The organism is Dactylosporangium vinaceum, assembly GCF_019904175.1.
Classification (GTDB): Bacteria; Actinomycetota; Actinomycetes; order Mycobacteriales; family Micromonosporaceae; genus Dactylosporangium; species Dactylosporangium vinaceum.
Genome location: NZ_CP061913.1, coordinates 10,667,246 through 10,723,619 on the forward strand (window position 1 = coordinate 10,667,246; position 56,374 = coordinate 10,723,619).

A 56,374-nucleotide genomic window follows, 5' to 3' on the forward strand; every position below is an offset into this window, starting at 1 on the left:
CGCTGAAGTCCCTGCCGATCTGCGGCTCTCCGGCCGACTTCGCGGACGCGGTCCTGAAGCTCGTCGCCTCCGAGGAGCGCCCGGTCCGCCAGCCGATCGGCGACGATGCCTGGCGGATGGTCCTGGACGCCGCGCAGCGCGACTACACCGCGCTGCTGAACGCCCGGCCGCTGCCGGTCAAGGCCCACGCCGACGCGATGTCCGTGTAGCCGGCCCCGCACTCAGGCCGGCACGACGAGGTTCTTGCGCAGCGCGGTCAGGTCGTCGCAGGTCAGGCCGTATGACTTGGCCCAGCCCGCCATGTCGCCCCAGCGCTCCCGCACCACGTCGAGCATCCGGGTCATCAGCGCCGCGTCCGGCTCCCAGGCCGGCAGCGTCACCGGGCGTGGTGGTAGGCCCAGCCGGTCCACCACCACCGCCACCCGCTCGTGGATCGTGGGCATCGCCGCGGCCGTCGCGGCGTAGTCGGCGGCGATCGTGTCGTCGGGGACGCCCAGCAGGCCCAGGACCACGGCGGCCAGCACGCCCGTGCGGTCGCAGCCGGCCTCGCAGTGGAAGACGGCGGGGAGGGTGCCGGCGCAGGACAGGTGGCGGACCGTCGCCGCGAGCACCGGGCCCTTCTCGGTAAGCATTGCCACGTAGTGCCCGACCAGGTCCTCGGCGCCGCTGACGTCGGCGATCGGGGCCGGGTAGTAGTCGACCGGGGCGTCGGCCAGCAGGCCGCGGCCCAGCTGGGAGACCTCGTACTCGCCACGCAGGTCGATCACGGTGGACAGGCCCAGGTCGCGGACCAGGCGGTCGGCGTCGCCGGGGGTGGCGTAGGCCAGCGAGTCGCTGCGGAACAGGACGCCGGAGCGCACGGTGCCGCCGTCGGCCGGCTTGCCTCCGAGGTCCCGGAAGTTCACCAGGCCCGTGAACGCAAGCGGCCGGCGGCGGCGCCAGAATCTCACTAGAACAGCCCCGTCACCCAGTGGTAGACCTCGACCGCCCAGCTGACCTCGCGCAGGTAGGCAAAGCCGGCCGCGGCCAGGAACAGGCCGGTCAGCGCGTGCGCGCCCTTGGCCGAGCGGCGCGGGCGCCCCAGCCGCTGCTCCAGGACCAGGCGGCCGATCAGCCGGGCCAGCGCGAAGACGCCGACGGCGACGCCGAGCACGACCAGGAACGCGATGAACGGGCCGCTCAGGTTGCCCTCGCTGTCCAGGGCCCAGAGGCCCCAGCAGATGAACGCGATGATCGCGCCGGTGCCGGTGAACTCCCAGCCGATCTTGAGTTGGCGGGAGCGCTCGCCGCGGGGCGGGGTGTAGCGGGGCTGGAGGTCTTCCTCGTGGCCGATGTCCATCATGCCTGTCGGCTCCGGGGCGGCGCGCGGGATGACCTTGGCCCGGCCGCGCATCTGGGGCACACCTTCAGCGTTCACAGCCACTCCTCCAGCGGAAACGGGCGCGACGGAGACCGGCGCGGCGGAGACCGGCGGCGCGGAGACAGGAGGAGCGGAGACCGGGGGCGCGGCCTGGTACATGGCCGTCGGGGGCAGGCCGCCCGAGCGCAGCGACACCAGCTCCCGCTCCAGGCGCTCGATGCGCTGGTAGGCGTCGGTCTCCGTGCCGCTGACAGAGGGCCGCGCGCGGCCGACCACCCGGCCCGTCTCTCCCGCATCGACCTCGTGCCAGTCGCAGCCGACGTCCGGCAGCCCCGAACGGCGGACCAGCTCGGCCAGGTGCAGCGACCAGGACTGCAGGTCGCGGGTCTGCGGCCGGTCGGACGGGCGGTCGGCCAGCGGCAGGTGGAGGTGGTCGCGCAGCGCCGGCATGCGCTCCAGCAGCGGGTGGCGGCGCAGCACGCTCCAGGGCGGCGGCGACGCGTCGGGCCGGCCGCCCACGTCGCTGCGGCCGTCCACGCGCGGGTAGGCGCCGGTGACCATGAAGTACGCCACAGCGCCGAAGCCGTGCACGTCGTACGCCGGTCCGACGTGCTTGACCCCGCCGAACGCCTCCGGGCCGCCCGACTCGGGGGTGTAGGCGATCTGGGTGATCTCCTCTTCCCGGAAGTAGCGCGCGCCGGTGAAGTCGATGAGCCGCACCTCGCCGGTCGCGAGGACCATCACGTTCGACGGCTTCACGTCCATGTGCAGGACGGGTGTCGCCCCGCTTTCCTGGGGGTCGTGGAGCTGCTGCAGTACCACCGCCAGGGTTTTCAATGCCGAGACGGCGTTCAACCGGCGCGCGTTCGGTGCCGCCGCACTGCGGTTCACGACGTACTCGCGCAGGTTCACCCCGTGCAGATAGTCGTAGACCTGGTAGGGCACCGCGTCCCCGGGCGCCGGGCGCTCGGTCGGGCGGTGCGGCGGCGGGCCGTAGAAACCGTCGGCGCGGCGGCAGATGCCCGGCACGCCCCGGTTGTTGAGATCCATGAGCGCCGCGTCACCCTTGTCCCACGAGCGCAGCTCGTCGGCGATCGGGCGCTGCGGGTCGACCCGGAAGACCTTCACCGTCATCGGCGCCGAGGTCACGCCGCCCGAGACGCGCACGGCGCGGTACACGTCGGCCTGACCGCCGGAGCCCAGATGGGCCACCAGGCGGTAACGCTGGAACGTCTCCGGCAAAGGGCTCGCCGGACCGCAGACAAGGTCCAGCAGCGCACCCTGCGTCATCGTCTCGCTCCCCCCAGCAGTGTGTTGCCGCCCCCATACGCTTCCGAGAGTAACGAGCGCGCAAATCGGTCGCGCCGAGCCCAGGTCACGAGGTAGACACAACCGATGAGCGACTATGTCCTCCGCACCGCCACGGAGACCGACCTCGACGCCCTGGTCCGCCTGCGGCGGGAGGCATTCGCCAACACCGGCGACCCCGACCCCGACTCGACCCGGCGCCTGGTCTTCGAGGCGGAGCGCAACCACCTCTTCGAACATGACGGACAGGTCGTCGCGGCCGCGGCGATCTTCACCCGCGACCTGGCGATCCCGGGCGCGGTCATCCCGGCCGCCCACGTGACGGGGGTCGCCGTCTCCGCCGTGCACACCCGCCGCGGACTGCTGCGCCGGCTGATGACCGAGCAGCTGCGGACCGCGCCGGAGGCCGTGGCGGTGCTGTGGGCCTCCGAGGGCCGCCTCTACGGCCGATACGGCTACGGCATGGCCGCGCAGAACGTCGCCGTGCGGGCCGACCGCCGCGAACTCGAGATCACCGCCACACCCGCCGGCGGCCGGCTGCGCGACGGCGTGCCGTCAGAACTGCTCAAAGAGCTTTCCGAGGTGTACTCGTCAGTGCTCCCGACCAAGCCCGGCTGGTCGAGCCGCAACGAGACATGGTGGCGGCACCTGACGAGCGACCCGGAGCACGACCGCGGCGGCGGCACCAAAGCCCGGGCGGTCCTCTACGAGAACCCGGACGGCGCCGTCGAGGGCTACGCGCGCTACCGCATCCACCCGCGCTGGGACGACACCGGCCCGAAGATGGAGGTGGGCGTCATCGAGGTGGTGGCGGGCACCCCCGCGGCCTACGCCGAGCTGTACCGCTTCCTGCTGCGCATCGACCTGGCCCGCACTCTGTCCCAGGGCCTGACAAGCGCCGACGATCCGCTGTTCCACCTGGTCAACGAGCCCGCCGCACTCGGCGGCCACACGCAGGACGGCCTGTGGGTGCGCATCCGCGACCTGCCCCGGGCGCTGACGGCGCGCACGTTCGCCGCCCCGGTCGACGTCGTCTTCGAGGTCACCGACGAGCTGCTCCCCGACAACGCGGGCCGCTGGCGGCTCCAGGCCCGCGCCGGCGGCTCCCTCGTCAACTGCACCCGATCCGACGGCGAGCCCGACTTCACGCTGGGGATCGCCGAGCTGGGCGCGGCGTACCTGGGCGGCACCCGCCTGGGCGCCCTCCATCTGGCCGGCCGCGTCCACGAGCACCGCCCCGGCGCCGTGGCCGCCGCGAGCACCGCGTTCGGCTGGCCGATCGCGCCGTACGGTATCGAAATCTTCTGATCTCTCGGATGGACGGGCGGCAGGCGGTAGATTCGGTGCATGGGTGGGATACAGCGGCGGCGGCGCCGGATGCGGCAACATCAGCCGGTGACCCCCACCCTGGAAGAGCCGCCGGCGGAGTCGCCTGCCGCCCCGGAGCCAGAACCGGAGCCGGCCCCGGCGCCCGTCGCCGTGCAGCCGCCCGCGGCGCCCCCCAAGCCGGCACCGGTTCCCCGCCCGCCGTCCCCCCACCACCTGGCCGAGCTCTCGGAAACGTTCGCGATGACCGCAAGCGTCCATGACCCCGAGCCGGCCGAGGCCACCCAGCCCGCCGTACCGTCCGCCCCCGAGGACGACCACCCGGCGCCCCATCACCACCACCACGACGATCACCACCACCCCCACCACCACGACGAGGTGGTCTCGGAGCGCGGCCTGCGCGGCCTGGTCGGCGGCGGCGCGTCCCAGGTGAGCGTCTCCGCGGCCCTCCGCGCCCGCGACGCGGCCCGCCCGACGGACGCGGACCTGGCGGCGGCCGAGCGGGACCTGCAGATCATCCGCCGCGGCTGGGTCCCCCGCGAGGAGCTGACCCGGCCGGGCCGGCGCTCTCCTACCGGCTGACCTTTCGCACCTGCGCCCCGTCGGCTGACGGGCCGCGGCAACGCCTGACCCGAACGGCCCCGACGCGGTCATCTTCGGTATCGCAGCCCGGAAGCGATCGCGGAAAACAGCAACCCCAGGCCGTTGACCTGGAGTTGAGTAGAAGAACGGGCGAGGAGAATCGAACTCTCACCGTCAGTTTGGAAGTCGCAAGGACGGAGCGCAAATCCCGCGATAAATCCTGTCCGTGCCGCAAATGGCTGTGATCAATGCATGCCGCTAGCGTCGAAACGTGCTATTCGTACGCTTAGGCGCTAGCGGGTAAGCGACACGCCAGTGAGACGCGCGGGTGCCGCACTATCGATGAGTGGAGCACTCACGTGACGTCGGCGACCCCGACGAGCCAGGCGACGAGCAGCTACCGAAACCGCCTCCTTTCAGGCCAGCGTCGAGATTCTTCGCGCCGCCTCTGAGCATTTCGAAGCAACCGCCGGACCTGCCGCCTCCCTCATTCGGAAACCAGCCCCCGAAGTTGCCCCAGCCGGAGCCCCGGCCCTTGCCGCTCAAGTTCAGGCCGCCGCCCGCTCCACCCCCGAAGTGGTATGAGCGGCCGATACCGTCCGACCAGGAGGAGGCCAAAGACGGACCGCCTGGACATGCGCCCCAGTATCCGCCGATCAGGGAAAAGAGGAACTGACCCAACTCGCGAACAGCGGTTCTAGCTCGCCCTCGGCGACATAAGGGACAACGAGATGGACGTCGATCACACTGCTTATTCGCCCGCGACGATCCGCCGGGCGTGTTGGTCGACTTCGAGCGGGATGCGGATCGCCCGGATCATGTAGTGGGGTGCGTTCGACGGCGGCAAGTTCTCCGCAGCCCGCGCGTGCGCCTCCGGGTGTCGGCATAGTCGAGCGACGCGCCGGGCGCGAGCGCACGGGCGGCCTCTTCCGCACAGGTCTCCCGTGCGGCGAGATCCCGGAACGTGTACGCGGTCATGCAGGCACCGAACCGCCGCCACGGCCGGGCAGATCCTTGTCCCGCTCCCGCGGCAGGGCCTCGTCGAGCGCGGCCGGAATACGTCCAAACCCTCGGCCGGCACGTGCCTTTCCGCCAGGCTGCATCGCGGGCGGCCCAGACACCCGGCCGCCGCCACAGCAGCGACGGTTCCTCCGCCGCGCGGCGAGCGTCGACCCGGGCCTGCAAGTCGGCGATGAGCGGGCGGCGCGAAGCGGCCTGGCTTGGCGCGCGGCGCCGGGCTGCCAGGCCACGTCCCGGACGCCGGTGCGGCACCGAGGCGACTTCCCGGGGCCCCGTCGGGACCCGCCGGAGGCTGACCGCAACCTCTCTCGGGCGGCACAGCCTGGCGGTTCGCGGGCGGTCACCACCGTGGGTGTCGGCTCGATGCCTGGCCCGACTGCGCGGTGGCTCTCAGGTGTTCACCGGCCGGCAGCGGGCCGGGTCGGGCCGCTGCCGGTTCACCAGGGACACCGAGTGAGGCCCTACGGCGCCGCTACTGAGACCCACTTGGCCTCGGAGGGGACGCCGTCCTTGTTGATGAAGAAGAGCATGTACGGGCCCGGGGGCATCAGGCTGGGCGACGTCGGCAGGGTGACGGTGATCGAGCCCTGGGCCTGGGTGATGTCCAGGGCCAGTGAGCGCTGCTCCGTGTTCAGCATGTGCGTGGCGGCGCTCGGGCGGATCAGGCGGGCCGTGGCGATGTCGCGGGAGGCGGTTGTGTAGGTCGCCTGCTGGCCCGGCTTCAGGTCGGTCGGGCCGTTGCCGACCGAGGGGCGGCCGCCGTCGCGGTAGAGGTACGCGGGGGTGTAGATCTCCATGCGCTGCTCGAACTGGCCGGTGATGGAGTTCTTCTTGTCGCGGTACAGCGGGTCCGAGCCCACGGTCAGCACGCGGCCGTCGGGCAGGAGGATGGCGGCGCTGTGGTAGTTGCGGCCCACGTGGGGGTCGGCGGCGTACGTCAGCGTGTTCGTGTCGGGGTGGTAGATGCGGGCCGTGTGGTTGTCGGAGGCGAAGCGGCCGCGGTAGTCGGCGGCGCCGTTGGTGATCAGGACGGTGTCGTCGGGGAGCTGGACCAGGCTCGGGTAGCGAGTCTTGTCCGGCAGGCTCGGCCCCGGCTCGAAGTGCGGGTTGTCGCCGTTGAGCTTGATGATGTCGATGCGGCTCGTCGCCTTTGTCGACTCGCCGACCCCGCCGCCGCCGACGACCATGACCGTCTGGTTCTGGACCGGGCCGACCCAGGCGGACATGCTCGTCTCCAGCATGTCGGGGTCGCGCAGGCCGGGGACGGTCGTGAAGTTGTTGTTCGACAGGTCCCAGAAGCCGGGGGCGCGGCCCTTCTCGGCCGGGCCGTAGCCGGAGTTGGAGCCGGAGAAGAACAGGACGTTGTCGCGGGCCGTCTGGAACAGGGCCGGGTACGTCGGGAAGTAGTGATTGAGGTCACTGCGGACCGTCCACTGCTTCGTCTTCGGATCGAAGATCTCGTTCTTGGAGCCGTCGACGACGAGGCCGCTGCCGTCCAGGCCCGAGACCGCGAGCACCTGGCCGTCGGCGAGGCCGGTAAGCGTCGGGTACCAGCGCTTCTCGTGCATGTCGGCGACGCGCTCGTACTGCTCGGTCTGCGGGTTGAACTCGTACGTCTCCTTGCGACCCTGGTAGTCCTGCTTCTCCATCGTGATCTTGTCGGCCAGTGCGTAGAAGTTGTGGTGGTCCTCGCCGGTCAGGCCCTCGAACTCGTACTGCGCCTTGTGGTCGACCACGTAGTCGACACCCTCCGCGGCGGCGTCGACCCAGACCCTGGCCTCGCCCGCGGTGATCACGGTCTTGCCCTGCTCACCGGCCTTGTGCGGCGGGTACGTGACCTTCGTCGCGGCCGGGACCGTGACGTCGTCGCCGAGGGTGTACTTGCGCCCGTCCGCGGCGACGAGCACGGCCCCCTTGGGGAAGGTCCGGGACTCGGCCGGGGACTCGTTCTTGATCGTCATCGTGCCGCCGGCCCGCTTGACGTCCTGCTCGAGCACCTCGTATCGCAGGGTGCCGCCCGCCACCAGCAGCTTCCCGTCCGGCAGGAACGCATGGCCGGCGCAGAACAGGTCGGTCGGCGTCGGCACGAGCGTCGTGTGCCCGCTGGCCGGGTCGAACACCAGCGTCTTGAACGTGCCGGCGGTGAACTGCTCCCGGTCGTTGCCCGAGCCCGCGATGAGCAGGATGCGCCCGGACGGCAGCAGGGCCGCGTGGATCGCGTTCACCCGCTGGCCCTTCGGCAGCTCAACGACCTGCCAGAAGCCATTCGCGGCCTTGTACTCCGGGCTGTTGATCTTCCGATCGTGGAGCCAGTCGACTGTCGCGCTGTACAGCGGCGGGATGTTGGCCACGCCGAGCACTCCGGCGGCCACGAGGGGGAGGACGATCTTGCGGCGGATCCAGGACGGCACGAACAACGGGGTTGCCTCTTCCGGTGTTGCGTTTGTCAGGCGCTGCCCACCGTAGGCCGCCGCTCCACCCGCATCAACCCGGCCGTTCTACTCCTTCTCGCAACGCCACCCAGCAACTACCGAACGTGCATGCGATGCGGTGACCGAGCGGTGTCTCCGGCGAGCTCAGGTCGAGCGCTTCGCGAGGTCCAGGGCGTACTCGGGCCACCACTGCCCCGCGGCCGGTTCGCCCGGGCGGCAGGCTCCATCCGACTCGCCGGGGCGCTTGATCCAGAGCAGGGCGTCCGCGCGGGGGTCGCCGGTGTTCGTCGTGGTCGGCGGGGCGCCCAGGAGCCGGCCCGGGGGATTGCACCAGCGGGGGCCGCCGTCGACGTCGCCGGGGCCGTCCAGGGGGCCGGCGCCGTTGCGGCTGGTGTCGATGACGAAGTGGGGCTTCGAGGGCATGGCGTCGGAGATCTGGCGGCCGTACGCGATGTTGTCCGCCGTCGTCACGAAGTTGGCGACGTTCAGGGAGAAGCCGTCGGCCTTCGCGATGCCGGAGCGTTGCAGCGCGTCGGCCAGTTTGCGCACGTCGGTGATCCAGCGGGGGTTGCCCGCGTCCACGTAGACCTTGGCCGCCGCGGACTTCAGCACCGTCACGGCGTCGGCCAGCAGGGCGTAGCGCTCCTCGCTCTCGCAGCCCTCCACGGCGTGCGCCACGGCGTCCGGCTCCAGGATCACTGTCACCTGGCGCTTGCGGATGCCCGCGGCGAAGTTGCGGATCCACGTTTTGTACTCGTCCGGTGACCCTGCGCCGCCCGAGGAGAAGTTGCCGCAGTCGCGGTGCGGGATGTTGTACGCCACGAGGACGGGGACCTGGTGCTGGGTCGCGGCGCAGCTGAGGATCGCGTCGACGTATGCACCCACCGTTGTCACGCCGTCGCTGGTCCAGGTGGCCACCGGGCGGTCGGCGATCTTGCGTAGGGCGGCGGCGTCGTCCGCGCGCTGCTGGCCCTCCCAGCGCTGGACCTGCAGTACCGCCGCGCTGTTCGGGTCGACGAAGAAGCCCGCGGCCGCGGCCGGTCGGCAGTTCTGGTACGCCGCGGCCGCCGAGGTCTGGGTGGCCGGGCCGGAAGGGTCGGACGAGCAGCTGGCGAGCAAGGTCAGGGCCAGGGCCAGTGTCACCGCGCGAGCCGCCACCACGGGAGGGTAACGCAGTGCATCACCCGGCACGGGTTACCGACATCACGGCGGATGTCGGCAACCGGCAGGTGACCTATGCTCTGGGGCGGTCGGGAGCCCGGCAGGAGCAAGCCCGAGACACAGCGAGAGGGTCCAGTGGCGGACGAGTTCGAGATTCCGGTCTTCGGACGATCCTGGGCGCGGCTGGAGACCTTCAGCCGGCTCGCCGGGCCGCTGACGCCTCCGCCGACCGGTGAGCCGTACCGGGTCAAGTACCGGCCGCAGCAGCGCACGATCAGCCGCTCGGTGCTCATCGCGCTGCTCAACATCTGCTTCGAGGTGATCTTCTGCGTCTGGCTGCTGCAGCCGGACCATTTCGCGCAGACGAACCCCGGCCCCACGGCGCAGGCGGCGGGGATCGCGAACATCTTCGTCATCGTGACGATCGCGGTGGTCGAGCTGCTGCGGCTGATCAACGTGCTGTCGCTGTCGCTGGCCTCGATCATCGCGCGGGACCCGATTCCGGTGACGCCCGATCCGCGCCTGCGGCTGGCGTTCCTGACGACGATCGTGCCGAGCAAGGAGCCGATCGCGGTCGTGCGGGAGACGCTGCGGGCGGCCAAGCGCATCAGGCATCGGGGCGTGTTCGACATCTGGCTGCTCGACGAGGGCGACGACGACGCCGTGAAGGCGGTGTGCGACGAGCTCGGCATCCGGCACTTCACCCGGAAGCACAGCCGGCGGTACAACCGGCCCAAAGGCCCTTTCAAGGCCAGGACCAAGCACGGCAACTACAACGCCTGGGTGGACTCGCACGGCGACGACTACGACATCCTGCTCGCCGTCGACCCCGACCACGTGCCGCTGGCCAACTTCGCCGAGCGGATCGTGGGGTACTTCCGCGACCCCGACGTCGCGTACGCCATCGGGCCGCAGTGCTACAAGAACGGCGAGGCGTTCGTCACCCGGGCCGCGGAGTCGCAGCAGTTCCCGTTCCACAGCGTGATCCAGCGGGCGGCCAACCGCTACGGCACGTCGATGCTTGTCGGCACCAACAACGCGATCCGGATCTCGGCCCTGCGCAGCATCGGCGGGCTGGCCGACTCGATCACCGAGGACATGGCGACCGGGCTGATGATGCACACCACCCGCAATCCGGAGACGGGGAAGCGGTGGAAGTCGGTGTACACCCCCGACGTGCTCTCGGCCGGCGAGGGGCCGTCGAGCTGGAACGACTACTTCAGCCAGCAGCGCCGGTGGTCGCGGGGAACGTTCGAGATCCTGCTCAAGACCTACTGGCGGCGGTTCTGGCGGCTCTCCCCCGGCGGGATGCTGCACTACACGCTCATCACGACGTTCTACCCGTCGATGGCGCTGGGCTGGCTGCTCGGCATCCTCAACGCGATCCTGTTCCTGGGGCTCGGCGTGAGCGGCATGACCATTTCGCCCCAGCTGTGGTTCGCGCTGTACGTCGACGCGACGGCGTTCTCCTTCTGGCTCTACATCAACAACCGGCAGTACAACGTCAGCCCTTATGAGCCGCCCGACTCCCGCGGGATCAAGGGAATGCTGATGTCCATCATCGCGGCGCCGATCTATGCCGTGCAGCTGCTGAGCACCGCGTTCCGGCGGCCGGCCCGGTTCGTCGTGACGCCGAAGGGCGAGAGCAGCTCCCGCGACGGGCTGCGCACGTTCCGCAACCATCTCGGCTGGCTGGTGCTGATCATCGGGCTGGTCGCGGTGTCGTTCGTGCGGGACTACGCGGCGCCGGCGTCACTGCTGTGGCCCGTCGTGGCGCTGCTGGTCTGCCTGCTGCCGCTGGTGCTGTGGCGGCTGGACGCCCGGCTGGTGCGCAGCCAGGCCAAGGCGGTGAGCCTCGACCAATCGGCGGCGGCCAAGCGCCAGCAGCCGCTGCCCCAGGCGAGCACGCCGCACTACTCCGGTGACATCACGATGGAGATCCCGCGGGCACTGCTGCAGGAGCGGCTCGCGGCCCGCGGCTCCGGCCAGCACGAGGACGTCGGCGCCACGATCATCATGCCGAAGATCCCGAACGAGCCGCAGCCGAAGGGGGACGCCGGCTCCACCGCGATCATTCCGCGATACACCGACATCCCCAAACAGCGCCGAAAAACCGACTGAGCCCGGCTCAGGGCAGCTGCGGCAGGACGCGCGTGTTGTCGTAGTCGAGGACCTGCGCGATGCGCCGGGCGTGGCGCGGGTTCTGCGAGAACTTCGTCGACAGGAACGTCGTCACGAGCGTTGTCGCCTCGTCAAGGGTGTGCTGGCGCGCCCCGATCGCCACGATGTTGGCGTCGTTGTGCTCGCGGGCGAGCTGGGCGGTCTCGACGTTCCAGGCCAGCGCGGCCCGTACGCCGGGGACCTTGTTGGCGGCGATCTGCTCGCCGTTGCCGGAGCCGCCGATCACCACGCCGAGGGTGCCGGGGTCGGCGACCACCCGGGCTCCCGTGTGGAAGCAGAAGACCGGGTAGTCGTCGTCGGGGTCGTACTTCGCCGGTCCGACGTCCACGACCTCGTAGCCCTGCAGCCCCAGAGCGCTGACCAGGTGCACTTTCAGCTCATAGCCGGCGTGGTCCGAACCAAGGTAGACGCGCATACCCGGCAGTCTGTCAGAGCCGGATCAGTCCCAGGCACGAACCCGCCAGCAACCCACCGCCCAGCAGGACGAGGCCGAACACCCAGCCGGCCGTCACGCCCGTCTTGAGCCGCAGGATTCTCCGGCGGTCCCAGACGAGCGCGGCGGCGGCGAAGGCGCCTATGCCGAACGCAGCGATCATTGCCGCGATAAATATCTGCATCTGCATGTACACACCCCAGGCCCGAAGTACAGCGGCCTAGTGTGTATCACGATCGGGTGACGAGAACGAATCCAGCTGCGTGATGCCCGTGCTACACCGAGTCGAGCTGCGCCACGTCTGCGCTACACCGAGTCGAGCTGCGCCACGACAAGTCCGGCGCGTGCCTTCGGCGTGAACCAGGTGCTCTTGCGCGGCATCTTCTGCCGGGCCAGGTTGACCGCCACGAAGTCGTCGACAGTCACCGGGGCGATCAGCACGGCCAGCTCGGCCCGGCCCGCGTCGACCTCGCCGCGCAGCCACTCGGCCGGGTAGTCCCCGCCGACGTAGGTGATCCGCTTGTCGCCCGGCTCCAGGCCCAGCGCCTCCGCGAACAGCCGGCGCTCGACGAGAGCGTGGTCGAGGTTGTCGACCACCCCGGCGCCGTCGACCTTCGGCAGCGTCGCCGCCCAGGAGCCCTCGCGGGTGTAGAGGTGCACGCGGCCGCCGACGGCCGGCACGTCGGCCGGGCCCGGGAGCGGCTCGATGGTGAGCCCCTCGAAGAACGGAAGTTCCGAGACGAGCCGGTTGTACGGCTGGATCGCCACCGACTCCGGCGTGGTGACGACGGCCAGGAATCGCTCGTACCCGGCGGTCTGGGCGGCGAGGCTGCGGTGGTTGCCGTCGGCGACGACGAGCTCACCGCCGCCCGCGAGGGCCAGGAGGCGGTCGCGGGTGGTGCCGGCGCCGACGGCCCAGATCTCGTGGGCCCGCCCGGCCGGGTCGGTGTCGGTGACGGCGGGCCGGCCGGCGTCGGCAACGGCCTGGGCGAGCGCGGCGTGCAGCGCCTCACCGTGGGCCGTCTGCAGCAGCAGGACCGGCGAGAGCAGGTGGCGGGTGGCCTCGGCCAGCGCGACCCGCTCGCGGACCTTCTCGATGAAGACGTCCTCGTTGCGGATCACGGCGCCGGGCTCGTCGGCGCTCGTCGAGATCTGGTCGGTGGCGACCATGCACCACAGGCCGTAGGCGCGGGCGCCGTCCGGGGCGGTGATCCGGTAAAGCACCACGACGTCGGAAGCGGGTGCGTAGTGGCCGTCGTCCTTCGCCGCGCGCAGCCGGTCCACGGCGTCGGGCAGGCAGTCGAGGAACGGGCGGCCGACGCTTTCGGGCGCCCGGTGCGGCATCTCCACCGCGAGGGCGCTGGCGGGGTTGGCGGCGATGATCGCGGTGATCTCCGCGTCGTCGGCGAACTCGTCGTAGTTCTGCGCGCCGGTCCCTCCGGTGGAGAGCCAGGCGTGGGCGATCGGGTACGCAACCGTCATGCGCAAGACGCTATAGGTCAGGACATACGGGCCACGGCACGGGGGTTTGCTCGTCCCGGGCCCCGAGACGATTCGGTCTGCACAGCGTCACCGGATCGACCTTGGTGGATCGCAGCGCGGCGGCGGCCGCCACGGACGATCGCGCCGGCGCACACGACGACCGGCGGCGCCAGGAGCGCGCTCACGTCCTCGGGAAGCTCGGGCAGCTCGTCCTTCCAGGTCGAGTCCTGGACGGTCCAGCGGGTGTCAGACATGGTCTCGGCTTTCTCCAGAATGTGTCGTCACGGGGTGCAACGGCACTCATTCCTGCGGGTGACGCACCAGGGGTGCGATTCCAGAGAACAACACGGATATGCGTGACGGAGAGTTCGGTCGCCGGCCCGGCACGAATTCAGGACCATCTCACGAGAAGGCGGGAGTCGTCCGGGTGAGGAGCTTGACGATTCGCAGGGCCATGCCCCGCGGCTGGCGCCGGCGCAGCTCCACCATGTCGGCGAGGGCGTGGATGATCTTCAGGCCCCGCCCGCTCTCCGCGTCGGGGTCGACATCCTGCGGTACCACCGAAGCATCGACACCGACCCCGTCGTCGACCACGTCGATGATGCAGCGGTCCTCGTGGATGGTGACTGTCACCTCGTAGTCGGCGCCGCTGTCGGCGTGCTGGACCGCGTTGGCGCACGCCTCACCGACGGCCAGCCCGATGTCGTCGCGGCAGTCCTTGGTGACCGAGAAGACCGCGAGGGCGGCGTCCAGAACCCTGCGGGTCAGCGGCACCGTCGTGGTATCGCGCGGCAGGGATAGCGAAAGCCGGACTTCCATCCCCACGGTGGGCTCCCTTCGCGCGAATCGCTTGCACCGTAAGGGTGCCCCGTGCGCGTAAGGGGGAAACTTACAGTCTGTGCGCAGGAAGGCTCAGGCGGCGGTGCCGACCGGCTGGGGCTCGGCGGCGCGGACGCGGCGGGTGACCACCCGTTCGGCCACGAAAGACAGGAACGGGACGGTTCCCGCCAGCAGCACCAGGACCGTGAAGCCGAGCTTCCAGCGGGCCCGGCGGGCCAGGTCGGCCGCGAGCACCAGATACACCATGTACAGGAAGCCGTGCGCGGGCCCGACGAGCGCCACGATCGTCTCGTTGTCGGTCGTGTACTTCAGCACGGTGCCGACGGTGAGGACGATCAGCAGCACGCCGACGATCCAGGCCACGACCCGGTAGCGGGTGAGAGCGGGCTTGAGGTTCATCCGGGGAAGTCCTTCGGGCGACGGTCGGGATTGGCGGCGAGCCAGGCCAGCATCCGGTTGTACTGCTCCAGCTCCGGATCATCGCCCGGCGGCGCAGCCGGTACCGCGGCCGGGCGTTGGATCCTCAACGGCGCGGGCCCGGGCTTCTGCGGCCGCGTCCCGCGCGCGTCTCGGACGGCCCGCACCCAGAGGAAGACCACGAAGACCGCGAACAGCGGCCACTGGACCGTATAGGCCCAGCTGAGCATGTTCCCGGCGGTCGCGCGCCGGTACTGCCACGCCATGGCGACCAGGCAGACGGCCACCCCGGCGAGCGTCAGGACATGCCCGAGCACCCACCGGGGGGTAAGAAACTGCCGCACAGGTAGGCAGGCTACTCCTGCCGCCGTCAGTCGAAGACCGGGCCCACGGTCCGGGTGCGCTTGATCTCGTAGAAGCCGGGGGTGCCGGCGACCAGGAGCGTGCCGTCCCAGAGGCGACCGGCGGCCTCGCCGCGCGGGCGCGGGGTGACGACCGGGCCGAAGAAGGCGACGGTCGCGCCGTCGGGCCCGGGCACGTGGATCACCGGGGTGCCGACGTCCATGCCTACCGGGTTCATGCCGGCGAAGTGACTCTCCCGCAGCTGCTCGTCGAACTCCGTCGACTCCCCGTACTGCGCCAGGTCGACCGGCAGCCCCGCCTCCACGAGCGCGGCCCGGTAGAGCTCGTCGCCGAGCTCCTGCTTCTCGTGGTGAATCCGGTTCCCCAGAGCGGTATAAAGGGGGCGAAGTACATCATTGCCGAACTTCTGCTCGGCGGCGATGGCGATGCGGACCGGCGCCCAACCCTTTGCCAGACCCTCCTTGTATTGCTCAGGAACGTCGTCGCGACCCTCGTTGAGGATCGAGAGGCTCATCACGTGGAAACGGATGTCCACCGGACGGACCTGCTCGACCTCCAGCAGCCAGCGGGAGGTGATCCAGGCCCACGGGCAGCGCGGGTCGAACCACATGTCGGCGGTGACGCGGTCTTCGGCCATGCCGGTGACCACCTCTCTAGTGAAAGAGTCGGGAACCCGGTTCGATCCTTACGCAACGGCACCGGCCGGTACCACTTGCGACATTGGTGACCTGAGCCACTCCCCCAGTGTCCTCCCTGAGCATGGAACACTCGGGTTGACGCCGTCGACGGGGACGGCCACAGCGAACGACAGGAGACGACACGTGGCCGGTGTACGCAACCTACGCCAGGTTGAAGCGGTCGAGCGGGCCCGCCTGCTCGGCGTCACGGCGTATGACATCAGCCTCGACCTCACCGACGGCGCCGGAAACCCCGGGGAAGGCACGTTCCGGTCGACGAGCGAGGTGCGCTTCTCCTGCCGGGAGCCGGGCGCCACGACGTTCATCGAGGTCGCCGCGGCGGCCGTGCACAGCGCCACGCTCAACGGCGCGCCGGTGGACGTCAGCGACTGGGCCACCGACAAGGGGCTGGCGCTGCCCGGGCTGCAGGCCGACAACGTCCTGGTCGTGGACGCGGAGTTCCCCTACTCGACGACCGGTCAGGGCCTGCACCGCAGCGTCGACCCCGTGGACAAGGAGGTGTACCTCTACAGCCAGTTCGAGACGGCCGACGCCCAGCGCGCCTTCGCCTGCTTCGACCAGCCCGACCTCAAGGCGGAGTTCACCTTCCGGGTGACGGCGCCGAAGCACTGGAAGGTCATCTCCAACATGCCGCTGGAGCGGCAGGAGGGCCTGGTCCGGCACTTCCAGCGCACGCCGCGGATGAGCACCTACATCACCGCCGTGTGCGCGGGGCCCTACCACGAGGTCCGGGACACCCACGACGGCATCGACCTGGGCGTGTTCTGCCGGCAGTCGATGAAGCAGTACCTCGACGCGGACGACATCAACCTCGTCACGAAGCAGGGGTTCGACTTCTTCCACGAGGAGTTCGGCATCCGCTACCCGCTGCCGAAGTACGACCAGGTGTACTCCCCGGAGTTCAACGCCGGCGCGATGGAGAACTTCGGCTGCGTGGTCCACGCCGAGCAGCACTACATCTTCCGCTCGCCGGTCACGGACTTCGAGTACGAGCAGCGGGCCAACACGATCCTGCACGAGCTCGCCCACATGTGGTTCGGCGACCTGGTGACCATGCGCTGGTGGGACGACCTGTGGCTGAACGAGTCGTTCGCCGAGTGGGCCAGCCACTGGTGCAACACCAACGCGACCCGGTTCACCGACGCCTGGACGACATTCCTGTCCGTGCGCAAGAACTGGGGATACCGCCAGGACCAGCTCTCCTCGACGCACCCGGTCTACACCGAGATGCCCGACGTCGAGGCGGTCGAGGTCAACTTCGACGGCATCACCTACGCCAAGGGCGCCAGCGTCATCAAGCAGCTCGTCGCGTACGTGGGCATCGACCCGTTCCGCCGCGGCCTGCGCACCTACTTCCAGCAGCACCAGTGGGGCAACGCCACCTTCGACGACCTGCTCACGGCGCTCGAGTCGGCAAGCGGCAAGGAGCTGCGCAAGTTCGCCGCCCAGTGGCTGGAGACGGCCCAGGTCAACACCCTGCGACCGGAGATCACGACGGCCGCCGACGGCACCTACGAGCGCGTCGTGGTGCGCCAGGAGGCCCCGGCCGCCTATGCGACGCTGCGCACCCACCGCATCGGCGTCGGCCTGTACGACCTGGTCGACAACGCCCTGGTGCGCCGGGACCTGGTGGAGGCCGACGTCGACGGCGAGCAGACCGAGATCGCCGCGCTCGCCGGGGTCCGGGCGGCCGACGTGCTGCTGCTCAACGACGACGACCTCACGTACGCCAAGCTGCGCCTCGACCCGGCCTCGATGGCCGTCGTCGTCGACCACATCGACGGGCTGGACAACTCGCTGGCCCGGGCGCTCGTCTGGTCGGCCTCGTGGGACATGGTCCGCGACGCCGAGCTGGCCGCCCGCGACTACGTCCGGCTCGTCGCGACCGGGCTGCCGCGCGAGCGGGACATCAACCTGGTGACCGCGACCATCCGCCAGGCCCAGTCGGCGCTGGTGTTCTACGCCGACCCGGCGTGGGCACCGCAGGGCTGGACCCAGCTGGCCGAGACCGCCCGCTCGGCGCTGCGCACGGCCGAGGCCGGCAGCGGCTTCCAGCTGGCCTGGGCCCGCTCGTTCGCGGCCGCGGCGCGCAGCGAGGCCGACCTGGCGGTGCTGGCCGGCTGGCTGCGCGGCGAGGACGTCCCGGACGGTCTGAGCATCCAGGCCGACCTGCGCTGGGGCATCCTGCACGCGCTCATCGCCAACGGCGCCGCCGACCCGGCCGAGATCGAGGCCGAGCTCGACCGGGACCGCACGGCCTCCGGCGAGCGCCAGGCCGCGCTGGCCCGGGCCCTGGTCCCGACGGCGGAGTCGAAGGCCGAGACCTGGCGCCGGCTCACCGAGGACCACTCGCTGCCCAACTGGCTGCAGCGCTCGCTGCTGCAGGGCTTCCAGCACTCGGCCCAGACGAAGCTGACCGCGCCGTTCGTGCCGTCCTACTTCGACGCCCTGCTGCCGGTGTGGGAGTCGCGCGACAGCGAGCCGGCGGCCGAGTTCGTCGAGATGGCCTACCCGGCCTACCAGGTGAGCGAGGAGACGGTGGCCCGCACGGAGGCGTGGCTGGCCACGCCGGACACGCCGGCTCCGCTGCGCCGCCTGGTGGGCGAGGGCCGCGACGGCATCGTCCGCGCGCTGAAGGCCCGGGCGAAGGACGCGCAGGCGTCGTAGCCGGTCATGCAGAAGCGCCGCACCCCGTGATCCAGGGGTGCGGCGCTTTGCTGTGCAGCGCTTGCGTGCCTCAGTGCTTGCCGGCGTGGTCGGCCAGCTGGGCCAGGCCGGAGACCAGGCCGCCCGCCAGGTCGCCGCCGCCGAACGCCGCGGCCATCGACAGGGCCGCCAGCTTCGCCGCGCGGTCCGGCAGACGGCGGCGGGCGTCGCCGCCGGTCACGATCTCCAGGACGCGCTGGTTGGGCGAGAGCGCGATGAGCACCGACTCGGCCGGCACGGCGAGCTGGCCGTGCAGCTTCTCCGCGTAGGTGCGGGCCGGCTCTTCGAGGTCGCCGACGTAGATGCTGAACGTCAGCCCGGTCGATGAGTCGGCCAGGCGCAGCGCCTCGTCCAGGCGGAGCAGCTGGCGCGTGGTGAACGGGCCGTTGAGGACCTCGGGCCGGCCCGACAGTCCGCCCGGGCTACCACCTGTCACTTGCGCCTCCGATGACTTGCGGCTGGGACTTCTCGCCCGACCACTCGGTCGCGGTGGTGGCGTCGTCGCCGCCCGCGGTCAGTTCGGCCCGCCGGACCCCGGTCAGCTCACGGGCGCGCGCCAACGCGGCCTGCTGCTCGGGCGCGGCCAGGAACCAGACGGGCGTGAACTCGAACGGCCGCCCGGGCCGGTAGCGCCGGCTACGGCGGGCACCCCCCGCGTAGACGGCGCCCGATATGAGCAGGATGATCGCGACCGGAATTCCGGCGAAGATCAGCGTCGTCTCGATGATGGACAAGCTCAACGCCCCCAGGCGTCGAAGGGACTAAAAGACCGGCTTCACGTTAGCGGGCGGCAATGACCAGCCGGTTGCCGGGGGCCTACCGTCGCAGACATGGACCACACGCGTCAGTATGCCGAATCGCTCGACACCCAGGACCCGATCGGACATTTCCGGTCGAGATTCCACATTCCGGACAGCGATCTGGTGTACTTCGACGGCAACTCCCTGGGCCGCCTGCCCCTCGCCACCCGGGAACGGCTGCGCGACGCCGTCGACCGTGAATGGGGCCACGACCTGATCCGCGGCTGGGACACGTGGATCGATCTCGCCCGGTCCGTCGGCGATCTGCTGGCATCGGGGGTGCTGCACGTTGGCCCCGGCGAGGTGGTGCTCTCGGACTCGACGAGCGTCAACGTCTACAAGCTGGCCGCCGCCGCCCTCGACGCCCGGCCCGGCCGCCACGTGATCGTGACCGACGACGACAACTTCCCCACCGACCGATACCTGCTGGAGGGCCTGGCCGCGGCCCGCGGTCTGGAGCTGCGCCTGGTCGCGACCGATATCGACGCGGGCCTCGATCCGGCGCGGGTGGCGGCGGCCCTGGACGACGACGTCGCCCTGGTCTGCCTGTCGCACGTCGCCTACCGGTCGGGCGCGATCGCGGACATGGTGGCGATCACCACGGCCGCGCACCGGGTGGGCGCCCTCACACTGTGGGATCTCTGCCACTCGGCGGGGGCGGTGCGGGTGCCGCTGCGCGAGTCCGGGGCGGATCTGGCGGTGGGGTGCACGTACAAGTACCTCAACGCCGGCCCGGGCGCTCCCGCGTTCCTGTACGTGCGCGAGGACCTCCAGGCCGGGCTGCGCCAGCCGATCTGGGGCTGGTTCGGCCGCCGGGACCAGTTCGCGATGGCGCCCGGTTACGACCCGGCCCCGTCCATCGACCGGTTCCTGGTGGGTACTCCCCCGGTGCTCGGCGGCTACGCGGCGCAGGAGGGCGCCCGGCTCGTCGCCGAGGCGGGGATCGACGCGCTGGCCGAGAAGGGGGCGCGGCTCACCGACTACGCGATCGCGCTGGCCTCGGAGTGGCTCGGCGACCGGCTGGCGCTGGCCAGCCCCCGGGACTCGGCGGTGCGCGGCAGCCATGTGACGTTCCACTCGCCCGAGGCGTGGCAGCTGTGCCAGGCACTCAAGGCCGCGAACGTGATCCCGGACTTCCGCACCCCCGACCGGCTCCGGATCGGCCTGGCCCCCCTGTACACCCGGTTCGTCGACGTCCACGAGGGCATGAGCCGGCTCCGGTCCATCGTGGAGTCGGGCTCACACCTGTCGTTCGCGGCCACGCTCGGGCGCGTGACGTGATCGCCTATGCGGCCTGGGCCACGCCGTCGATCGGGAGGTCGAGCCAGTCGGCCCAGCGCGGGTCCGGGGTGCGGTGGCCGAGGACGCGCCACGCGACGCCCTTGGGCGCAATGGGGCTGGCATGCAAACGCCAGCCGAGTTCGGCTGGCGTTTTGTCACCTTTGGTGTGGTTGCAGCGGGCGCAGGCGGCTACGACGTTCTCCCAGGCGTGCCGCCCGCCCCGGCTACGTGGCATCACGTGGTCGATGGTCTCGGCCGGCCCGCGACAGTAGGCGCAGCGCCATCCGTCGCGGGCGAATATTCCGCGGCGGGAGAGTCCTATGTGCGTGCGGTACGGCACCCGGACGTAGCGGGTGAGCCGGACCACTGACGGCACCGGCAACTCGTTCATCGCACTGTGCAGGATCCCGTCACCGTCGGCGACGCACACGGCCTTCGACGTCAGGACCAAGATGGTGGCACGTCTGACAGACACGACACACAGCGGCTCGTAGGTGGCATTCAGCACCAGCGCACCCGATACTCGTGCGGGTCGTATGTCAGGCATCGCGCCGTCCCCCTAGTACGTGAAGGAAGTCTCCCTGGAAATGGCCATGTGAGGTCTGCTTGCGAGCCCACCGGCGGTGGTCCGTGGGCTAATCGTCCCTGATAGATCCTCGGATTGCACGTACTATTTGCGGCCGGTGCGTGAACCTTCACCCGCAACCCCGACTTATTTGCGCGGACTTACCCCGGTTCGCCCTGTTTCCCTGCGAGGAGTCAAGTGATCAGCCCCATCGCGATGCCGTTCGAGGAGACGCCCGGCACCCGGCCGAGCTGCGCCGCCGAGTCGGGCCTCTGCGACTTCGTCTACGACCAGACCAAGAACAAATGGCTGGCCGAGAGCAGTTACTGGGTGCTGGTCAAGCCGCTGACGATCATCACGATCATCATCGTGGCCCTGATCATCCGGGCGCTCATCCACCGGGCGATCGACCGCCTGATCAAGCACACGGTGGCCGACAGCGAGAACGGCGGCTCGATCCTGCGCCCCCTGCGCCGGCGGCTGCCCACCCTCGCCGCCCCCTCCGAGCGGCGCAACCAGCGCGCCCGGGCCCTGGGCTCGGTGCTGCGCAGCATCGCCTCGGCCGTCGTGTTCTCGATCGCCACGATGCTGGTGCTGGGCGAGATCGGGATCAACCTCGGCCCGCTGCTGGCCAGCGCCGGCATCGCGGGCCTGGCCATCGGCTTCGGTGCGCAGAACCTGGTGAAGGACTTCATCGCCGGGCTGTTCATGCTGCTGGAGGATCAGTACGGCGTCGGCGACGTGGTGGACGTCGGCGAGGTCACCGGCACCGTGGAGGCCGTCGGCCTGCGCATCACCACCGTCCGCGACGGCACGGGCGTCGTCTGGTACGTCCGCAACGGCGAAATCGTCCGGGTCGGCAACAAGAGCCAGGGCTGGGCCGTCGTGAACATCGACGTCCCGGTGGGCTTCGTCTCCGTCGACCAGGCCACCGCGGTCCTGCAGGAGACGGTCGAGCAGTTCGCCGCCGACGCCGACTTCGCCGACGACTTCATGGACCCGCCGAAGGTCCTGGGCGTCGAGCAGCTGACCGCCGAGGGCGCGGTGCTGCGCGTCACGGTGAAGACGTCGAACGAGGCCCAGTGGCGGATCGGCCGCGAACTGCGCCGCCGCACGACCGACGCTCTGGAGCGGGCCGGCATCACCGCCCAGCTGACCGCCGCCCGCATGTACATCCGCCCGGCCAACGGCGACGAGACGGGCCCGGCCGGCCCGACGTAGGCCGCTTCCCGACGCGGGCCGCCGCTCGAGCGCAGTCGGCTCCGCTGCGGGCCGAAGTGACCGCCCGCAACCAGCGCGTAGGTGCCGAAAAGGTCCGACACTCCGTGATCGGACTTTTCGGACTTATACCCCGGTGCAGTATAAATCTGATAAGTCGAGCGCAGCGCGGCGCGGAGCGCCCGACTTATCGGATCACCTCGATGAACACCACATCGGCGCACTCGAATTTGCCGTACCGCAAACGTTTTCCGGTGTGGCCATACCGCCAGTCCTGTACCGAACGGTGGTATTTGCCCAATCTCGCGGGCATTCGTGATCAACCCGGAGGGTAGGGTCGCGCGTCGGGTGGTCAGTCGGTTATCGTCCGTTCGTTCAGGTGCATCGCTGCACAGTGTCCCGGTCCGCCGCCGTTGACCCCTCTCGGGCGGCAATGTCCGGTTCGGCCGCGCCCACGAACATTTGGCCGTCGCGACCGAGGGAAGGGGGCTCTGCCGGTGTCGAATCCCGCCGAGTCCGCCAAACGCCCCGCGACTATCCGCGAGACGCTCGGCAATCGGGAGTACGCCGCACTGTTCACGGCGCAGGCGCAGTCCAGCCTGGGTGACAACGTGGCCCGGGCGGCGGTGATCGCGCTTGTCTATCGGCAGACGAACTCGCCGATCTGGTCGGCGGCGGCGTTCGCGGTGAGCTACCTGCCGTGGCTGGGCATCGGGGCGGTGCTGTCGGCGTGGGCCGAGCGCCATGCGTATCGGCGGACCATGATCGGCTGTGACCTGATCCGGGCCGCGCTGATGGTGGTGCTGGCCGCGTTCCCCGGGCTGCACATCGGTCTGATCATCGCGCTGCTGTTCGCCAACGCGCTGCTGAGCCCGCCGTTCGACGCTTCCCGCTCGGCGCTGATGCCGCAGCTGCTGCAGGGCGAGCAGTACGTCACCGCGGTCACCCTGACCCGGACCACGGGCCAGGTCGCGCTCATCGCCGGCTACGCGCTCGGCGCCACCCTGGCCGCCTACAACGGCTCCCTCGCGCTGCTGCTCAACGGCGTGACCTTCGCCGTCTCGGCCGGGCTGCTCGCCGTGGCCGTCAAGGAGCGCGAGCCCTCGCTGAAGGTCCACGAGCGCACGCATCTGCTGCGGGAGGCGGTGGACGGATACCGCGTCGTCTTCCGGTCCCCGATCATGCGCTCCATCGCGCTGGTGGTGTTCACCGGCGTCTGCTTCGGGGTGGTGCCCGAAGGGCTGGCCGCGGCGTGGGCCGCCCGCCTGGGCGAGCAGTCCGACTCCTTCGCCTTCGGCGCCATCATGACCGCCGCCGCCGCCGGGTTCGTGATCGGCAGCGCGCTCGTCACCTGGTTCCTGCCCCCGCAGCGCCGGGTCGCGCTGATCCGGCCCATGGCGCTCATCACACCGCTGGCGCTGGTCCCGGGCCTGTTCGACCCGAGCCTGCCGGTGATCGTCGTGATGACGGTGTTCGCCGGGGCCTCCCTCGCCATCACGCTTCCGGCCGGCAACGGGCTGTTCGTGCAGGTGCTGCCACCGTCCTACCGGGCCCGCGCCTTCGGGGTCATGCAGAGCGGCGTGCACCTGCTGCAGGGCGGCTCGATCGTGCTCACCGGCTGGCTGGCGACCTACTACCCGCTCCCGGACGTCGTCGGCTACTTCGGGATCTTCGGTCTCGGCGTCACAGTCCTGATCATCGCCGCCTGGCCGGCCAAGGCGACGATCGCCGACGCCATCGCGGCCAACAAGGTGCGGGTCGCGGCCGAGCAGTACGCCGCGGCCGACAACAAGAACGTCGAGGACCTCGGCGAGGTCACGATCGACCTGGCCCGGGTACCGCTGCCGCCGCGCCGCCGCCCCTCCCCCGGCCCGTCGGCCCGCCGTGAGCCGCCGATGACCGACCCGGCCGAGCGCACTGTGGACCTCAGCGAGCGGACCACGGACCTGGGTGGCCTCCCGCCCGCACCGCCCTCACAGGCCGCGCGGCATAGTTGATGGCGTGACGTCCCCCAACTTCTACGAGCTCGTCGGCGGCGAGCCGACATTCCGCAAACTGGTGGATGAGTTCTACGCCGGTGTTGCCGAAGACCCGATCCTGCGGCCTTTGTACCCGGAAGAGGACCTCGGCCCCGCCAACGAGCGGTTCCGGCTCTTCCTGATGCAGTACTGGGGCGGCCCGACGACGTATTCGGAGAACCGCGGCCACCCGCGGCTGCGCATGCGCCACGCGCCCTTCCGGATCGCCTCGGCCGAACGGGACGCCTGGCTGCGGCAGATGCGCCGGGCGGTCGACGCGATCGCGCTGCCACCGGAGCAGGAGGCCACGCTGTGGAACTACCTGGAGCACGCGGCCAACTTCATGGTCAATGCCGAGGACCCGAACGAATCGGACAATCGGACTATTCCGGTACTTTAGGGTTGTTTGCGTTTCCTTTCGCCACGTTTCGCGTTGTCTTGTCTATGTGCCGCCGTGTCCGGGCGGCCGAGTCCAGCTCGACGAAACGACCGAGGAGACGCCTGCATGCGCCGACGCCTGATCGCCGCTGCCGCCACAGCCATTGCCGCTTTCGCGGTCGCCATCCCCGCCTCCGCCGCGCTCAACCAGCAAGCCCAGGTGTCGATCAACCCGGTCGACTACACCCCGAACGTCACCGACGGCGAGGTCCGGGCCTTTGCACTCGTCGGTGACACGGTGGTGGTGGGCGGCGACTTCAATACCGTCACCGATGCCGCGGGCAAGGTGAAGTACAACCGGAAGAATCTCTTTGCCTATCGCGCTTCGACAGGTGAGGTCCTGCCGTTCGCGCCGCAGCCCGACGCCCCGGTGTTGACGCTGGCCGGCGGGCCGAACAACACCGTCTACGCGGGCGGCAGTTTCAAGCGCATCGCGGGCGGTGACGAGCGCGGCCTGGCCCAGCTCAACCTGGCCGACGGCAACCGGGTCCCGGCGTTCACGGCCGCCATCAACTGGGGCGACAGCCGCAGCGTGATCGCCCAGGGCCCGTGGCTGTACGTGGCCGGCTCCTTCAGCGCCATCGGCGCCACCACCCGGACCGGCCTGGCCCGGCTGAACGCCACGACCGGCGCCGTCGACCCGGCCTTCGACATGAAGCTGGCCGCGCCGCACCTGAGCCGCGTCAAGCTCGAGGACCTCGCCCTGACCCCGGACGGCACCCGGCTGGCCGCGGTCGGCGCGGTCGAGCAGGCGGCCGGGCAGTGGCGGGCGCAGGTCGTCATGATCGACATGCCGAACGGCGGCCCGGTGCGCCTGGCCGACTGGTACACCGACGCGTACGCCCACGAGTGCCGGGCGGGCTTCGAGACCTACCTGCGCGGCATCGACTTCGACCCGACGGGCACCTACGCCACGATCGTGTCGACCGGCCGCAAGTGGGGCGACCACCTGATGTGCGACACCGCCGCCCGCTTCGACCTGCGCGGGACGGGCCTGCACAAGCCGCTCTGGGTGAACTGGACGGGCGGGGACTCGCTGTACTCCGTCGCCGACACGGGCGCCGCGGTGTACGTGGGCGGCCACCAGCGCTGGATGGACAACCCGGAGGGCAAGGAGACGGCCGGCCCCGGTGCGGTCGCCCGGCCGGGCATCGCGGCCATCAACCCGCAGACCGGCAAGGCCACGGACTGGAACCCGAAGCGCAACCCGCGCGGCATCGGCGCCCGCGCCCTCCTGGCGACCCCGCAGGGCCTGCTGGTGGGCTCGGACACGGAGCGGATCGGCAACGAGTACCACGGCCGCCTGGCGCTGCTGCCGGTGTCCTGACTCGACAGTACGGAAAAGGCCCCGTCCGCTTGGACGGGGCCTTTTCGCATGGGGTGACTGATGGGATTTGAACCCACGACACCCGGGACCACAACCCGGTGCTCTGCCAACTGAGCTACAGCCACCATGAACTCGCCCGCTAATAGTAGGGCATGGGGAGTGGGATTCGTCGACAGGGTTATGACGCGTTCGTGTCGCTTTCCCGGCTCAACTCGGCCGCGATCCCCTTGGCGGTCTCGACGTCCGGGCCGGGCAGGGGCACGAACAGCGTGCGGCGGTAGTACTCCAGCTCGCGGATGCTCTCGCGGATGTCGGCAAGCGCCCGGTGCGCGAGGCCCTTCGGCGGCTGCCCGAAGTACACGCGCGGGTACCAGCGGCGGCACAGCTCTTTGATCGAGGACACGTCGATCATCCGGTAGTGCAGATGGTGATCGAGTCGCGGCATGTCGCGGGCCAGGAAGCCGCGGTCGGTGGCGATCGAGTTGCCGCACAGCGGTGCGGTGCGCGGATCGCGGACGTGCTCCGTGATGTACGACATGATGAGGTCCTCGGCCTCGGCCACCGTGGTCGTGGAGGCCCGCACGGCTTCGGTGAGGCCCGACTTGCGGTGCATGTCGCGCACCACATCGAGCATCCCGTCCAGTGCCGCGTCGTCGGCGTGGATCACCACGTCGACGCCCTCGCCGAGCACGTTGAGATCCGGGTCGGTCACCAGCGCTGCGACTTCGATCAGCGCGTCCTTCCCCAGATCGAGCCCTGTCATCTCACAGTCGATCCAGACCAAAAGATCACCCACATCGGACAGCCTAGTGTTCATCTGACCGACTTCTCACTCCTCGGCCCGGGCAACCACCCAGACTCCGCCTTGTCGTTACCAAATTCTGGCTCCGATGTGGCGTGCATCACTCAGCGCGCGGCGGTTCCGGACTCAGCGGTGTCCTCGCTGACGGCCAGCGGCGCCCAGGTGAACTGGAGCTCGATGTTGGGCATCGCCGGCAGCGGGGGCAGGTCGATCGGGCCGTGGTCGTCGAAGTCGGCGTCGAGCGGGGCCGGACGGTCCAGCTCGCACTCGACGAGCAGGGGGTCCTCGGCCTTCGCCCCGGCCTCTTCGATCGTCCCGGCCTCTTCGATCGTTCCGGCCGGCTCGACCGGCGCCGGCTCGGCTTCGGCGTCCGCCGCGGCCAGGACGTCGGCCAGGGTGGCCATGACCCGCTCGTTCGCCACCACGCGGGCCGCCGCTTCCGGCTCCTCCGGCGTGGCCTCGTCCTCGTCGGAGGTGGGCTGGGCCGGCAGGACGGGCAGCGGGGCCGGCTCGGAACCGCCCGCGGCGACGGCCGCCGGGCGGCCCTGCGGCCAGGCCAGCGTGACGAGGGCCAGGAAGAACAGCGCGGCGCCGAGCATGAGCAGGCCGCCGGTGGTGGGGGCGAGCCAGGCGGGAGCCAGCCGGGCGGTGATGGCGGCGTCGACGCCGGCCGTACCGTCGGCGCGCATCACCACGAGCGCGAGGTGCTTGCCCCGCATGGCCGAGGGCGACCACGTGATCCGGGCCACACCCGCCTTCAGCTCGCTGCGCCCGGTCCAGAACTTCTCCGCTGCCGGGCCCTTGGCTTCGGCCCCGGTCGCGGCCCCACCCAGGGCGGGCGGCACTGCGGCGGCCGGCGGAGCGGCGGCGGCCGGAGGGGCTACGGCGGCGGGGTCGACCGGAGCGGCGGGATCGGCCGGCGGCGGGGGTGCCGCGTCGCCGGTGACGGCTGTCTGGTTCGCGGTGCGGGCGGCGGCCTCGGTGGCCAGCTCGACCGGGAGCGGGCCGCGGGCCAGGCGGACGCGGCTGACGCGGGCGTAGGAGTGCCCGTCGAGGTAGCGGCGGACGGCCGCCTCAGGGCCGAGCCCGATGAAGAGCGGGCCGCCGGACCCGACCGCCGACAGGCTGAGCGTGGTCTGCCCACCCCGCGCGAACGGCGCGTCGGTCCGCAGCAGCGCATCGACGTCGGTCACGACCACGGCGTCGCCGTCGGTGCGCACGCGCTCCAGACGAGCCGTGAACGTGTCGTCGTCCGCGCGATGCTCCATGGCCATCAGGAGTCCGCCACCGGCGAGAGCCAGCGGCACCGCGATGAGCAGCAGCAGCGCGCCGACACCCGCCCGAACCAGACGCACGACCATGGCAGCGGCCCCTCTTCCCCCCGGCATTACAGGGCCGACATTACCGGCAATTCGGGCGCATACTGCGCGTATCGGTCGGAAACACAGAACGTGGCGGCAGATGTACTACTTCACGGGCACCTGCACCGTGACGGTGGTCTGGTTGAGGTCGTCGACCCGGGCCGTGAACTTGAACTCCCAGGTGCCCGCGGACACCAGCGAGATCTGGCCGATCGCGTGGTCGTCGCTGATCCCGAGCATCGGCACGGTCAGCGGCTCGATGCCCTTGCTGGCCAGTGCGGCGGTCGCCTTCCACTCGACGACCGTCTGCGGCCCGGAGCCGTCGGGCTTGACCGCGTACACATGGATCGAGTTCTGACCGACAGTGGCCGGCGAGATGTCCACCTGGAGCTTGAGCAGGCTCGTCGAGACCACGGTGTCGAAGGGTCCGGGCGGTGCGTCGCCCTGCCCGGCGCGGGCCGGGCTGGTCTGGACCAGCACCGAGGTCATGAGCAGCACGACGACGGCGATCCCGACCTCGGCGATGACAGCCGTCCGCAGCCGGCGCCGGTCGCGGTCCTCGATCGCCGGCGGCTCGGCCGGCTCGTCGTCCTCGTCCTCGTCGGGCTCGTCGTCCTCGGTGGCCGCGACCACCGGCGGCGGGGCGAATCTGCGGTTCGTGATGCTGCGGGAGTACGCCGCGACGCCCACCACGACCGCCAGCAGCGCCACCTTGATCATGACGATCTGGCCGTAGAGGGTGCCGGTCAGCGCGTCGAGGGTGCCGATCTCCACGAGCGCCTGCGCGGTGCCCGCCAGCACCAGGACGGTGATCGCGAACAGTGCCCAGCCCGACCACACCGGCACGATCGCGGCCAGCTCCCGGGCGTTGGCCCGGCGCAGCAGGAAGCCGAACAGCATCACCAGACCGCCGAGCCAGATCGACATCGACGCGAGGTGGGCGGCGTCGGCGACGACGGTGAGCGTCGGCACCGGCGAGGCGCTGGGGTGCCCGGAGATCGGCCAGGTCGCCAGGCCGACGATGCCCAGGATGACCAGGAGCGTCTGGTCGACCTTGCTCGCGCGGCCCGAGATGACCGGGCGCAGCAGGATGACCGTGGCCAGCACGACGCCCAGGCGGACCAGGTGCGCGGCCCCGAACGGCGTGCCCAGGACCTCCGAGGCCGCCGCGCCGCTCGCATCGAACAGCGACGTTCCGGCGGTGTAGGGGATCTGGAGGTACAGCTCCAGGATCGTGCTCAGGGCGAGCACTCCGGCACCGACGAGCGCCAGCCGGCCGGGGTCGCGGGTGGAGAGCCGGCGCGGCCAGAGCGCGAACAGGATGAGCGTGGGCCCGACGAGCAGGACGAGGCCGGCGAACCCGAGGAAGCGGGCGGCCGACATGGTGTTCTTGACCACCTGGTCGGTGGTGGTGTCGGCGTTGCCGTTCGCGTTCGCGTTGGGCGTGGCCGAGGGCTGGCCGTAGGAGAAGCTGTAGCCGCCGGCGACGGGGTGGCTGTCGGCCGAGATGACGCGGTAGCTGACGAGGTACGTGCCCTTGGGTCCGCCGGACTTCAGGGGGATCACGAGTTCCTGGTCGCGCACGGCGGGCTTGCCGGTGTCGGCCCGGCTGCCGTCCGGCGCGGTGACCTTGATCTTGTCGGTGACCAGGCGGACCTGCTCGCTGAAGCTGAGCGTGACCTCGCCGGGGAGCTGGTCGAGCACGGTCCCGGCGACCGGCGCGGTCTTCTCGAGCTCCGCGTGGGCGCTGGCGGGCCCGGCGGGCAGCACGAGGATGGCCAGAGCGCCGAGGAGCATCGCCAGGGGTACGGACCATCTGCGGTGGTTCATGAGCTCATGATTTCGCGCCGGTCATTGTGAGATGGTCGCGGGTGGGCCCCGAAAAGTTCCCGGTGACTTTGTGTAGCCAGGAATGGACGGCCCGCGATTTGTCATACCCTCGCGATAGAGTCTGGGCATGACGACGACGCGCCTCGAGCCCGGCGACGCGGCTCCTGACTTCACGCTGCAGACGGATCAGGACGAGCCCCTGTCGCTCGCTGACCTGCGCGGGCGCAAGGTTGTGCTCTACGCCTACCCGGCCGCGATGACCCCCGGCTGCACGAAGCAGGCCTGCGACTTCCGCGACAACCTGGCGTCGCTGCAGGCGGCCGGCTACGAGGTCGTCGGGATCTCGCCGGACTCCCCGGCGAAGCTGGCGAAGTTCCGCGAGCGCGACGCGATCACGTTCCCGCTCGTGTCGGACCCCGACCGGGCCGTCCTGCGGGCCTACGGGGCTTACGGGGAGAAGCAGAACTACGGCCGGACGATCCTGGGCGTCATCCGCTCGACCTTCGTGATCGACGAGAAGGGGCAGATCGAGCGGGCGATGTACAACGTGCGGGCCACAGGGCACGTCGCCAAGCTGCGCAAGGATCTCGGGCTGGACGGCTAGGTTCCGGATTCGACCCTCTACCCGAGGCAGAGCCGCGCGGTGTGCGCCGCTCATGCATTGGTGAAGCCCGGTGGAGTATCCATCCACCGGGCTTCGGCTTGCCGCCCAATTGCTCACGCCGGCGACGTTTGAAGAACGAAGATCAGATTCTGACGTCGCGCTCTGCGATTGAGCTATCGGCCCATGGAGAGGACCGAGCGGGAGTTGAACCCGCAACCTCGACGACTGGCGTCCCGTTCGATTGATCCGGCGTTCGGCGGCGAATGCTCAGACTGGAGCGAGAAGTTGAGTTTGTGTTTCGGCTCCCGCGGCCGCCTCTGCCATTGGGCTACACCGCCGTGTTGATGGCGGCGGAAGGAATCGAACCTCCACGTTGACACCGCGCGCACCTGTCAAACTGAGCCTCAGGTTCAGTCTGCGCTCCTTGCGCACCACCGATCCTAGATCCAACCCCGGCCACGGCCAAGCGAGTTATCAGGCGCCGAAGAGGTAGCGGAAGACCTTCTCGCCGGTCTCCTGCTCGACCACGGCGACGCCGTTGGCCTCCTCGCGGGCGAACTTCACCGCCGCCTGGAGCTTCTCGACGCGCTCGACGAGCTCGTTCACGCGCTTGGCCGGCATGGCGCCGGAGAACTTCACGGTCTTCCAGTAGCCGACCACCACGTCCTCGTAATACACCTCGACCTGGGCCGGGTGCTTCTCGGTGGCCTCGGCCTTGACGTGGTTGCGCGGGATCTTCTTCGTCCGGGTGGTCTGGGTCGGCTCCGTGGCGTAGGTGTCGGCCGAGGCGTCGTAGACCCAGCTCTCGGCGGCGTCGAGGATCGGGAGCTTCCGCACGAACGTGAGCATGTCGGCCAGCTGCTTCTCCAGGAAGAGCAGGTAGGACACGGGCACCTCGCGCAGGAGGACCTCACCGTCGACGGTGACGTCCGCGCGGGCCACGCAGTTCGTCCAGTCCTTGGTGGCGGTCACGTCGAACAGGCGGGTGAGGATGGTCGCGGTCTGGCGGAGGACCTCCTCGGCCTTGACCTGGACGCGGGTCGACTCCGGCGGGAGTTGCTCGCCCTCTTCGTCCTTCGGACGGTAGGTGCGGGAGATGCCGGCCAGCAGCGGCTGCTTCTGCAGGTTGTGGTGAGCCTCGGTGAGCTCCTGGAACGAGCGTGACTTCACGCCCTTCTCGACTGCGATGATCTGATTCAGCTTCGTCATAATGCGCACGAGTGTACGAGGTTGATCACAGCCCTTTTTCGGTTTTTTCGCCGCCCTTGGGCTGGGACACTGCGTGCACTCAGCGCGTCCACTCGGGGCGATGCACTCACCGCGTGCCGAGCTCGTGGGGCCGGTGAGAGTCGAACTCACACTGGCATGGACCTAAACCATGTGCCTCTGCCATTGGGCTACGGCCCCGCGCAACCGAGAGACACAATACTCAGGCCAGGCGCGTGATCTCCACCGTGACTCCCAGGTGCTTGCTGGGGGCGCCGTGATAGACGCCGCGTAGTGGAGGTACGTCGTCGTAGTCACGGCCCCGGGCGACGACGACGTGGCGCGGGCCGACGGGAACGCCGTTCGTCGGATCGAAGCCGGTCCACTCCCCCGCCCACCACTCGACCCAGGCGTGGCTCTGCCCGGCGACCGTCTCGCCGACCTCGGCCGCGACCTTCGGGTGCAGGTAGCCGGAGACGTACCGGGCCGGGATCCCCCGGGCTCGCAGCAGCCCCACGGTGAGGTGCGCGATGTCCTGGCAGACGCCCTTGCGCAGGTCCCACGCCTCCTGGGCGCTCGTCTGCACGCCGGTGGAGCCGGGCACGTACGCGACCTGGTCGCGCACCCAGTGCGAGATGGCCTCGGCGGACTCCGTCGGGTCGCTCGAGCCGGCCGCCGACCAGGCGTCCTCGACAAGCTCCGGCGCGACGGCGGTGAGCCGGGACGAGGCCAGGAACTCGGCGTGCGCGTCCACGACGGCGTCGGTGTCGAGGTTGGCCCAGCCGAGGAAGAGCGCCGGCGCCGGGGGCGGCGTGACCTCGACCAGGCTGCTGGAGACCACGCGCAACTGCTGGTGCGGGCGGTGCAGGTCGAAGGCGGTGACCTGGGTGGCCCAGTAGTCGTGGTAGCGGTACGTCGTCGCACCGGGCGTCACTTCGACCTGGCTGAAGAGCGTCGTCTGCCACGGGAGGGTCAGCGGGGTGAGCCGGGCCTCGTTGTACGAGGCCGAGACCGAGCCCGCGTACTCGTAGCCGGTGACGTGGCGGATCTTGAGGCGCCAGTTCATGAACCACCCCATGCGACGGTGCCCCAGGTGACGGGCGTGGACTGCGGGAAGTACCGGGCGGTGATCGCGGCGCTGGCCGTGGCGCAGGTCTGCTGGAGCGCCCCCAGGTGCTGCGGGAGCTCGGCGAGCAGGGTCGTCGTGTCGGCGTACTCCAGACGCGTGCGGATCTGTCCGATCGGCCGGCGGGCGGCATCGGTGACACCCGCCCGCTCGGTGGTGGGTGCAAGATCTATAAGGCATTGTTCGGCGGTACCGAGAGCATGCAGCGCGGATCGCGGAAACAGGCGGTCGAGCAGCAGGAACTCGGTCACCCGCTGCGGATCGAAGGTGCCTCCGTGCGTGCGCAGGAACGCCTCATCGGCACCGCAGGAGCGCAGCACGGTACGCCAGCCGGTGACCTCGTCGGAGGTGTGCGTCTGGATCGACAGCAGCCGCGCGGTCATGTCGACCCGCTCCAGGCTGCGCCCGAGCACCAGGAACCGCCAGCCGTCGTCGCGGCTCATCGTCGACTCGGCCAGGCCGGCCAGCACCGCCGCCCGCTCGCGCACGTAGCTCAGGAACACCGTCGGCCCGAGGCGCTCGGCCGCGACCCGGCGGGAGGCGAGCGTGTGCCAGGTGACGTTGAGGCACTCCCACATCTCGCTGGAGATCGTCTCGCGCACACCGCGGGCGTTGTCCCGGGCCGCCACGATCGCGCCGGATATCGCGCTCGGGTCCTCGGCGTCGAACGCGAGGAGCTCGAGGACGTCTCCGGTCGTGAGGCGGCGGTCCTGCGGTATCGGGGCGCCGAGGATCGACATGAGGCTGCGGCAGGCCCCGTCCTCGTCGGCCCACGGGTCCTCGAGCAGCCGCCCCAGGAACGCGTCGAGAATCCGGGCGGTGTCGTCGGCCCGTTCGATGTAGCGGCCGATCCAGAACAGGGACTCGGCGATACGACTGAGCATCCGTCCCTCCCCTACTGCTGCTGTCCGGCCATCTGCGCGGCCGCCGGTCCGCTGTCGCGCGGGCTGCCGCCGGAGTCGCGCAGCTCGGCCGCGACCCGGGCCCGCGGCGGCGGCGCCGGCTCGCCGGGGTGCGCGAGGACCCAGGTGTCCTTCGACCCGCCGCCCTGGCTGGAGTTGACCACCAGCGCCCCCTCGGGCAGCGCGACCCGGGTCAGGCCGCCGGGCAGCAGCCAGATCTCGTTGCCGTCGTTGACCGCGAACGGGCGCAGGTCGATGTGCCGGGGCGCGACCCGGTCGCCGAGCAGCGTCGGCGACGTGGACAGCGCCACCGGCCGCTGCGCGATCCAGCCGCGCGGGTCCTTCTCGACCGCCCGCCGCAGCGTGGCGAGCACCTCCTCGGACGCCTGCGGCCCGATCACGATCCCTTTGCCGCCGGCCCCGTCGACGGGCTTGAGCACCAGCTGGTCCAGCCGCCCGAGGACATCGTTGAGCACTTCGGGGTCGCGATCGTCGAGCCGATACGTCTCCACGTTGTCGATCAGCGGCTCCTCCGCGAGGTAGTACCTGATCAGGTCCGGCACGTACGTGTAGAGCAGCTTGTCGTCGGCCACGCCGTTGCCGACGGCGTTGGCCAGCGTGACCTGTCCGGCCCGGGCCGCGTTGACGATCCCCGGGCACCCGATGACGGAGTCGGGCCGGAAGTGCAGCGGGTCGATGAAGTCGTCGTCGACGCGCCGGTACACGACGTGGACGGGCCGCTCGCCCTGGGTCGTGCGCATCCGCACCCGGTTGCCGCTGCACACGAGGTCGCGCCCCTCGACGAGCTCGACTCCCATCAGCCGGGCGAGCAGGGCGTGCTCGAAGTACGCGGCGTTGTACACACCGGGTGTCAGCACCACCACCGTCGGATCGTCGACGCCCTCGGGCGCCGCCGCCCGCAGCGCCGCCAGCAGCCGCGCCGGGTAGTCGTCGACCGGGCGCACCCGCGCGTCGGCGAACAGCGCGGGCATGGTGTGGGTGAGCGCCCGCCGGTTCTCGATGACGTACGACACACCGCTGGGGATGCGCAGGTTGTCCTCGAGCACCCGGAAGTGCCCCTCCTCGTCCCGCACGAGGTCCACCCCGCTGATGTGCACGCGAACGCCGTTGGGGGGCTCGATCCCGTACGCCTGGCGGTGGAAGTGCGCGCTGGTGGTGACCAGCTTCCGGGGCACCACCCCGTCGATGAGCACCCGGCCGGCGCCGTAGATGTCGGCGAGGAACGCTTCGAGCGCCTTGACCCGCTGCTGCACCGCCGCGGTGATCAGGTCCCATTCGGCGGCGTCGAGGATGCGCGGTATCAGGTCGAGCGGGAACGGCCGCTCCTCACCGGCGTAGGCGAAGGTGACGCCCCGGTCGGTGAACACGCGGGCCAGCTGGTCGGCGCGGAACCGCAGGTCGGCCGGGGCCAGTGGCTGCAGCGCGGCGAACAGCGATCGGTACGGGGACCGTGGCAGGCCGGGGCGCTCGAACATCTCGTCCCAGGCCTCGAACATGGCCCCGGACATCGAGTATTCATCGAAGATGTCCGCCATGACGAGAGCCTAGGTACCAACCATTTCAGCGGCATTACCAGTGTGTTTTCGACCTTGATCTTGCGCTGGCCCGGCGGTCACGGCGTCTCCGGCCGCAGCGGGCGCGCAGCCACCGACCCGGGCCCGCAGTGAAGCGGCTCCGCGCGCCCGCACGCCCTGATTGCCGCGGCGAGCGCCGGCAGCGAGCCGACGACCGCGTTACGCCCTTCCCCGCCGTGCAGCACCTTGCGCGGCTCCCGGATCCACTCGACCCCGATGGCGTGGGCGCCGGAGCGCTGGGCCGCGGACATGGCCGCGAACGTGGCGCACACCACAGCCGTCTCCTCGGGCCGCACCTCGATCGCGGCGAACACCGGCGCCATGCTCCGGACACCGAGACTGGGAGCCGCCCGCTCCCGCCCCGCACCGGCCCCGGCGAGATGCCGCATGGCGAACCCCCGCCCCATGGCCGGCCCGGCGAGGTGGCGCAGCCCGAGTCGATGCAGGTGCCGCCCGACCGCCGACTCACTGTGCGGCGCGTAGACGGAGACCGACCGCCCGGTGTCCCGGCAGGCGTCGAGCAGCTCAGCCGCCCCGGCGGTCATCGGCACCCATCCGGCCGCATCGACCTCGGCGTCGTGCACCAGCTGTTCGGCCCGGCGCCCGACCTCGTCCGACACCGCGTAGGCCGCCGCCAACAGGTCGAACGGATTGTCACTGGTGTCCACGAGGATCGACGTCTCGTGCCCGAGCTCCCACAGCATCTCCCGCACCCGCCGAGCCACGGCCGCCGGCTCCGGCAGCAGATCGCCGAGCACGCTGAACGTCACAACAACGTGCCGAGTGCACGCAAGGATCTCAGCAAGATGGGGCCGCACCCGAACGGGCATCACCAGCCGATCATGGCCCACCCGCCCCTCACCCGCCGCGATATGCCACTTTCACCCGAATTTCCGCCGGGTCTCCGCCGGCCGGATCCGCCACCCGCGTCCCAACGCCCACACCGCTCCCTCTGCCACCGCCCTCAGAGGATCGTGACCTCGTCACCGATCGCGATCTTGCCGGACCCGTCCGGGATGAGGTTCACGGCGAACAGCAGCCCACTCGCAAAGCGCCGGTGCTTCCCCAGCACCCGCAGCGGCTGCCGCCCCTTCTCGCCCGTCTCCGGGTCGACAGTGGTCAGCACGCACCGCTCGCAGTGCTTCGGCACCCGGAACGTCACATCGCCGATCACGACCCGGCGGCCGATCCAGTCGTCCTCCGCCCAGGCCGGCGCACCCGAGACGACCACGTTGGGCCGGAAGCGGGTCATCGTGACCGGCTCGTCACCGTCCTCGGCCAACCAGTCGTTGACCGCCCGCAGCGAGGCGTCGTTGGCCAGCAGCACCGGGTAGCCGTCGGCGAAGCTCACCCGATCGCCGGCGGTGCCGTACTCCGGATCGACGGCCCGGCGGGTCGGGTCGTCGAGGTGGAACAGGCGCCCCGGCCGGCCGAGGACCCGCGAGACCCAGGCATCCGCGACGTCTCCCGCGGAGGTCGCGGCGATCCACTCCCGGAAGTGCTCGACCTTGCCCTCGCCCCGCCCCACGACCGGATACGGCACGTCGAGCGGCTCCAGGCCGGCCGCTTCCAGCACGAGGCCCGAGCCGGTGTACCGCGGTCGGATCCGGCCCAGGGCCGGCCAGTGTCGCTGCGTCATGAGCTTGGCCGCCTCGTCGACGACGATCCACCGGCGATCGCCGGCCAGACCCCACGGCTCCACTTCGGCCGTGTCCGCCTCGACGCGGTAGCAGCTCTTGATCGGGTAGGTCGCCAGGTAGCTCAGCCGCACGTTGCGAGCGTCCCATGTCATCCCCCGTTCCCGCCAACGTCCTGCATGCTTTCATGCACTTGACGCAGCTCTGAAAGACGACTTACATTGCCTGCGTGACCTCGACGCCGCGGCAGCGGATCCTCGACCTCTTCGACGGGCAGCGCCTGACGCCCGTCCAGCGCCGCATCGCGCGCATCCTGGTCGAGCACGCCGGGCAGGCCGGTTACCTCTCCAGCGGCGACCTGGCCACGCTCGCCGGGGTGAGCCAGCCGTCCGTGACGCGGTTCGCCACCGCACTCGGGTTCGAGGGCTATCCCGCGCTTCGCGATCAGCTGCGGGTGACGATCGACGGCTACCGGCACGGGCCGTCGACGGTCGAGGACCCTGACGAGTCGGCGCCGATCAACCAGTTCGAGCAGGCGCTGAGCGACGAGATCACCAATCTGCAGCGGCTCGCCGACACGCTGAAGGACCCCGCGCCGCTGGCCGAGGCGGGCCGCCTGCTGATGGAGAGCCGGCCGCTGCCGGTCCTCGGCATGCGGGCGGCCGCGGCGCTCGCCGGCGCGTTCGCCTACTTCGCGGCGAAGGTCCATCCCGACGTCCGGCTCGTGCACGAGCAGGGCAGCCTCCTCGCCGATCGCCTGGAACAGGCACGCGCGGCCGGTGCAGTTGCCATGCTGGCGTTTGTGCTGCCCCGATATCCGCGCGAGGCGGTCGACGCGCTGCGCGAGGCGCGGGCTGCGGGGCTGCGCGTCATCACCGTGACGGACTCGCCGGTCAGCCCGGCGGCCATGGAGTCGGACATCGTCCTGGCCGCCCCGGTCGGCTCCCGTCTGGTGTTCGACATGCACACCGCGCCGATGGCCCTGGTGACGATCCTGCTGCAGGCGATGTGCGACACGGCGCCCTCCGAGACCCAGGAACGGCTCGAGGCGTTCGAGCGCTCCGCCGCCACCCGTCAGGTATTCCTGCCCTAGCCGAGGAGACTCATGGAAGCGATCCGTGCCCCTCGGGGCACCCGGTTGACGGCGCGAGGATGGCAGCAGGAGGCCGCCCTTCGCATGCTCATGAACAACCTCGACCCCGACGTCGCGGAGCGCCCGCAGGACCTGGTGGTCTACGGCGGCACGGGCAAGGCCGCGCGCGACTGGCCGTCCTTCCGTGCGCTCGTGCGCACCCTGACGACGCTCGCGCCCGACGAGACGATGCTCGTCCAGTCGGGCCGGCCGATCGGCGTGCTGCAGACCCACGAGTGGGCGCCGCGGGTGCTCATCGCCAACTCGAACCTCGTCGGCGACTGGGCCAACTGGCCCGAGTTCCGCCGGCTGGAGGCGCTCGGCCTGACGATGTACGGCCAGATGACCGCCGGATCCTGGATCTACATCGGCACCCAGGGCATCCTCCAGGGCACCTACGAGACGTTCGCGGCGGTCGCCGAGAAGCGGTTCGGCGGCACGCTCGCCGGGACGCTCACCGTCACCGCCGGCTGCGGCGGCATGGGCGGCGCCCAACCCCTCGCGGTCACCATGAACGACGGCGTCTGCCTGATCATCGACGTCGACCGGGCCCGGCTGGAGCGCCGGGTCGCCACCCGCTACCTCGACGTCGTCGCCGACTCGCTCGAGGCCGGCGTCCGGCTCGCGACGCAGGCCCGCGACGCCCGCCGGCCGCTGTCCGTGGGGGTCGTCGGCAACGCCGCCGAGCTGCTGCCCGAGCTGCTGCGGACCGGCGTCGCCGTGGACATCGTGACCGACCAGACCTCGGCCCACGACCCGCTGTCCTACATCCCGATCGGCATCGAGCCCGGCGACGCCGCCGACTACGCGGCCAAGAAGCCCGAGGAGTTCACCGACCGGGCCCGGCACTCGATGGCCCGGCACGTCGAGGCGATGGTCGGCTTCCTCGACCAGGGCGCCGAGGTGTTCGACTACGGCAACTCGATCCGCGGCGAGGCCCAGCTGGGCGGCTTCGATCGGGCGTTCGCGTTCCCTGGGTTCGTCCCGGCGTACATCCGGCCGCTCTTCTGCCAGGGCAAGGGCCCGTTCCGGTGGGCCGCGCTGTCCGGCAACCCGGCCGACATCGCCGCCACCGACGAGGCGATCCTCGAGCTCTTCCCCGAGAATGCCTCGCTGCACCGCTGGATCTCGATGGCCCGCGAACGGGTCGCGTTCCAGGGCCTGCCCGCGCGGATCTGCTGGCTCGGGCAGGGCGAGCGCGACCGGGCCGGGCTGCGGTTCAACGAGATGGTCGCCGACGGCACGCTGGAGGCGCCGCTCGTCATCGGCCGCGACCACCTCGACACCGGCTCTGTCGCGTCGCCCTATCGCGAGACCGAGGCGATGCGCGACGGCTCCGACGCGATAGCGGACTGGCCGCTGCTCAACGCGCTCGTCAACACGGCATCGGGCGCCTCCTGGGTGTCGATTCACCACGGCGGCGGCGTCGGGATGGGCCGCTCGATCCACGCCGGCCAGGTCTCGGTCGCCGACGGCACGCCGCTCGCCGCGCAGAAGCTGGCCCGGGTGCTCGCCAATGACCCGGCCATGGGGGTGCTGCGGCACGTCGACGCCGGATACGAGGACGCGGCCGAGGTCGCCGACGCGGCGGGGCTCCGCGTGCCGATGCGCGAAGGGCCGGTCGACGCGCAGCCGACCAATGGCGAAGGGACGGGTGAGCGGTCATGACGAGCCCTGAGCGGTTCGCCGCATTGTGGGGGTCGCTGAGCCCCATCGGCCAAGCCGGAGACGACGGCGGATACCTCCGGCACTCGTGGACCGACACCGACCTGGTGTGCCGGGAGTGGTTCGTCGAGGAGGCCCTCGACCGCGACCTCGAGGTGGAGATCGACCGCAACGGCAACCTGTGGGCCTGGTGGGGCGAGCCCGAGCAGGAGGGGGCCGTCGTCACCGGCAGCCACCTCGACTCGGTGCCGCACGGCGGCGCCTACGACGGGCCGCTCGGTGTCGTGTCGGGGCTCCTGGCCGTCGACCGGCTCCGCGAGCGCGGCGTGCGGCCCACACGGCCGATCGCCGTGGTCGTGTTCACCGAGGAGGAGGGGGCCCGGTTCGGGGTACCGTGCCTGGGCTCCCGGCTGATGACCGGCGCCTTCGACGCGGCGGCGGCGCTGCGACTGCGGGACCGGGACGGGGTCTGGCTGGCCGACGCGATCGGGCGGGCCGGGCTCGACCCCGATCGGCTCGGGCCCGATCCGGAGCGGCTGGCCCGCATCGGCGCGTTCGTCGAGCTCCACGTCGAGCAGGGGCGGGCGCTGGACCACCTGAACGCCCCGGTCGGGGTGGCGAGCGCAATCTGGCCCCACGGCCGATACCGCTTCGACTTCACCGGCGAAGGCAACCACGCCGGCACGACGCGCATGTCGGACCGGCACGACCCGATGCTCACGCTCGCGCACACGGTGGTGGCGACCGACGAGGCCGCCCGCACCCACGGCGCCCACGCCACCGTCGGGCGGGTCGAGGCCGCACCCAACGCCACCAACGCCATCGCCGCCCGCGCCTCCGCGTGGCTCGACGCCCGGGCCGCCGACGGGGAGACGCTGCAGAAGCTCGTCGACTCCATCCGCGAGCGGGCGGAGAAGCGGGCCCGGATGGACGGCACGCACGTCACGATGACCGCGGAGTCGATCACCGGCGAGGTCGGCTTCACCGGCGAGGTCAGCAAGCTCGCCGCCCTCGAGCTCGGGGCACCGGTGCTGCCGACCGGCGCCGGCCACGACGCGGGCGTGCTGTCCGGCCACGTCGACACGGCGATGCTGTTCGTGCGCAACCCGACAGGCATCTCGCACGCGCCGCAGGAGTCGGCGTCCGCCGTCGACTGCTCCATCGGCGTCGAGAAGCTCACCGACCTCCTGGCCCGGCTATGTCGATGACGCGGTACCACTGCGCGCACGCCTGGCTGCCGACCGGCGTCGCCGCCGACGTGCTCGTCGAGATCGCCGGCGGACGGTTCGTCGCGGTGCGGCCGGACACGCCGCTCGATGCGCCGGAGGCCGCCGGTGCGGTACGGCTGGCCGGGCTCACGCTGCCGGGGCTGGCCAACGCGCACTCGCACGCATTCCACCGGGCGCTGCGGGGCCGGACCCAGCGCGGGCGCGGCACGTTCTGGACGTGGCGCGAGCAGATGTACGCGGTGGCCGGGGCGCTCGACCCGGACTCGTACCACGCACTGGCGGTCGCGGTGTACAGCGAGATGGCCCTGGCCGGTATCACGTGCGTCGGCGAGTTCCACTACCTGCACCACGCGCCGGGCGGCGCCGCCTACACCGACCCGAACGCGATGGGCGAGGCCCTCATCGCCGCGGCCGCCGACGCCGGGATCCGGATCACGCTGCTCGACACGCTGTACCTGACGGCGGGGGTCGACGGGCGGGCGCTGGAGGGGGTGCAGCTCCGGTTCGGCGACGGGTCGTTCGACGCCTGGTCGACCCGGCTCGACCGGCTCCGGCCGCGGCCCCACGCCCGGATCGGCGCGGCGGCGCACAGCGTGCGGGCGGTGCCTGTCGACGCGCTGACGGCGTTCGCGGCCCGGACCGACGGCCTGCCGACCCACGTGCACCTCTCCGAGCAGCGGGCCGAAAACGAGGCGTGCCTGGCGATCCACGGGCGCACACCGACGGAGCTGCTCGCCGACCGGGGCCTGCTCGGCGGGCGGGTGACGGCCGTGCACGCCACGCATCTGTCGGACACCGACCGGGCCGAGCTCGGCGACAGCGGGACCGGCGTGTGCTGCTGCCCGACGACCGAGCGCGACCTCGCCGACGGCATCGGGCCGGCCCGAGCGCTCGCCGACGCCGGCAGCCCACTGAGCCTCGGCAGCGACAGCCACGCGGTCATCGACCTGTTCGAGGAGGCCCGCGGCGTGGAGATGCACGAGCGGCTGCACACCGAGCGCCGCGGGCACTTCACGGGCGCCGAGCTCATCGGCGCGGCCACGGCGGCCGGGCACGCGGCACTCGGCTGGCCGCACGCCGGCACCATCGCCGTCGGCGGGCGCGCCGACCTCGTCACCGTCGCGCTCGACTCGCCCCGCACGGCCGGCTGCGACCCGGCGGCGATCGGCTTCGCGGCCACCGCGGCCGACGTACGCCACGTCCTCGTCGACGGCCGCGCGGTCGTCCGCGACGGCGTCCACACGGCCGTTCCCGACGTGGGCGCCGCCCTGCGCGAAGCCCTGGCCACCGTCGCCGCTGACGCCCGAGCCGTCCCCGTGGCGCCGTCCGAGGCCGACGGCCGCCGGCGCATCGGAGCCGCACGATGAGGCCGCCGCTCGCCCCCGCCATCGCCGCACCGGCCACCGGCCACCCGGCGGCCGCACCGCACGGAGCCGGCGCCCGGTCACGGTCCCGCGGAGCCGACGACGGTGCCCGGTGGGCGCACGACGTGGGCGGCCGGTGGGCGCACGACGTGGGCGGCCGGGCCGGGATCGGGGCGGCGGGATGAGGTCGCTGCTGGTCACCAACATCGGAGAGCTGGTCACCGGCGATCCGAACTGGGGCGAGGGGCCGCTGGGCATCCGGCGCAACGCGGCGCTCGTCGTCGACGGGCGGCGGGTCGAGTGGATCGGGCGGGCGACGGACACGCCGGTGGCCGATGCGCGGCTCGACGTGGATGGCGCGGCGGTGCTGCCCGGGTTCGTCGACAGCCATTCGCACCTCGTGTTCGGAGGCGACCGGGCGGCGGAGTTCGCCGCCCGGATGGCGGGGCAGCGCTACACGGGCGGCGGCATCCGGACGACCGTCGGCGCGACCCGGGCGGCCGACGACGAGCAGCTGCGGGCCAACGTGGCGCGGCTGCGCAACGAGGCACTGCGGCAGGGCACGACGACGATGGAGATCAAGTCCGGATACGGGCTGAGCGTCGCCGATGAGGCCCGGTCGCTGCGGATCGCGCGGGAGTTCACCAGCGAGACGACGTTTCTCGGGGCGCACGTGGTGCCGGCGGAGTATGCGGACCGGACCGACGACTACGTCAGCCTCGTCTGCGGGCCGATGCTGACGGCGGCGCGGGCGGCCGGGGCGCGGTGGATCGACGTGTTCTGCGAGCAGGGGGCGTTCGACGCGGACCACTCGCGGGCCATCCTGACCGTCGGGGCCGATGCCGGGCTCGGTGTGCGGGTGCACGCCAACCAGTTGTCGGAGGGGCCCGGGGTGCAGCTGGCGGTGGAACTGCAGGCCGCCTCGGCCGACCACTGCACGCACCTGTCGGCGGCCGACATCGCCGCGCTGGCCGGGGGCAGCACCGTGGCGACGCTGCTGCCGGGGGCCGAGTTCTCGACGCGGTCGCCGTATCCGCCGGCCCGGGCGCTGCTCGACGCGGGGGCCACCGTCGCGCTGGCCACCGACTGCAATCCGGGCTCGTCCTACACCACGTCGATCCCGTTCTGCATCGCGCTCGCGGTGCGCGAGATGGCGATGACACCGGCCGAGGCCGTGTTCGCGGCGACCCGGGGCGGGGCGGCGGCGCTGCGCCGGGACGACATCGGGCGGCTGACCCACGGGGCGCGGGGCGACCTCGTCGTGCTGGACGCACCCTCACACGTGCACCTGGCCTACCGGCCCGGGGTACCGCTGATTTCCAACGTCGTGCTCAATGGGGAGCTGGTTTGATCACCATCACCGCCTCTGGCATCAGCCCCGACGACCTGATCGCGGTCGCCCGGGCCAACGCGCGGGTCACCCTCGCGCCCGACGCGCTCGACGCCATGCGCGCGAGCCGGGCCATCGTCGACGCGATCGAGCGGGACGGGCGGCCGGTCTACGGGGTGTCCACCGGGTTCGGGGCACTGGCCAACACGTTCATCGCACCGGAGCGGCGGGCCGAGCTGCAGCACGCCCTGATCCGGTCGCACGCGGCGGGTGTCGGCGCCCCGATGCCGCGTGAGGTCGTGCGGGCCATGATGCTCCTGCGGATCCGGTCGCTGGCCATGGGCCGTTCGGGAGTACGTCCAGAGGTCGCGCAGGCGCTCGCGGAGCTGCTCAACGCCGACATCACGCCGTGGGTGCCCGAGCACGGATCGCTCGGCGCGTCCGGCGACCTGGCGCCGCTCGCCCACTGCGCGCTGGTGCTGATCGGCGAGGGGTGGGTGCTGGCGAAGGACGGCACCCGGGTGAGCGCGCTCGACGCCGGGGTGTCGCCGATCCAGCTGTCCTCGAAGGAGGGGCTGGCGCTGATCAACGGTACCGACGGCATGCTCGGCATGCTGCTCATGGCCATCGAGGACGCCCGCCACCTGTTCACGATGGCCGACGTGACAGCCGCACTGTCGATCGAGGCGATGCTCGGCTCCGACCGCCCGTTCATGCCGGAGCTGCACGCGATCCGGCCGCATCCGGGGCAGGCGGCCTCGGCGGCGAACATCCACCGGCTGCTGCAGGGCTCACCGATCATGGATTCGCACCGCGACGACCTCGCGCATGCGGTGCAGGACGCGTACTCGATGCGGTGCGCGCCGCAGGTGGCCGGGGCCGCCCGGGACACGCTGGAGTTCGCGGCCACCGTGGCGGCCCGGGAACTGCGCTCGATCGTTGACAACCCGGTGGTGCTCACCGACGGCCGGGTCGAGTCGACGGGGAACTTCCACGGTGCCCCGCTCGGGTTCGCCGCCGACTACCTGGCGATCGCGGCGGCCGAGGTCGGAGCCATCGCCGAGCGGCGGGTCGACCGGCTGCTCGACGTCACCCGCTCCCGGGACCTGCCGCCGTTCCTGACCCCGGACGCGGGCGTGAACTCGGGCCTGATGATCGCGCAGTACACCGCGGCGGGCATCGTCGCCGAAAACCGCCGCCTCGCCGCCCCGGCCAGCGTCGACTCCCTGCCCACGTCGGGCATGCAGGAGGACCACGTGTCGATGGGGTGGGCGGCCACCAAGAAGCTGCGCACCGTGCTCGACAACCTGTGCAGCATCCTCGCCGTCGAGCTGCTCGCGGCGGTCCGCGGCATCCAGCTCCGCGCGCCTCTGGAGCCCTCGGCGACCGGCCGGCTGGCGGTGGCGACCGTCGAGCAGTTCGCGGGCGGCCCGGGACCGGACGTGTTCCTGGCCCCCGTGATGGAGGCGGCCCGCGGTCTGGTCGGGTCGCGCGAACTGCGGCAGGAGATCGAACGGGTCGCCGGGCACCTGAGCTGAGCGCCGACCGCGGACGAGCCGCAACGCGCAGCGCGGCGGTGGGAGCGGCTGGGCGGTGCGGATGGGAAACGGCCGCTCCGGGGAGGGCTCAGCGTGCGGAGCCCGGGCCGAAGCGGCCGCGGTTCGGCGGTGGTGGGGCGCCGGGGCGGTCGAGGTGGCTGCTACAGGGCGGCGGCCAGGGCTCGGAATGCCTTGCCGCGGTGGCTGATGGCGTCCTTCTCCTCCGCGGTCAGCTCGGCGGTGGTCTGGGTGTAGCCGTCGGCCACGAAGATCGGGTCGTAGCCGAAGCCGCCGTCGCCGCGGGGCGTGCGGATCAGGCGGCCGGGCATCTCGCCGCGGAAGACCTGTTCGCGGCCGTCCGGGTGGACCAGGGCGGCGACGCAGACGAAGGCGGCGCCCAGGTGCTCGTCCGGGACGTCGGCCACCTGGGCCAGGACCAGGCGCAGGTTGGCGCCGTCGCGGTCCGGGGCGCCGCTCGGGAGGCCGGACCAGCGGGCCGAGAAGACTCCCGGCATGCCGTTGAGGGCGTTTACCGCGATGCCCGAGTCGTCGGCGATGCTCGGCAGGCCCGTGAACTGGACGGCCTCGCGGGCCTTCAGCAGGGCGTTCTCCTCGAACGTCAGGCCCGTCTCCGGCGACTCCGGGTAGGTGTCGACGTCGTCCAGGCCCAGGAGGGTGACCTCCGGGGCCGACACCTCCAGGATGCGGCGGAGCTCTACGAGCTTCTTCTTGTTGCGCGTGGCCAGCAGGAGGTTCATCCGGCCAGCGCCTTCTGCTGCAGCGCGGTCAGGTCGGCGCAGCCGCGGGCGCCCAGGTCGACGAGCGTGTCCAGCTCGGCGCGGGTGAAGACGCCCTGCTCGCCGGTGCCCTGGACCTCGACGAAGTCGCCGGTGCCGGTGCAGACCACGTTCATGTCGACGTCGGCGACGACGTCCTCCTCGTAGCAGAGGTCGAGGCGGGGCTCGCCGCCGATGACGCCCACGCTTACCGCGGCGACCGAGCGGTGCAGGACGTCAGCGGGCTTGCCGGCCAGCTTGCGGTGGGTGGCGAGCCAGGCGACGGCGTCGTGGAGGGCGACGTACGCGCCGGTGATGGCGGCCGTGCGGGTGCCGCCGTCGGCCTGCAGGACGTCGCAGTCCAGGACGATCGAGTTTTCGCCGAGCGCCTTCAGGTCGATGCAGGCACGCAGGCTGCGGCCGATCAGGCGGGAGATCTCGTGCGTCCGGCCACCGATCTTGCCCTTCACGCTCTCCCGGTCGCTGCGGGTCGTCGTGGCGCGCGGCAGCATCGAGTACTCGGCGGTCAGCCAGCCCAGACCGGAGCCCTTCCGCCAGCGCGGCACGCCATCGGTGACGCTGGCGGTGCAGAGCACGCGGGTGTTGCCGAACTCGATGAGCACGGAACCTTCCGGGTGCATGCTCCACTGGCGGGCGATCGATACGGGTCGAAGTTGGTCTGCGTCGCGTCCATCGGGTCGGGCCATACCGAACACCCTAATAAGCTCAGGCCACGCGGCCCGGCACCGGGTCCAGCTGTTCCAGCAGGTCGAGGTCGGCCACCAGGGGCGAACCCGCCGGCGAACCGTGCCGCCACTCGGACCAGGCGAGGCGGGCCAGCCCGGGCAGGAGGTCGGTGGAGCGGCGGACCATCCAGGCGGCGCCGGCCGTGGTCAGCCACAGGCCCTGCGCCAGCTTCGACGGCGGCCGTCCGGTCGGCTCCGGCGACGGGCGGGCCGGGTCCAGCCCGCCGGCCCGCAGCGACCTGACGACGCCGCGCTCCTCCAGGAGGTCGAAGTAGGAGCAGGCCAGGAAGCGGTGGCCGCGCTCGCTGGGGTGGAGGCGATCGACGCTCCACATCTCCGGGCGATACGAGTCGGGGTGACCGGCGGCGTCGAAGTGCAGCGTGTCGTAGCGGGCCGCCACACGGTCGGCGGCCCCGTTGAGCTCGGCCATGCGGCGGGCGAGAGGGCGGGCCAGCGGGCCCGGCAGGCCGAAGATGGCGCCGGGGGCGGGCAGGCGGATCGTGAGGACCTCCGCACCCGTCTCGCGCAGCGCGGCGACCGTGCGCTCGATGTGGCCGCCGATGCGGTCGCCGTCGAAGGGGTCGCGCAGCGTGTCGTTGGTGCCGATGAGGACAGCGGCGATGGCCGGCCGCACGGCGAGGGCCCTGGGCAGCTGGTCGCGCTCGATGTCGTGGGCGCGGGCGCCGCTGGTGGAGAAGTTGTGGAGCCGGACGCCGAGCGCCTGGGCCAGGATCGGTGCCCACCCGCGCCAGGCGCCCCTGATCCGATCGCCGTAGCCGGCGGTGGTCGAATCACCAAGAGCAGCGAACACGGTCACAGGGCCACCCCCGAGCAGCGGGTCCGAGCGGGCGCCGAGTCACGGGACCGCTCCGGACAGGACAAGTGATTGGTGCACGGCCAGGAACCCGGCCACGGCCGCCGGCCAGGAGAACCGCTCGGCCCGGCGGCGCGCCTGAGCGCGGCGGGCGGGCGCGGGCCGTTCGAGCACTTGCAGTACCCCCGCAGCGAAGTCGTTCGTCACGGCGACGCCCGCGGCGCCCACCACTTCGGGCAGGGCCGACGCCGCGTCCACGACGACAGGCGTGCCGCAGGCCAGCGCCTCCAGGGCGGCCAGCCCGAAGGTCTCGATCGGGCCGGGGGCGATGACGACGTCGGCGGTGGCGAGCAGGGATGCCACGGCGGTGCGCTCGGCGACGAACTCCACGAAGTGCACCGTGTGGCCGCGGGCCAGCTCCTGGAGGCGGGCGCGCAGGGGGCCGTCGCCGACCACGACGAGCACCGCGTCGACGCCGCGTCTGCGCAGGGCCACCAGGGCCTCGACGGAGCGCTCGGGCCGCTTCTCCTGGGAGAGCCGGCCACAGTGGACGAGCAGGACCTGGTGCGGCTCGGCGTAGCGGGCGCGCAGGTCGTCGCTGTAGCGGGACGGGTCGAACAGCTCCAGGTCGACGCCGAGCGGCACCTGGGCGATGTTGTCGGCGCCGATGCGGCGGAACTCGCCGGCCGCCCAGCCCGTCGTGCACACGATCTTGTCGTAGGCCCGGAGGGTGCGGCTGTTGAGCCGGTCGGCCCACGGGTTGCCGAGCGGACCGGCGAAGCTCAGCAGGCCGGCCAGGCTCTCGTGGGAGACCATCACGGCCGGGATGCCGTGCTCGCGGGCCCAGCGGCCGGTCCAGCGCAGGGTGAACCGGTCCGAGACCTCCAGACGGTCGGGCGCCAGGTCCTCCAGGAGCTTCTGGAGCCGGCGGCGGGCCAGGATCACGCGGTAGCCGCCGGTGCCGGGGACAACCGGGCCGGGCAGTGTGATCACCCGGCCCTGCGAGGTCATCTCGTCCGCGTACCCGGCGCCGGGCACGATCAGGATCGGCTCATGGCCGGCGGCGAGGTACCCCGCGCCGAGGGCGTGCAGCGCCGTACGCAGCCCGCCCGAGCGCGGCATGACGAAGTTGGCCAGCCGTACGATCTTCTCGCTCACGCCGGCGCCTCGGCTTCACCACCGCGCTGCGGACCGCTCATGCGGAGATGGGAACGGATCGAGCGGCGATGCCGCCGCTGTGCACATCCACGTAGTGCTTGATCAATTCGTCGCCCACCGCCGACCAGGTGCGCGTGGCGACCGCCACCCGGGCGGCCACGCCCATCGCCAGGCGCTGCTCGGTGTTCTCCACGAGCGAGGTGACCGCGGCGACGAGCGACGGGGCGTCGCCGGGCGGCACGAGCAGGCCGGTGCGGCCCTCGTCGACCAGGTCCAGCGGGCCGCCCTGGGCCGGCGCGACCACCGGGACGCCACTGGCCAGGGCCTCCTGGATGGTCTGGCCGAACGTCTCGAACGGGCCGGTGTGCACGAACAGGTCGAGGCTGGCGAAGATCCGGGCCAGCTGGTCGCCGCGCCGCTCGCCGAGGAACACCGCGTCGGGCATGGCCCGCTCGAGGTTGGCCCGGGCCGGGCCGTCGCCGACGACCACCACGCGGACGCCGGGGATGCGGCTGACCGGCGCCAGGAGGTCGACCCGCTTCTCGACCGCGAGGCGGCCGACGTAGCCGATGATGACCTGCCCCTCGGCGGCCACGGCCCGGCGCAGGGCGGACGAGCGGTGGCCGGGGTCGAAGCGGGCCGCGTCGACGCCGCGGCGCCAGAGCCAGACCCGCTCGATGCCGTGGCTGTGCAGGGCGGTGGCGGAGGCGGTCGAGGGCGCCAGGGTCCGGTCGGCGGCGTTGTGGATGTGCCGCAGCCAGCGCCAGGCGGTCTGCTCACCGAGGTTCGTCCGGTAGTACAGGCGGGCGTAAGCAGGCACGTCGGTCTGGTAGACGGCCACCGTGGGCAGGCCCAGCGACGCCGCCACCGTCATGCCGCGGGCGCCGAGCACGAAGGGGCTGGCCAGGTGGACGAGGTCGGTCCGGTGCGCCTTCAGGGCGGCGGCCAGGCGGCGGCTGGGCAGGCCGAGCCGGAAGCTCCCGTATCCCGGCGTCGCCACGGAGGGCACGCGGATGATCGGGTAGGGGAAGGAGCCGGTGACCGAGCGCGCCCCGGAGGACGGCTGCGGTGCGATCACGAGCGGCTCGTGGCCACGCGCGACGAGGTGCTCAGCGACCCGGACGACGGAGTGGGCCACACCGTTCACATCGGGCGGGAACGATTCGGTGACGATCGCGATCCGCATGCCATGACCATGAGGGCGGCGTCCATGCATGCGGCCACAGTAGGTTGGACAGACGGCAAACGGGTCCCTAAATGTCCGGAGCTCAGACCCCGAGAAAACCCTTAGATGTCGTACCGCGAGCCAGGCCGGACAATGTCGATTGGCCCAGCGAAGGCGCTCGATGCCGCTTCGAGGGTGAGCGCTTCACTGCCCCACGCAGGCACCAGGTGCGTCAACAGCAGTCGGCCGACGCCGGCCTTCGTCGCGTGCTCGGCGGCTTCCCGGCCGGTCAGATGGAGGTCCGGCGGGTTGTCGACACCGTCGAGGTAACTTGCCTCACACAGGAACGCGTCGGCGCCCTGCGCGAGCCGGATCAGCGGCTCGCACGGCGCGGTGTCGGCGGAGTAGGTGAGCACCTTGCCGTTGTGCTCCAGGCGCACGCCGTAGGTCTCGATCGGGTGGTTGACCCGGTCCACCGTCACCCCGAACGGGCCGATCGGGAAGCTGCCGGGCTGCAGGGCGTAGAACGTGTACACCTCGCCGATGGAGATGGCCTCGTTCTCGCCGCCGTAGGCCGCCGCGATGCGCTCGGGCGCGTTCACCGGCGCGTAGACCGGCAGGGGCGGGAACGGGCCGGCCGGAGCGTATCGGCGGGCCACGACGTACGTGCAGGCGTCGAGCATGTGGTCGCAGTGCAGGTGCGTCAGGAGAATGGCGTCGACGCCGTACAGGTCGCCGTACCGCTGCAGCGCCGACATCGAGCCGGGGCCGAAGTCGAGGAGGAGGCGAAAACCGTCCGCCTCGATGAGGTAGGCGGAGCAGGGCGCCTCCGGCCCCGGGAAGCTGCCGGCGCAGCCGAGAACCGTGAGCCTCATTCTGCTGCCCTCAACCCGCGGTCTCCCATCTTCTGTCGAACTGTGGATCGCATCCAACGAACAACTGACGAGCAACTGACGAGCAAACCGTCAGGTGAGGATAGATCCAATTCGCGAACCGGGCCGCTGCAGGGCCGTTCACGCTGCGCGAAGCCTACGCCGGACAACGGTTCCAGGCCGAAAGATCCGGGGGCGGATGTCGTCAACGTGACACGGTTGCGTCACGCTCAACTATCTCGCTCGTTGCACGCAGTGAGGCGGCAACAGAGGAGGCGACCGTGTCGGTTGACGTGTCCCGGGCCAAGCGACTGCGACAGCAGCTGCCGGATGCGTTCCGGCTGCCGACGGAGGCCGATCCCCGTCCGGACAACCGGCAGATCGCCGCGGTGTGCGCCTGGGCGGCCGCGCTGGGCCTCGGGGGCATGGCGGTGGCGCTGCGGGCGTTCGTGGGCCTCATCTCGGAGTACCGCGCCTGGTACGGGCCCGTCGTCATCACCATCGGCCTGCTGGGCCTGGCGTGCACGATCGCCGCGTTCGCGAGCGTGCACCGGCGCCGCCTCCCGTACATGCTGCTGGCGACGGCGTCGGTGACGCTGCTGATCGGCTGGGTCGTGACCGGGCTGTAGAGGGCCTTCGGCAGCGCAGCGCAGGGCCTAGGCCCAGAGCTGGCCGTCCAGGGCGCTCTCGGCCTCGGCCAGGGTGCCGCCGTAGGCGCCTGTCGAGAGGTACTTGAACCCGCCGTCGGCCACCAGGAACACCACGTCGGCCCGCTTGCCGGCCTTCAGCGCCTGGTGCGCCACCGCGAGCGCGGCGTGCAGCACGGCCCCGGTCGAGAAGCCCACGAACAGGCCCTCGACCTCGACGAGCTGCCGGGTCCGCAGCACCGAGTCCTGGGTGCCGACCGAGAAGCGGCGGGTGAGGACCTGGGCGTCGTACAGCTCCGGCACGTAGCCCTCGTCGAGATTGCGCAGGCCGTAGACCAGCTCGCCGTAGCGTGGCTCGGCCGCGATGATCTCGATGTCGTCCACTTTTTCGCGGAGGTACCGCCCCACCCCCATCAGCGTGCCGGTGGTGCCCAGGCCGGCCACGAAGTGGGTGATCGTGGGCAGGTCGCGCAGGATCTCCGGCCCGGTCGACTCGTAGTGGGCGCGTGCGTTGGCCTCGTTGCCGTACTGGTAGAGCATCACCCAGTCCGGGTGCTCGGCCGCGATCTCCTTGGCGACGGCGACGGCCCGGTTCGAGCCGCCCGCCGCCGGTGAGGTGATGATCTCGGCGCCGTACATGCGCAGCAGCGACGTGCGCTCGGCGGAGACGTTCTCCGGCATCACGCAGACGAGCCGGTATCCGCGCAGCTTCGCCACCATCGCCAGCGCGATGCCGGTGTTGCCGCTCGTCGGCTCAATGATCGTGTCACCGGGACGAAGGCGGCCGGCTTCCTCGGCCGCCTTCACCATCCACAGCGCCACGCGGTCCTTGACGCTCCCCGTCGGGTTGCGGTCCTCGAGCTTGGCCCAGAGCCGCACGTCGGCGCTCGGCGAGAGCCGCGGCAGACCGACGAGCGGCGTGTTGCCGCACGCGTCGAGCAGGGACTCGTAGCGCGTCACGCGAATCAGCCCCGCAGTGCGTGGGCGGCGGCGAACGCGAACGCACCACCCGCGACCGCGGGCAGGATCGTCACGGAGTCGCCGTCGTTGAGCTTCGCGTCGAGCGCGCCGAGGAAGCGGACGTCCTCGTCGTTGATGTACACGTTGACGAACCGGTGCAGCCCGCCCTCGCCCGTGATCAGCCGGTCCCGCAGGCCGGCGTGGCGGGAGTCGAGGTCGGTGAGCAGGTCGGCGATGGTGTCCCCGGAGCCCTCGACGGTCTTCGCGCCGCCGGTGTAGCTGCGCAGGATGGTGGGGATGCGAACCTCAATAGCCATGGGAGTTTTCCTCTACGAATGCGAGCGAACTGGACAAAAGGGTCAGGACTGACGGCTTCTCAGCTGCCGGTCTGACACTCGTAGTCGACTGTCGCCGGGCTCTGCCCGAAGAGGTACTTCTGGACGGCGTTCGGATCCACGACTGCATTAACTACCTGAACCGGCTCCTCGGTGACGGCCCCGTCCACGATGCGGAACGACCGGACCTCGGTCACCTCCGGGTCCCGGGTGGAGACGAGCAGGTAGTGCGCGCCGGGCTCGCCGGCGAACGAGACGTCAGTGCGCGACGGGTAGGCCTCGGTCGCGGTGTGCGAGTGGTAGACCACGACCGGCTCCTCGTCGGCGTCGTCCATCTCCCGCCACAGCCGCAGCTGCTCCTTCGAGTCGAACTCGTAGAAGGTCATGGAGCGGGCCGCGTTTTCCATCGGCACGTGCCGCTCCGGGCGGTCGGAGCCGGCCGGACCCGCGACGATCCCGCACGCCTCGTCCGGGTGGTCCCGGCGGGCGTGCGCGACGATCGCATCGAGGATCGCGGCGTCGATGGTCAGCACGACAACAGCCTACCGAAACCCGAGCGCCACTCGCCCGTGACGGGGGTCTCACGGTACGCCGATCTCAGCCCATGAGGGCGCCGACGAGCGATTCCTGGAGGTAGGTCAGGTACTGGTACACGGAAAGCTGGGCCACCCGCGCCGACGTGGGGTCTTTCAGGATGGCCTCGTCCAGCTCGGCCTCGATGTCCACGTCGTCGTCGGCGATGCCGAGCCGCAGCCCGAGCGTCAGCCGGACGTCGGTCAGGGCCCGCAGCCACGCCTCGGCCTGCTCCTCGTCGAGCGCCACCTCCCCGCCCTCCACGGGCAGGGCGTCGAGCAGGAGCGCGGCCTGCTCCAGCTTCGAAGAGCGCAGATCATCTTCCGTGTACCGCCGCAGCTCCGCCGAAAGCGCCGGATCATCGCGGTACACGTCGGGGAACAGGCGCTCGATGACCGGATCGGTGCGGTCGAAGCCCTCGGACAGCAGCGTGATGACCTCGAGCATCACCTCGTTGAGCACCGCGGCCTCACCCGGGCCGAACCGGGCCACGCAGACCGTCCCGGAGCGCACGAACATCGTCACGACTGTTCCACCGTCGCCCAGAGCCCGTGGGCCTGCAGGCGGGACGCGTCGTACTCCATTTTCTCGCGGGCCCCGCTCGTCACGATCGCCTTGCCCTTCTGATGCACGTCGAGCATGAGGCGTTCGGCCTTCTCCTTGCTGTACCCGAACAGCTTCTGCAGGACCCATGTCACGTAGCTCATGAGGTTGACCGGGTCGTTCCAGACCACCGTCACCCACGGACGGTCGGTCTGGGGCACCTCATCAACCTCGACGTGGGTCTCTTCGATCGGTAGGACCTGCGGCGCCGCCATACCAACATGGTGCCATCAAGCGAGCAGCACGCCATGGTCGACCGCATCCCCCGCAATGATCGACAGCGCCTGCCGCAGCTCCGCGTAGCGCTCGCTGAGCTCATGGCCCAGTTCGACCTCGATCTCACGCAGGGCGTGCTGCAGCCAGCGACGGCAGTCCTTCTTGTCCGGCAGCTTCGGCGGGCCGCCCGGGGCGTGCCGCGCCTGCCACATCGCATACGAACCCGCGTTGAGCCCGATGCCGAGCGGCGAGACCACGCGGCCGGCGTCGCCCGGCTCGGCCGCACCTGTCGCGGAGAGGCTGTCCAGCGCGCCGGCCCCGGTGAGGGCGGCGACGCCGGACGTGGTGGTGACCAGCAGCGCCCGGTCGCGCTCCCGGCCCTCGTCGCGGGCCGCGTCGACGGCCCGGCGGGCGGCCCCGGCGATCCGGGCCAGCACCGCCGCGTCGGGCGGGGTGTCCAGCAGCTCGCCGAAGACCGCGCCGATCACGTCGCGGGTGTCGGCGTCCAGCTGGCGGGTGCTGCGCACGGAGAGGGCGTGCAGCTGGCGGTCGAGCACCCGGGGCAGCTCCGGGCAGCCCTTGCCGGAGCCGAGCTCCTGCACGCAGCGCACGTGGATGGTGGCCAGGTCGATCGAGACCCGCTCGATCGCGGCCAGGCGGCGGGTGCGGATCTCCCGCTCCAGATGCTCCTGCCAGCCGTCGCCGACCGCCGAGACGGTGGCCGCGGCGACCCCGCCGGTGCGGGCGGCGGCCTCCTCGTCGGCCGCGCCCTGCTCGTCGGCCCACGCCTCGAGCTGGTGGCGCAGCTCGGCGACCCCGAAGACCGAGGCCGGGTCGAGCGAGACCGGGAACCAGGGCGCGGTGGCCAGCCTCGGGCCCAGTGCGGCCAGCAGCGCCCGGTTGGCCGCCAGCACCTCGGGCCACTCGTCGTGCTGATCGATTCGGGTCAGTACGAATGCGATGCGTTGCAGGCGGTCGGCGGCGGCCCCGAGCAGGTCCAGGTCGGCCCGGCCGAGCGGGGCGGCCGCGTCGACGACGAAGAGCAGGCCGAGGCCGTCGGCCGCGGCGTCCAGCGAGATCTCCGCGGACACCGCGTCCAGCCCCCCGCTGCCGGGCGTGTCGATCAAGGTGACGCGCTTGAGCAGCGGCGACGGGTGCGTGACCTCGATCCGGCGGGCCGGGCGGACCGGGCCCTTGACCGAGCTGCGCTCCGGGAACGGGCGGGGCTCGCGGTGCCCGGGCACGTAGGCCCACGCCTCCGGCCGGTCGCCGTGGCGGAACACCAGCCACGCGTCACCCGCCTCCATCGGCTCCGCCGGGCGCCGGATCAGCGCGTTGACGAGCGCCGTCTTGCCCGACCGGGCGGCACCGGCGACGACGGCGCAGGACCGGAGGGGCGGCTGCGGCGCAGCGCCGGAAGGCCGGAAGCCCCGGCTGCCGCGAACCGGCATGGCGGACACTGATCCCCCGCTCGTCGCGACGCCGAACGCCGGCGCTGACGTAATGGTCAAATCGATCAGCGGCGCCTGCATGACCCCGAAGCCCATGTGCGACCTCCTTGTGCACGTCCGGGAACCCCGGCCCGAGCGCGCGGGATTGGCGGCGCTGGCGGGCGGGCACCGGAACGCTACGTGAACGGACACTTACAACAGCAGGGTCGGTGGTACTCACTGGGGCCGAACGCACTACTCAAGTTCGTGCTTACGCCGGTACGCGCAGTAATCAACGTATCGATATGCTGCGACGGTGCCTCCCTGGAGCTTTGTCGGCAGAAACGCAGAACTCATCCGTGTCGCCGAGGCGGCCTCCGGCTCGACCGGTCGCGGCCTGATTCTCGGCGGTCCGCCGGGCATCGGCAAGAGCCGATTGCTGCGCGAGGGCGTCAATACGCTTGACCAGGACAGACTCGCCGTCTGGACCGCTACCGCCAACGCCGCCACGGCCGGCCTGCCGCTCGGCGGCCTGGCCCAGGTGCTCCCGCCCGACCAGCCCGCCGGCGGCTCTCCCGCCGGGCTGCTGCGCTGGGCGGTCGACGCACTGCACCGGCAGGCCGCGGGCCGCCCGATCGTGGTGGCGATCGACGACGCCCACCTGCTCGACCCGCTGTCCGCGGCCCTCGTGTATTACGTCGCCCGTTCGGAGAACGCCACGGTCATCGGCACCGTGCGCACCGGCGAGACCGTGCACGACCCGATCAGCGCCCTGTGGAAGGACGACCTGGTCGAGCGCATC

At 71.4% G+C, this 56,374-nt stretch carries 54 protein-coding genes and 2 tRNA genes (2 of these 56 cut by a window edge); 19 read left to right on the forward strand and 37 right to left on the reverse strand.

Annotated features, from left to right (window positions below; translation table 11 throughout):
* Positions 1-209, forward strand: the end of a protein-coding gene (locus tag Dvina_RS47910; RefSeq protein ID WP_223098456.1) for an SDR family oxidoreductase. 634 nt of this gene lie to the left of the window's left edge; only the last 209 of its 843 coding nucleotides appear in the window; its start codon lies beyond the left edge, outside the window; the stop codon is at positions 207-209.
* Positions 210-221: 12 nt separating this feature from the next.
* Here Dvina_RS47910 and Dvina_RS47915 read toward each other — a convergent pair whose 3' ends face one another.
* Both Dvina_RS47915 and Dvina_RS47920 read right to left on the reverse strand, forming a co-directional pair.
* Positions 222-950: a tyrosine-protein phosphatase gene (locus tag Dvina_RS47915; protein ID WP_223098457.1), complete on the reverse strand. Its 729-nt coding sequence runs from the start codon at positions 948-950 to the stop codon at positions 222-224.
* A complete protein-coding gene (locus tag Dvina_RS47920) occupies positions 950-2,650 on the reverse strand; it encodes a protein kinase domain-containing protein (protein ID WP_223098458.1) in 1,701 nt (566 codons plus the stop codon). The genes Dvina_RS47915 and Dvina_RS47920 overlap by 1 nt, the downstream gene beginning before the upstream one ends.
* Positions 2,651-2,755: 105 nt before the next feature.
* On the opposite strand from Dvina_RS47920, the gene Dvina_RS47925 reads away from it, so the two are divergent.
* Positions 2,756-3,976 carry a GNAT family N-acetyltransferase gene (locus tag Dvina_RS47925; RefSeq protein WP_223098459.1) on the forward strand — a complete coding sequence of 407 codons (1,221 nt, stop codon included), beginning with the start codon at positions 2,756-2,758 and terminating at the stop codon, positions 3,974-3,976.
* Positions 3,977-4,237: 261 nt separating this feature from the next.
* A complete protein-coding gene (locus Dvina_RS55890) occupies positions 4,238-4,576 on the forward strand; it encodes a hypothetical protein (RefSeq protein ID WP_425516577.1) in 339 nt (112 codons plus the stop codon).
* 1,481 nt (positions 4,577-6,057) lie between these two features.
* Here the strand turns inward: Dvina_RS55890 and glxA are convergent.
* Positions 6,058-8,007 carry a radical copper oxidase GlxA gene (gene glxA, locus Dvina_RS47935; protein ID WP_246655790.1) on the reverse strand — a complete coding sequence of 650 codons (1,950 nt, stop codon included), beginning with the start codon at positions 8,005-8,007 and terminating at the stop codon, positions 6,058-6,060.
* Between the two features lie 165 nt (positions 8,008-8,172).
* Positions 8,173-9,186: a glycoside hydrolase family 6 protein gene (locus tag Dvina_RS47940; protein WP_246655791.1), complete on the reverse strand. Its 1,014-nt coding sequence runs from the start codon at positions 9,184-9,186 to the stop codon at positions 8,173-8,175.
* A gap of 138 nt (positions 9,187-9,324) precedes the next feature.
* On the opposite strand from Dvina_RS47940, the gene Dvina_RS47945 reads away from it, so the two are divergent.
* Positions 9,325-11,310, forward strand: a complete 1,986-nt coding sequence (locus Dvina_RS47945; RefSeq protein ID WP_246655792.1) for a glycosyltransferase family 2 protein — start codon at positions 9,325-9,327, stop codon at positions 11,308-11,310.
* Positions 11,311-11,317: 7 nt separating this feature from the next.
* Here Dvina_RS47945 and Dvina_RS47950 read toward each other — a convergent pair whose 3' ends face one another.
* The 7 genes from Dvina_RS47950 to Dvina_RS47980 all read right to left on the reverse strand — a co-directional run bounded on the left by Dvina_RS47950 (position 11,318) and on the right by Dvina_RS47980 (position 15,542).
* A complete protein-coding gene (locus tag Dvina_RS47950; protein WP_223098466.1) occupies positions 11,318-11,785 on the reverse strand; it encodes a ribose-5-phosphate isomerase in 468 nt (155 codons plus the stop codon).
* 13 nt (positions 11,786-11,798) lie between these two features.
* The gene (locus Dvina_RS47955) at positions 11,799-11,993 is read right to left on the reverse strand and encodes a hypothetical protein (protein ID WP_223098469.1); all 195 of its coding nucleotides are present in this window, start codon (positions 11,991-11,993) and stop codon (positions 11,799-11,801) included.
* A gap of 116 nt (positions 11,994-12,109) precedes the next feature.
* Positions 12,110-13,285, reverse strand: a complete 1,176-nt coding sequence (locus tag Dvina_RS47960; RefSeq protein ID WP_223098472.1) for a DUF1015 family protein — start codon at positions 13,283-13,285, stop codon at positions 12,110-12,112.
* 402 nt (positions 13,286-13,687) lie between these two features.
* Positions 13,688-14,104, reverse strand: a complete 417-nt coding sequence (locus Dvina_RS47965) for an ATP-binding protein (protein ID WP_246656682.1) — start codon at positions 14,102-14,104, stop codon at positions 13,688-13,690.
* Positions 14,105-14,197: 93 nt separating this feature from the next.
* A complete protein-coding gene (locus Dvina_RS47970; protein ID WP_223098477.1) occupies positions 14,198-14,524 on the reverse strand; it encodes a DUF3817 domain-containing protein in 327 nt (108 codons plus the stop codon).
* A complete protein-coding gene (locus Dvina_RS47975) occupies positions 14,521-14,886 on the reverse strand; it encodes a hypothetical protein (RefSeq protein WP_223098480.1) in 366 nt (121 codons plus the stop codon). The genes Dvina_RS47970 and Dvina_RS47975 overlap by 4 nt, the downstream gene beginning before the upstream one ends.
* A gap of 26 nt (positions 14,887-14,912) precedes the next feature.
* The gene (locus Dvina_RS47980; RefSeq protein ID WP_223098482.1) at positions 14,913-15,542 is read right to left on the reverse strand and encodes a DsbA family protein; all 630 of its coding nucleotides are present in this window, start codon (positions 15,540-15,542) and stop codon (positions 14,913-14,915) included.
* Between the two features lie 184 nt (positions 15,543-15,726).
* On the opposite strand from Dvina_RS47980, the gene pepN reads away from it, so the two are divergent.
* Positions 15,727-18,270: an aminopeptidase N gene (pepN, locus tag Dvina_RS47985; protein WP_246655793.1), complete on the forward strand. Its 2,544-nt coding sequence runs from the start codon at positions 15,727-15,729 to the stop codon at positions 18,268-18,270.
* A gap of 70 nt (positions 18,271-18,340) precedes the next feature.
* On the opposite strand, the gene Dvina_RS47990 is transcribed toward pepN, so the two are convergent.
* Positions 18,341-18,745: a DUF5130 family protein gene (locus Dvina_RS47990; RefSeq protein WP_223098488.1), complete on the reverse strand. Its 405-nt coding sequence runs from the start codon at positions 18,743-18,745 to the stop codon at positions 18,341-18,343.
* Positions 18,732-19,043 (reverse strand): aa3-type cytochrome oxidase subunit CtaJ, encoded by a 312-nt coding sequence (gene ctaJ / locus Dvina_RS47995; RefSeq protein ID WP_223098490.1) that lies wholly within the window; start codon positions 19,041-19,043, stop codon positions 18,732-18,734. Before ctaJ ends, Dvina_RS47990 begins: the two co-directional genes overlap by 14 nt.
* A gap of 96 nt (positions 19,044-19,139) precedes the next feature.
* Between ctaJ and kynU the strand changes: the two genes are divergently transcribed.
* A complete protein-coding gene (gene kynU / locus Dvina_RS48000) occupies positions 19,140-20,390 on the forward strand; it encodes a kynureninase (RefSeq protein WP_223098492.1) in 1,251 nt (416 codons plus the stop codon).
* Positions 20,391-20,394: 4 nt separating this feature from the next.
* Here kynU and Dvina_RS48005 read toward each other — a convergent pair whose 3' ends face one another.
* A complete protein-coding gene (locus Dvina_RS48005) occupies positions 20,395-20,937 on the reverse strand; it encodes an HNH endonuclease (RefSeq protein ID WP_223098494.1) in 543 nt (180 codons plus the stop codon).
* 216 nt (positions 20,938-21,153) lie between these two features.
* Here Dvina_RS48005 and Dvina_RS48010 point away from each other — a divergent pair, with 216 nt between their 5' ends.
* The 4 genes from Dvina_RS48010 to Dvina_RS48025 all read left to right on the forward strand — a co-directional run bounded on the left by Dvina_RS48010 (position 21,154) and on the right by Dvina_RS48025 (position 25,956).
* Complete coding sequence (locus tag Dvina_RS48010) at positions 21,154-22,176, forward strand: mechanosensitive ion channel family protein (RefSeq protein ID WP_246655794.1); 1,023 nt, start codon at positions 21,154-21,156, stop codon at positions 22,174-22,176.
* Positions 22,177-22,670: 494 nt separating this feature from the next.
* Positions 22,671-24,170, forward strand: a complete 1,500-nt coding sequence (locus Dvina_RS48015; RefSeq protein WP_223098496.1) for an MFS transporter — start codon at positions 22,671-22,673, stop codon at positions 24,168-24,170.
* Positions 24,163-24,591: a globin gene (locus tag Dvina_RS48020; RefSeq protein WP_380031217.1), complete on the forward strand. Its 429-nt coding sequence runs from the start codon at positions 24,163-24,165 to the stop codon at positions 24,589-24,591. Before Dvina_RS48015 ends, Dvina_RS48020 begins: the two co-directional genes overlap by 8 nt.
* 105 nt (positions 24,592-24,696) lie before the next feature.
* On the forward strand, positions 24,697-25,956 hold the full coding sequence (locus Dvina_RS48025; RefSeq protein WP_223098499.1) for a delta-60 repeat domain-containing protein: 1,260 nt from the start codon (positions 24,697-24,699) through the stop codon (positions 25,954-25,956).
* Between the two features lie 49 nt (positions 25,957-26,005).
* Here Dvina_RS48025 and Dvina_RS48030 read toward each other — a convergent pair.
* The 4 genes from Dvina_RS48030 to Dvina_RS48045 form a co-directional block, all read right to left on the reverse strand.
* A tRNA-His gene (locus Dvina_RS48030) sits at positions 26,006-26,081 on the reverse strand.
* Between the two features lie 53 nt (positions 26,082-26,134).
* Positions 26,135-26,719 (reverse strand): oligoribonuclease, encoded by a 585-nt coding sequence (orn, locus tag Dvina_RS48035; RefSeq protein WP_246656683.1) that lies wholly within the window; start codon positions 26,717-26,719, stop codon positions 26,135-26,137.
* 143 nt (positions 26,720-26,862) lie between these two features.
* Positions 26,863-28,119 (reverse strand): hypothetical protein, encoded by a 1,257-nt coding sequence (locus Dvina_RS48040; protein WP_223098501.1) that lies wholly within the window; start codon positions 28,117-28,119, stop codon positions 26,863-26,865.
* A gap of 105 nt (positions 28,120-28,224) precedes the next feature.
* Positions 28,225-29,949: a copper resistance CopC/CopD family protein gene (locus tag Dvina_RS48045; RefSeq protein WP_223098502.1), complete on the reverse strand. Its 1,725-nt coding sequence runs from the start codon at positions 29,947-29,949 to the stop codon at positions 28,225-28,227.
* A 127-nt stretch (positions 29,950-30,076) separates the two neighbouring features.
* Here Dvina_RS48045 and bcp point away from each other — a divergent pair, with 127 nt between their 5' ends.
* Positions 30,077-30,553, forward strand: coding sequence for a thioredoxin-dependent thiol peroxidase (bcp, locus tag Dvina_RS48050; RefSeq protein WP_223098503.1), 477 nt, complete (start codon positions 30,077-30,079; stop codon positions 30,551-30,553).
* Between the two features lie 474 nt (positions 30,554-31,027).
* Here the strand turns inward: bcp and Dvina_RS48055 are convergent, their stop codons facing one another.
* From Dvina_RS48055 to Dvina_RS48085, 7 genes are all read right to left on the reverse strand, one after another.
* Positions 31,028-31,762, reverse strand: coding sequence for a DUF7873 family protein (locus tag Dvina_RS48055; protein ID WP_223098504.1), 735 nt, complete (start codon positions 31,760-31,762; stop codon positions 31,028-31,030).
* Positions 31,763-31,887: 125 nt separating this feature from the next.
* Positions 31,888-31,960: transfer RNA gene (locus Dvina_RS48060), tRNA-Leu, on the reverse strand.
* Between the two features lie 22 nt (positions 31,961-31,982).
* A complete protein-coding gene (locus tag Dvina_RS48065) occupies positions 31,983-32,825 on the reverse strand; it encodes a transglutaminase family protein (RefSeq protein ID WP_223098506.1) in 843 nt (280 codons plus the stop codon).
* Complete coding sequence (locus tag Dvina_RS48070) at positions 32,822-33,769, reverse strand: alpha-E domain-containing protein (protein ID WP_223098508.1); 948 nt, start codon at positions 33,767-33,769, stop codon at positions 32,822-32,824. Before Dvina_RS48070 ends, Dvina_RS48065 begins: the two co-directional genes overlap by 4 nt.
* 11 nt (positions 33,770-33,780) lie before the next feature.
* Entirely contained in the window at positions 33,781-35,343 is a 1,563-nt protein-coding gene (locus Dvina_RS48075) for a circularly permuted type 2 ATP-grasp protein (RefSeq protein WP_223098510.1), read from the reverse strand.
* 77 nt (positions 35,344-35,420) lie between these two features.
* Complete coding sequence (locus Dvina_RS48080) at positions 35,421-36,152, reverse strand: hypothetical protein (protein WP_223098511.1); 732 nt, start codon at positions 36,150-36,152, stop codon at positions 35,421-35,423.
* A 194-nt stretch (positions 36,153-36,346) separates the two neighbouring features.
* Entirely contained in the window at positions 36,347-37,174 is an 828-nt protein-coding gene (locus Dvina_RS48085; RefSeq protein WP_343217088.1) for an MOSC domain-containing protein, read from the reverse strand.
* A gap of 74 nt (positions 37,175-37,248) precedes the next feature.
* Between Dvina_RS48085 and Dvina_RS48090 the strand changes: the two genes are divergently transcribed.
* The 6 genes from Dvina_RS48090 (at position 37,249) to hutH (ending at position 45,277) form a co-directional block, all read left to right on the forward strand.
* The gene (locus Dvina_RS48090) at positions 37,249-38,112 is read left to right on the forward strand and encodes a MurR/RpiR family transcriptional regulator (RefSeq protein ID WP_246655795.1); all 864 of its coding nucleotides are present in this window, start codon (positions 37,249-37,251) and stop codon (positions 38,110-38,112) included.
* Between the two features lie 12 nt (positions 38,113-38,124).
* Complete coding sequence (gene hutU, locus Dvina_RS48095) at positions 38,125-39,819, forward strand: urocanate hydratase (RefSeq protein ID WP_223098513.1); 1,695 nt, start codon at positions 38,125-38,127, stop codon at positions 39,817-39,819.
* The gene (locus Dvina_RS48100; protein ID WP_223098516.1) at positions 39,816-41,024 is read left to right on the forward strand and encodes an allantoate amidohydrolase; all 1,209 of its coding nucleotides are present in this window, start codon (positions 39,816-39,818) and stop codon (positions 41,022-41,024) included. The genes hutU and Dvina_RS48100 overlap by 4 nt, the downstream gene beginning before the upstream one ends.
* Positions 41,021-42,412 (forward strand): formimidoylglutamate deiminase, encoded by a 1,392-nt coding sequence (locus Dvina_RS48105; RefSeq protein WP_223098519.1) that lies wholly within the window; start codon positions 41,021-41,023, stop codon positions 42,410-42,412. Before Dvina_RS48100 ends, Dvina_RS48105 begins: the two co-directional genes overlap by 4 nt.
* Positions 42,413-42,590: 178 nt before the next feature.
* A complete protein-coding gene (gene hutI / locus Dvina_RS48110; protein WP_223098521.1) occupies positions 42,591-43,760 on the forward strand; it encodes an imidazolonepropionase in 1,170 nt (389 codons plus the stop codon).
* Positions 43,757-45,277: a histidine ammonia-lyase gene (gene hutH, locus Dvina_RS48115; RefSeq protein ID WP_223098523.1), complete on the forward strand. Its 1,521-nt coding sequence runs from the start codon at positions 43,757-43,759 to the stop codon at positions 45,275-45,277. The genes hutI and hutH overlap by 4 nt, the downstream gene beginning before the upstream one ends.
* A 161-nt stretch (positions 45,278-45,438) precedes the next feature.
* Here the strand turns inward: hutH and rdgB are convergent, their stop codons facing one another.
* The 6 genes from rdgB to Dvina_RS48145 all read right to left on the reverse strand — a co-directional run bounded on the left by rdgB (position 45,439) and on the right by Dvina_RS48145 (position 50,811).
* Positions 45,439-46,035 carry an RdgB/HAM1 family non-canonical purine NTP pyrophosphatase gene (gene rdgB / locus Dvina_RS48120; RefSeq protein WP_223098526.1) on the reverse strand — a complete coding sequence of 199 codons (597 nt, stop codon included), beginning with the start codon at positions 46,033-46,035 and terminating at the stop codon, positions 45,439-45,441.
* The gene (rph, locus tag Dvina_RS48125) at positions 46,032-46,760 is read right to left on the reverse strand and encodes a ribonuclease PH (protein WP_223098529.1); all 729 of its coding nucleotides are present in this window, start codon (positions 46,758-46,760) and stop codon (positions 46,032-46,034) included. The genes rdgB and rph overlap by 4 nt, the downstream gene beginning before the upstream one ends.
* A 19-nt stretch (positions 46,761-46,779) precedes the next feature.
* Positions 46,780-47,616, reverse strand: a complete 837-nt coding sequence (locus Dvina_RS48130) for an SGNH/GDSL hydrolase family protein (RefSeq protein ID WP_223098531.1) — start codon at positions 47,614-47,616, stop codon at positions 46,780-46,782.
* A gap of 39 nt (positions 47,617-47,655) precedes the next feature.
* A complete protein-coding gene (locus tag Dvina_RS48135; RefSeq protein WP_425516503.1) occupies positions 47,656-48,771 on the reverse strand; it encodes a glycosyltransferase in 1,116 nt (371 codons plus the stop codon).
* A 37-nt stretch (positions 48,772-48,808) separates the two neighbouring features.
* Positions 48,809-49,957, reverse strand: a complete 1,149-nt coding sequence (locus tag Dvina_RS48140; RefSeq protein WP_223098533.1) for a glycosyltransferase family 4 protein — start codon at positions 49,955-49,957, stop codon at positions 48,809-48,811.
* Between the two features lie 101 nt (positions 49,958-50,058).
* Positions 50,059-50,811 (reverse strand): MBL fold metallo-hydrolase, encoded by a 753-nt coding sequence (locus Dvina_RS48145; RefSeq protein ID WP_223098534.1) that lies wholly within the window; start codon positions 50,809-50,811, stop codon positions 50,059-50,061.
* Positions 50,812-51,089: 278 nt separating this feature from the next.
* Between Dvina_RS48145 and Dvina_RS48150 the strand changes: the two genes are divergently transcribed.
* Entirely contained in the window at positions 51,090-51,437 is a 348-nt protein-coding gene (locus Dvina_RS48150) for a hypothetical protein (protein ID WP_223098536.1), read from the forward strand.
* 27 nt (positions 51,438-51,464) lie between these two features.
* Here Dvina_RS48150 and Dvina_RS48155 read toward each other — a convergent pair whose 3' ends face one another.
* From Dvina_RS48155 to Dvina_RS48180, 6 genes are all read right to left on the reverse strand, one after another.
* Positions 51,465-52,415 carry a PLP-dependent cysteine synthase family protein gene (locus Dvina_RS48155; RefSeq protein WP_223098537.1) on the reverse strand — a complete coding sequence of 317 codons (951 nt, stop codon included), beginning with the start codon at positions 52,413-52,415 and terminating at the stop codon, positions 51,465-51,467.
* A gap of 5 nt (positions 52,416-52,420) precedes the next feature.
* The gene (locus Dvina_RS48160) at positions 52,421-52,732 is read right to left on the reverse strand and encodes a MoaD family protein (RefSeq protein WP_223098538.1); all 312 of its coding nucleotides are present in this window, start codon (positions 52,730-52,732) and stop codon (positions 52,421-52,423) included.
* Positions 52,733-52,791: 59 nt separating this feature from the next.
* A complete protein-coding gene (locus Dvina_RS48165; protein ID WP_223098539.1) occupies positions 52,792-53,283 on the reverse strand; it encodes a M67 family metallopeptidase in 492 nt (163 codons plus the stop codon).
* Between the two features lie 64 nt (positions 53,284-53,347).
* Entirely contained in the window at positions 53,348-53,842 is a 495-nt protein-coding gene (locus Dvina_RS48170) for a DUF2017 domain-containing protein (protein ID WP_379993183.1), read from the reverse strand.
* A 2-nt stretch (positions 53,843-53,844) separates the two neighbouring features.
* Positions 53,845-54,141: an ATP-dependent Clp protease adapter ClpS gene (gene clpS, locus Dvina_RS48175; RefSeq protein WP_223098540.1), complete on the reverse strand. Its 297-nt coding sequence runs from the start codon at positions 54,139-54,141 to the stop codon at positions 53,845-53,847.
* Positions 54,142-54,156: 15 nt separating this feature from the next.
* On the reverse strand, positions 54,157-55,689 hold the full coding sequence (locus Dvina_RS48180) for a hypothetical protein (RefSeq protein ID WP_223098541.1): 1,533 nt from the start codon (positions 55,687-55,689) through the stop codon (positions 54,157-54,159).
* 199 nt (positions 55,690-55,888) lie between these two features.
* Here Dvina_RS48180 and Dvina_RS48185 point away from each other — a divergent pair, with 199 nt between their 5' ends.
* A protein-coding gene (locus Dvina_RS48185) for a LuxR C-terminal-related transcriptional regulator (RefSeq protein WP_223098542.1) crosses the window boundary here: on the forward strand, positions 55,889-56,374 show its 5' end (the start). Its footprint extends 2,139 nt past the window's final position; the window shows 486 of its 2,625 coding nt (coding positions 1-486); it begins with the start codon at positions 55,889-55,891; its stop codon lies beyond the right edge, outside the window.

What these genes read in the sequence shown, in the direction of transcription:
- Dvina_RS47920 (WP_223098458.1), bottom strand. Translation starts at nt 2,650, where the DNA reads ATGACGCAGGGTGCGCTGCTGGACCTTGTCTGCGGTCCGGCGAGCCCT.
- Dvina_RS47925 (WP_223098459.1), top strand. Translation starts at nt 2,756, where the DNA reads ATGAGCGACTATGTCCTCCGCACCGCCACGGAGACCGACCTCGACGCC.
- Dvina_RS55890 (WP_425516577.1), top strand. Translation starts at nt 4,238, where the DNA reads ATGACCGCAAGCGTCCATGACCCCGAGCCGGCCGAGGCCACCCAGCCC.
- Dvina_RS47950 (WP_223098466.1), bottom strand. Translation starts at nt 11,785, where the DNA reads ATGCGCGTCTACCTTGGTTCGGACCACGCCGGCTATGAGCTGAAAGTG.
- Dvina_RS47955 (WP_223098469.1), bottom strand. Translation starts at nt 11,993, where the DNA reads ATGCAGATGCAGATATTTATCGCGGCAATGATCGCTGCGTTCGGCATA.
- Dvina_RS47960 (WP_223098472.1), bottom strand. Translation starts at nt 13,285, where the DNA reads ATGACGGTTGCGTACCCGATCGCCCACGCCTGGCTCTCCACCGGAGGG.
- Dvina_RS47965 (WP_246656682.1), bottom strand. Translation starts at nt 14,104, where the DNA reads ATGGAAGTCCGGCTTTCGCTATCCCTGCCGCGCGATACCACGACGGTG.
- Dvina_RS47970 (WP_223098477.1), bottom strand. Translation starts at nt 14,524, where the DNA reads ATGAACCTCAAGCCCGCTCTCACCCGCTACCGGGTCGTGGCCTGGATC.
- Dvina_RS47980 (WP_223098482.1), bottom strand. Translation starts at nt 15,542, where the DNA reads ATGGCCGAAGACCGCGTCACCGCCGACATGTGGTTCGACCCGCGCTGC.
- kynU (WP_223098492.1), top strand. Translation starts at nt 19,140, where the DNA reads ATGGACCACACGCGTCAGTATGCCGAATCGCTCGACACCCAGGACCCG.
- Dvina_RS48005 (WP_223098494.1), bottom strand. Translation starts at nt 20,937, where the DNA reads ATGCCTGACATACGACCCGCACGAGTATCGGGTGCGCTGGTGCTGAAT.
- Dvina_RS48025 (WP_223098499.1), top strand. Translation starts at nt 24,697, where the DNA reads ATGCGCCGACGCCTGATCGCCGCTGCCGCCACAGCCATTGCCGCTTTC.
- orn (WP_246656683.1), bottom strand. Translation starts at nt 26,719, where the DNA reads ATGACAGGGCTCGATCTGGGGAAGGACGCGCTGATCGAAGTCGCAGCG.
- Dvina_RS48040 (WP_223098501.1), bottom strand. Translation starts at nt 28,119, where the DNA reads ATGGTCGTGCGTCTGGTTCGGGCGGGTGTCGGCGCGCTGCTGCTGCTC.
- Dvina_RS48045 (WP_223098502.1), bottom strand. Translation starts at nt 29,949, where the DNA reads ATGAACCACCGCAGATGGTCCGTACCCCTGGCGATGCTCCTCGGCGCT.
- bcp (WP_223098503.1), top strand. Translation starts at nt 30,077, where the DNA reads ATGACGACGACGCGCCTCGAGCCCGGCGACGCGGCTCCTGACTTCACG.
- Dvina_RS48055 (WP_223098504.1), bottom strand. Translation starts at nt 31,762, where the DNA reads ATGACGAAGCTGAATCAGATCATCGCAGTCGAGAAGGGCGTGAAGTCA.
- Dvina_RS48065 (WP_223098506.1), bottom strand. Translation starts at nt 32,825, where the DNA reads ATGAACTGGCGCCTCAAGATCCGCCACGTCACCGGCTACGAGTACGCG.
- Dvina_RS48070 (WP_223098508.1), bottom strand. Translation starts at nt 33,769, where the DNA reads ATGCTCAGTCGTATCGCCGAGTCCCTGTTCTGGATCGGCCGCTACATC.
- Dvina_RS48075 (WP_223098510.1), bottom strand. Translation starts at nt 35,343, where the DNA reads ATGGCGGACATCTTCGATGAATACTCGATGTCCGGGGCCATGTTCGAG.
- Dvina_RS48085 (WP_343217088.1), bottom strand. Translation starts at nt 37,174, where the DNA reads ATGACATGGGACGCTCGCAACGTGCGGCTGAGCTACCTGGCGACCTAC.
- hutU (WP_223098513.1), top strand. Translation starts at nt 38,125, where the DNA reads ATGGAAGCGATCCGTGCCCCTCGGGGCACCCGGTTGACGGCGCGAGGA.
- Dvina_RS48100 (WP_223098516.1), top strand. Translation starts at nt 39,816, where the DNA reads ATGACGAGCCCTGAGCGGTTCGCCGCATTGTGGGGGTCGCTGAGCCCC.
- Dvina_RS48105 (WP_223098519.1), top strand. Translation starts at nt 41,021, where the DNA reads ATGACGCGGTACCACTGCGCGCACGCCTGGCTGCCGACCGGCGTCGCC.
- hutI (WP_223098521.1), top strand. Translation starts at nt 42,591, where the DNA reads ATGAGGTCGCTGCTGGTCACCAACATCGGAGAGCTGGTCACCGGCGAT.
- rdgB (WP_223098526.1), bottom strand. Translation starts at nt 46,035, where the DNA reads ATGAACCTCCTGCTGGCCACGCGCAACAAGAAGAAGCTCGTAGAGCTC.
- rph (WP_223098529.1), bottom strand. Translation starts at nt 46,760, where the DNA reads ATGGCCCGACCCGATGGACGCGACGCAGACCAACTTCGACCCGTATCG.
- Dvina_RS48140 (WP_223098533.1), bottom strand. Translation starts at nt 49,957, where the DNA reads ATGCGGATCGCGATCGTCACCGAATCGTTCCCGCCCGATGTGAACGGT.
- Dvina_RS48145 (WP_223098534.1), bottom strand. Translation starts at nt 50,811, where the DNA reads ATGAGGCTCACGGTTCTCGGCTGCGCCGGCAGCTTCCCGGGGCCGGAG.
- Dvina_RS48160 (WP_223098538.1), bottom strand. Translation starts at nt 52,732, where the DNA reads ATGGCTATTGAGGTTCGCATCCCCACCATCCTGCGCAGCTACACCGGC.
- Dvina_RS48170 (WP_379993183.1), bottom strand. Translation starts at nt 53,842, where the DNA reads ATGTTCGTGCGCTCCGGGACGGTCTGCGTGGCCCGGTTCGGCCCGGGT.
- clpS (WP_223098540.1), bottom strand. Translation starts at nt 54,141, where the DNA reads ATGGCGGCGCCGCAGGTCCTACCGATCGAAGAGACCCACGTCGAGGTT.
- Dvina_RS48180 (WP_223098541.1), bottom strand. Translation starts at nt 55,689, where the DNA reads ATGGGCTTCGGGGTCATGCAGGCGCCGCTGATCGATTTGACCATTACG.